The organism is Streptomyces sp. NPDC001663 (assembly GCF_042893105.1).
GTDB lineage: Bacteria > Actinomycetota > Actinomycetes > Streptomycetales > Streptomycetaceae > Streptomyces.
The window spans coordinates 221,623-278,111 of the sequence record NZ_JBIAUR010000006.1 but is presented as its reverse complement, the minus strand read 5'-3'; the positions used below and the strand labels follow the sequence as shown (position 1 = coordinate 278,111).

General features: G+C 71.3%; 51 protein-coding genes (2 of these 51 only partly in view). 28 read left to right on the top strand and 23 right to left on the bottom strand.

What is annotated here, in order from left to right; translation table 11 throughout:
• The 8 genes in view from dgoD to ACFY1L_RS21020 are tightly spaced (at most 51 nt apart) and all read right to left on the bottom strand, a layout consistent with a single transcriptional unit that may run on beyond the window.
• Nucleotides 1-538, bottom strand: partial view of a galactonate dehydratase gene (gene dgoD, locus ACFY1L_RS21055; RefSeq protein WP_388826112.1) — the 5' portion only. The gene continues 608 nt to the left of window position 1, outside the view; 538 of the gene's 1,146 nt are visible here — the first part of the coding sequence; it begins with the start codon at nt 536-538; the stop codon falls past the left edge of the window.
• Entirely contained in the window at nt 535-1,272 is a 738-nt protein-coding gene (locus ACFY1L_RS21050; protein WP_388826110.1) for a FadR/GntR family transcriptional regulator, read from the bottom strand. The genes dgoD and ACFY1L_RS21050 overlap by 4 nt, the downstream gene beginning before the upstream one ends.
• Nucleotides 1,273-1,309: 37 nt before the next feature.
• Nucleotides 1,310-2,080, bottom strand: a complete 771-nt coding sequence (locus ACFY1L_RS21045; protein WP_388826107.1) for an SDR family NAD(P)-dependent oxidoreductase — start codon at nt 2,078-2,080, stop codon at nt 1,310-1,312.
• 51 nt (nt 2,081-2,131) lie between these two features.
• The gene (locus ACFY1L_RS21040; protein WP_388826104.1) at nt 2,132-4,195 is read right to left on the bottom strand and encodes an alpha-galactosidase; all 2,064 of its coding nucleotides are present in this window, start codon (nt 4,193-4,195) and stop codon (nt 2,132-2,134) included.
• Complete coding sequence (locus tag ACFY1L_RS21035; protein WP_388826100.1) at nt 4,195-5,043, bottom strand: carbohydrate ABC transporter permease; 849 nt, start codon at nt 5,041-5,043, stop codon at nt 4,195-4,197. The genes ACFY1L_RS21040 and ACFY1L_RS21035 overlap by 1 nt, the downstream gene beginning before the upstream one ends.
• Nucleotides 5,043-5,978: a carbohydrate ABC transporter permease gene (locus tag ACFY1L_RS21030; protein WP_388826097.1), complete on the bottom strand. Its 936-nt coding sequence runs from the start codon at nt 5,976-5,978 to the stop codon at nt 5,043-5,045. The genes ACFY1L_RS21035 and ACFY1L_RS21030 overlap by 1 nt, the downstream gene beginning before the upstream one ends.
• 1 nt (nt 5,979) lies before the next feature.
• Nucleotides 5,980-7,272, bottom strand: a complete 1,293-nt coding sequence (locus tag ACFY1L_RS21025; RefSeq protein ID WP_388826094.1) for an ABC transporter substrate-binding protein — start codon at nt 7,270-7,272, stop codon at nt 5,980-5,982.
• 14 nt (nt 7,273-7,286) lie between these two features.
• A complete protein-coding gene (locus ACFY1L_RS21020; protein WP_388826091.1) occupies nt 7,287-9,329 on the bottom strand; it encodes a glycoside hydrolase family 27 protein in 2,043 nt (680 codons plus the stop codon).
• A 242-nt stretch (nt 9,330-9,571) separates the two neighbouring features.
• Here ACFY1L_RS21020 and ACFY1L_RS21015 point away from each other — a divergent pair, with 242 nt between their 5' ends.
• Both ACFY1L_RS21015 and ACFY1L_RS21010 read left to right on the top strand, forming a co-directional pair.
• Nucleotides 9,572-13,642, top strand: coding sequence for a discoidin domain-containing protein (locus tag ACFY1L_RS21015; RefSeq protein WP_388826088.1), 4,071 nt, complete (start codon nt 9,572-9,574; stop codon nt 13,640-13,642).
• Nucleotides 13,643-13,654: 12 nt separating this feature from the next.
• A complete protein-coding gene (locus tag ACFY1L_RS21010; protein ID WP_388826084.1) occupies nt 13,655-14,209 on the top strand; it encodes a GNAT family N-acetyltransferase in 555 nt (184 codons plus the stop codon).
• Here the strand turns inward: ACFY1L_RS21010 and ACFY1L_RS21005 are convergent.
• Complete coding sequence (locus tag ACFY1L_RS21005) at nt 14,178-14,864, bottom strand: response regulator (RefSeq protein WP_388826081.1); 687 nt, start codon at nt 14,862-14,864, stop codon at nt 14,178-14,180. The genes ACFY1L_RS21010 and ACFY1L_RS21005 overlap by 32 nt on opposite strands.
• Nucleotides 14,861-16,069: a sensor histidine kinase gene (locus ACFY1L_RS21000; RefSeq protein ID WP_388826907.1), complete on the bottom strand. Its 1,209-nt coding sequence runs from the start codon at nt 16,067-16,069 to the stop codon at nt 14,861-14,863. The genes ACFY1L_RS21005 and ACFY1L_RS21000 overlap by 4 nt, the downstream gene beginning before the upstream one ends.
• Before the next feature lie 246 nt (nt 16,070-16,315).
• On the opposite strand from ACFY1L_RS21000, the gene ACFY1L_RS20995 reads away from it, so the two are divergent.
• The 4 genes from ACFY1L_RS20995 to ACFY1L_RS20980 all read left to right on the top strand — a co-directional run bounded on the left by ACFY1L_RS20995 (nt 16,316) and on the right by ACFY1L_RS20980 (nt 21,113).
• A complete protein-coding gene (locus ACFY1L_RS20995; RefSeq protein WP_388826078.1) occupies nt 16,316-17,008 on the top strand; it encodes an ABC transporter ATP-binding protein in 693 nt (230 codons plus the stop codon).
• Nucleotides 17,005-19,356: an ABC transporter permease gene (locus ACFY1L_RS20990; protein ID WP_388826075.1), complete on the top strand. Its 2,352-nt coding sequence runs from the start codon at nt 17,005-17,007 to the stop codon at nt 19,354-19,356. The genes ACFY1L_RS20995 and ACFY1L_RS20990 overlap by 4 nt, the downstream gene beginning before the upstream one ends.
• A gap of 53 nt (nt 19,357-19,409) precedes the next feature.
• Nucleotides 19,410-19,769 (top strand): DUF779 domain-containing protein, encoded by a 360-nt coding sequence (locus ACFY1L_RS20985; RefSeq protein WP_388826072.1) that lies wholly within the window; start codon nt 19,410-19,412, stop codon nt 19,767-19,769.
• A gap of 192 nt (nt 19,770-19,961) precedes the next feature.
• Nucleotides 19,962-21,113 carry a phosphodiester glycosidase family protein gene (locus ACFY1L_RS20980; protein WP_388826069.1) on the top strand — a complete coding sequence of 384 codons (1,152 nt, stop codon included), beginning with the start codon at nt 19,962-19,964 and terminating at the stop codon, nt 21,111-21,113.
• Between the two features lie 12 nt (nt 21,114-21,125).
• Here the strand turns inward: ACFY1L_RS20980 and ACFY1L_RS20975 are convergent, their stop codons facing one another.
• The 6 genes from ACFY1L_RS20975 to ACFY1L_RS20950 form a co-directional block, all read right to left on the bottom strand.
• On the bottom strand, nt 21,126-21,320 hold the full coding sequence (locus ACFY1L_RS20975) for a hypothetical protein (protein WP_361271911.1): 195 nt from the start codon (nt 21,318-21,320) through the stop codon (nt 21,126-21,128).
• Nucleotides 21,321-21,428: 108 nt separating this feature from the next.
• Nucleotides 21,429-22,292, bottom strand: a complete 864-nt coding sequence (locus ACFY1L_RS20970; protein ID WP_388826066.1) for a phosphatidylinositol-specific phospholipase C/glycerophosphodiester phosphodiesterase family protein — start codon at nt 22,290-22,292, stop codon at nt 21,429-21,431.
• 184 nt (nt 22,293-22,476) lie between these two features.
• A complete protein-coding gene (locus tag ACFY1L_RS20965; RefSeq protein ID WP_388826063.1) occupies nt 22,477-23,550 on the bottom strand; it encodes an acyl-CoA dehydrogenase family protein in 1,074 nt (357 codons plus the stop codon).
• A complete protein-coding gene (locus ACFY1L_RS20960; protein ID WP_388826060.1) occupies nt 23,547-24,728 on the bottom strand; it encodes an acyl-CoA dehydrogenase family protein in 1,182 nt (393 codons plus the stop codon). The genes ACFY1L_RS20965 and ACFY1L_RS20960 overlap by 4 nt, the downstream gene beginning before the upstream one ends.
• Nucleotides 24,728-25,708 (bottom strand): NADPH:quinone oxidoreductase family protein, encoded by a 981-nt coding sequence (locus tag ACFY1L_RS20955; protein WP_388826057.1) that lies wholly within the window; start codon nt 25,706-25,708, stop codon nt 24,728-24,730. The genes ACFY1L_RS20960 and ACFY1L_RS20955 overlap by 1 nt, the downstream gene beginning before the upstream one ends.
• Before the next feature lie 98 nt (nt 25,709-25,806).
• Nucleotides 25,807-26,388, bottom strand: coding sequence for a helix-turn-helix domain-containing protein (locus ACFY1L_RS20950; RefSeq protein WP_388826055.1), 582 nt, complete (start codon nt 26,386-26,388; stop codon nt 25,807-25,809).
• Nucleotides 26,389-26,465: 77 nt separating this feature from the next.
• Between ACFY1L_RS20950 and ACFY1L_RS20945 the strand changes: the two genes are divergently transcribed.
• The 5 genes from ACFY1L_RS20945 to ACFY1L_RS20925 all read left to right on the top strand — a co-directional run bounded on the left by ACFY1L_RS20945 (nt 26,466) and on the right by ACFY1L_RS20925 (nt 31,209).
• A complete protein-coding gene (locus tag ACFY1L_RS20945; RefSeq protein ID WP_388826052.1) occupies nt 26,466-27,413 on the top strand; it encodes an NAD(P)/FAD-dependent oxidoreductase in 948 nt (315 codons plus the stop codon).
• Between the two features lie 51 nt (nt 27,414-27,464).
• Nucleotides 27,465-29,003 carry an ATP-dependent DNA ligase gene (locus ACFY1L_RS20940; protein ID WP_388826049.1) on the top strand — a complete coding sequence of 513 codons (1,539 nt, stop codon included), beginning with the start codon at nt 27,465-27,467 and terminating at the stop codon, nt 29,001-29,003.
• Entirely contained in the window at nt 29,000-29,470 is a 471-nt protein-coding gene (locus ACFY1L_RS20935) for an NUDIX domain-containing protein (protein WP_388826046.1), read from the top strand. The genes ACFY1L_RS20940 and ACFY1L_RS20935 overlap by 4 nt, the downstream gene beginning before the upstream one ends.
• A gap of 82 nt (nt 29,471-29,552) precedes the next feature.
• Nucleotides 29,553-30,947 carry an NADP-dependent succinic semialdehyde dehydrogenase gene (locus tag ACFY1L_RS20930; RefSeq protein ID WP_388826043.1) on the top strand — a complete coding sequence of 465 codons (1,395 nt, stop codon included), beginning with the start codon at nt 29,553-29,555 and terminating at the stop codon, nt 30,945-30,947.
• 25 nt (nt 30,948-30,972) lie between these two features.
• Nucleotides 30,973-31,209 (top strand): DUF6213 family protein, encoded by a 237-nt coding sequence (locus tag ACFY1L_RS20925; RefSeq protein ID WP_361271938.1) that lies wholly within the window; start codon nt 30,973-30,975, stop codon nt 31,207-31,209.
• A gap of 6 nt (nt 31,210-31,215) precedes the next feature.
• Here ACFY1L_RS20925 and ACFY1L_RS20920 read toward each other — a convergent pair whose 3' ends face one another.
• The gene (locus ACFY1L_RS20920) at nt 31,216-31,881 is read right to left on the bottom strand and encodes a transcriptional regulator (protein ID WP_388826040.1); all 666 of its coding nucleotides are present in this window, start codon (nt 31,879-31,881) and stop codon (nt 31,216-31,218) included.
• A 137-nt stretch (nt 31,882-32,018) separates the two neighbouring features.
• On the opposite strand from ACFY1L_RS20920, the gene ACFY1L_RS20915 reads away from it, so the two are divergent.
• Genes ACFY1L_RS20915 through ACFY1L_RS20905 form a run of 3 tightly spaced genes read left to right on the top strand, consistent with a single transcriptional unit; the run spans nt 32,019 to nt 34,882 of the window.
• Complete coding sequence (locus ACFY1L_RS20915) at nt 32,019-33,146, top strand: type III polyketide synthase (RefSeq protein ID WP_388826904.1); 1,128 nt, start codon at nt 32,019-32,021, stop codon at nt 33,144-33,146.
• Complete coding sequence (locus ACFY1L_RS20910) at nt 33,139-34,353, top strand: cytochrome P450 (protein WP_388826037.1); 1,215 nt, start codon at nt 33,139-33,141, stop codon at nt 34,351-34,353. Before ACFY1L_RS20915 ends, ACFY1L_RS20910 begins: the two co-directional genes overlap by 8 nt.
• Before the next feature lie 7 nt (nt 34,354-34,360).
• Nucleotides 34,361-34,882, top strand: coding sequence for a cupin domain-containing protein (locus ACFY1L_RS20905; protein WP_388826034.1), 522 nt, complete (start codon nt 34,361-34,363; stop codon nt 34,880-34,882).
• 178 nt (nt 34,883-35,060) lie between these two features.
• Here the strand turns inward: ACFY1L_RS20905 and ACFY1L_RS20900 are convergent, their stop codons facing one another.
• On the bottom strand, nt 35,061-36,287 hold the full coding sequence (locus tag ACFY1L_RS20900; protein ID WP_388826032.1) for an acyl-CoA dehydrogenase family protein: 1,227 nt from the start codon (nt 36,285-36,287) through the stop codon (nt 35,061-35,063).
• Between the two features lie 172 nt (nt 36,288-36,459).
• On the opposite strand from ACFY1L_RS20900, the gene ACFY1L_RS20895 reads away from it, so the two are divergent.
• Nucleotides 36,460-37,104 carry a TetR family transcriptional regulator gene (locus ACFY1L_RS20895; RefSeq protein WP_388826029.1) on the top strand — a complete coding sequence of 215 codons (645 nt, stop codon included), beginning with the start codon at nt 36,460-36,462 and terminating at the stop codon, nt 37,102-37,104.
• On the opposite strand, the gene def is transcribed toward ACFY1L_RS20895, so the two are convergent.
• Complete coding sequence (gene def / locus ACFY1L_RS20890; RefSeq protein ID WP_388826026.1) at nt 37,101-37,646, bottom strand: peptide deformylase; 546 nt, start codon at nt 37,644-37,646, stop codon at nt 37,101-37,103. The two genes, ACFY1L_RS20895 and def, sit on opposite strands and share 4 nt — an antisense overlap.
• A gap of 148 nt (nt 37,647-37,794) precedes the next feature.
• On the opposite strand from def, the gene ACFY1L_RS20885 reads away from it, so the two are divergent.
• The 7 genes from ACFY1L_RS20885 to ACFY1L_RS20855 all read left to right on the top strand — a co-directional run bounded on the left by ACFY1L_RS20885 (nt 37,795) and on the right by ACFY1L_RS20855 (nt 45,595).
• Complete coding sequence (locus tag ACFY1L_RS20885) at nt 37,795-39,033, top strand: MurT ligase domain-containing protein (protein WP_388826023.1); 1,239 nt, start codon at nt 37,795-37,797, stop codon at nt 39,031-39,033.
• 17 nt (nt 39,034-39,050) lie between these two features.
• Nucleotides 39,051-39,779: a glutamine amidotransferase gene (locus ACFY1L_RS20880; protein WP_361271959.1), complete on the top strand. Its 729-nt coding sequence runs from the start codon at nt 39,051-39,053 to the stop codon at nt 39,777-39,779.
• 188 nt (nt 39,780-39,967) lie between these two features.
• Complete coding sequence (locus ACFY1L_RS20875) at nt 39,968-40,993, top strand: 6-phosphofructokinase (RefSeq protein ID WP_351329211.1); 1,026 nt, start codon at nt 39,968-39,970, stop codon at nt 40,991-40,993.
• Nucleotides 40,994-41,113: 120 nt separating this feature from the next.
• Nucleotides 41,114-42,064 (top strand): cytochrome c oxidase assembly protein, encoded by a 951-nt coding sequence (locus ACFY1L_RS20870; RefSeq protein ID WP_388826019.1) that lies wholly within the window; start codon nt 41,114-41,116, stop codon nt 42,062-42,064.
• A gap of 184 nt (nt 42,065-42,248) precedes the next feature.
• Nucleotides 42,249-43,526 (top strand): DUF6777 domain-containing protein, encoded by a 1,278-nt coding sequence (locus ACFY1L_RS20865; RefSeq protein ID WP_388826016.1) that lies wholly within the window; start codon nt 42,249-42,251, stop codon nt 43,524-43,526.
• A gap of 28 nt (nt 43,527-43,554) precedes the next feature.
• On the top strand, nt 43,555-45,411 hold the full coding sequence (locus ACFY1L_RS20860; RefSeq protein ID WP_388826013.1) for a septum formation family protein: 1,857 nt from the start codon (nt 43,555-43,557) through the stop codon (nt 45,409-45,411).
• A 13-nt stretch (nt 45,412-45,424) separates the two neighbouring features.
• A complete protein-coding gene (locus tag ACFY1L_RS20855; RefSeq protein WP_388826010.1) occupies nt 45,425-45,595 on the top strand; it encodes a hypothetical protein in 171 nt (56 codons plus the stop codon).
• A gap of 39 nt (nt 45,596-45,634) precedes the next feature.
• On the opposite strand, the gene ACFY1L_RS20850 is transcribed toward ACFY1L_RS20855, so the two are convergent.
• From ACFY1L_RS20850 to ACFY1L_RS20835, 4 genes are read right to left on the bottom strand one after another with little or no spacing between them, the layout of a single operon-like run.
• Complete coding sequence (locus ACFY1L_RS20850; protein ID WP_388826007.1) at nt 45,635-46,849, bottom strand: sensor histidine kinase; 1,215 nt, start codon at nt 46,847-46,849, stop codon at nt 45,635-45,637.
• A complete protein-coding gene (locus tag ACFY1L_RS20845; protein ID WP_388826004.1) occupies nt 46,846-48,558 on the bottom strand; it encodes a cation acetate symporter in 1,713 nt (570 codons plus the stop codon). Before ACFY1L_RS20845 ends, ACFY1L_RS20850 begins: the two co-directional genes overlap by 4 nt.
• The gene (locus ACFY1L_RS20840; RefSeq protein ID WP_388826901.1) at nt 48,555-48,923 is read right to left on the bottom strand and encodes a hypothetical protein; all 369 of its coding nucleotides are present in this window, start codon (nt 48,921-48,923) and stop codon (nt 48,555-48,557) included. The genes ACFY1L_RS20845 and ACFY1L_RS20840 overlap by 4 nt, the downstream gene beginning before the upstream one ends.
• The gene (locus tag ACFY1L_RS20835) at nt 48,920-49,669 is read right to left on the bottom strand and encodes a LytR/AlgR family response regulator transcription factor (RefSeq protein WP_388826001.1); all 750 of its coding nucleotides are present in this window, start codon (nt 49,667-49,669) and stop codon (nt 48,920-48,922) included. The genes ACFY1L_RS20840 and ACFY1L_RS20835 overlap by 4 nt, the downstream gene beginning before the upstream one ends.
• A 78-nt stretch (nt 49,670-49,747) precedes the next feature.
• On the opposite strand from ACFY1L_RS20835, the gene ACFY1L_RS20830 reads away from it, so the two are divergent.
• The 6 genes from ACFY1L_RS20830 to pstS all read left to right on the top strand — a co-directional run.
• Nucleotides 49,748-50,233 (top strand): Lrp/AsnC family transcriptional regulator, encoded by a 486-nt coding sequence (locus ACFY1L_RS20830; RefSeq protein ID WP_361271979.1) that lies wholly within the window; start codon nt 49,748-49,750, stop codon nt 50,231-50,233.
• A 154-nt stretch (nt 50,234-50,387) separates the two neighbouring features.
• Nucleotides 50,388-51,200, top strand: coding sequence for a dimethylargininase (gene ddaH, locus ACFY1L_RS20825; protein ID WP_388825999.1), 813 nt, complete (start codon nt 50,388-50,390; stop codon nt 51,198-51,200).
• Nucleotides 51,197-52,423, top strand: coding sequence for an ornithine--oxo-acid transaminase (gene rocD / locus ACFY1L_RS20820; protein ID WP_388825996.1), 1,227 nt, complete (start codon nt 51,197-51,199; stop codon nt 52,421-52,423). The genes ddaH and rocD overlap by 4 nt, the downstream gene beginning before the upstream one ends.
• A 153-nt stretch (nt 52,424-52,576) precedes the next feature.
• Nucleotides 52,577-55,036: a SpoIIE family protein phosphatase gene (locus tag ACFY1L_RS20815; protein ID WP_388825993.1), complete on the top strand. Its 2,460-nt coding sequence runs from the start codon at nt 52,577-52,579 to the stop codon at nt 55,034-55,036.
• A gap of 70 nt (nt 55,037-55,106) precedes the next feature.
• Nucleotides 55,107-56,336 carry a PP2C family protein-serine/threonine phosphatase gene (locus ACFY1L_RS20810; protein WP_388825990.1) on the top strand — a complete coding sequence of 410 codons (1,230 nt, stop codon included), beginning with the start codon at nt 55,107-55,109 and terminating at the stop codon, nt 56,334-56,336.
• A 141-nt stretch (nt 56,337-56,477) separates the two neighbouring features.
• Nucleotides 56,478-56,489 carry the 5' end (the start) of a phosphate ABC transporter substrate-binding protein PstS gene (pstS, locus tag ACFY1L_RS20805; RefSeq protein ID WP_388825987.1) on the top strand. It continues 1,140 nt past the right edge of the window, so 12 of the gene's 1,152 nt are visible here — the first part of the coding sequence; its start codon is at nt 56,478-56,480; its stop codon lies beyond the right edge, outside the window.

Here is a 56,489-nt window from a genome sequence, read left to right as displayed (position 1 = left end):
CGTCACGGTCCGGGCCCAGGGCCTCGCGGGCGGCGGCCACGCGGGCGACGACGGCCGCGGTCTCGGCGGCGGTGGCGACCGGCGAGGTGGCTCCGGCGCCGTTCATCTTCACCGCCGTGAAGCCGGCCTCCACCTGCGCGGCGATCTGCTCGCCGAGCTCGGCGGGTTCGTCACCGCCGACCCAGGCATAGACCCGGACCCGGTCGCGCACGGGACCGCCCAGCAGGGCGTGCACGGGAGCGCCGTACGTCTTGCCGGCGATGTCCCACAGGGCCTGGTCGAGCCCGGCGACGGCGCTGGAGAGGATCGGGCCGCCGCGGTAGAAGCCGCCCTTGGTGAGGACCTGCCAGTGGTCCTGGATGCGCAGCGGGTCCTGGCCGACGAGGTACTCGGCGAGGACGTCGACGGCGGCCCGGACGACCTCGGCGCGGCCCTCGACGACCGGCTCGCCCCAGCCGACCACTCCCTCGTCGGTCTCCACGCGGCAGAACAGCCAGCGCGGCGGGACCAGGAAGGTTTCGATACGGGTGATCTTCACTGGGCGGGAGTGCCTTCCGTGTCGTCGGCGGTGCCGATCCGGTCCAGGTCGCGGCCGGCCTGGTCGAGCAGGGCCCGCATGGCGGCCTCCGCGGCCAGCGGGTCCTGGCCGCGCACGGCGTCCAGGACGGCGCGGTGGGCCGGTATCGGGTCCTCGCTGTGCGGGGAGCTGTGCACGATGCGGTCCCGATGGGCGAGGCCGGACTCGATCACCATCTCCATGCGTTCGAGGAGTTCGTTGTGGGTGGCGGCGAGCAGGGCACGGTGGAAGGCGAGGTCGGCCTCGACTGCGTGGGCGGCTCCGGCGTCCTGCTCCCCCATCGCCGCGATGGCGCCGTCGAGGGCGGCGAGGTCGGCGTCGGTGCGCCGCTCGGCGGCGAGGCGGACGGCGGCCGGCTCGATGATGGCGCGCACCTCGGCCAGGTTCTGCAGCAGCGCCCGGTCGGCCTCGCCGGTACGGCCGCCCTCGAACTGCCAGCGCAGCACGTCGGCGTCGAGCAGGTTCCAGTCGGCCCGGGAGCGGACGAAGGTGCCGCGCTTCTGCCGGGCGTCGACCATCCCCTTGGCGGCGAGCACCTTGAGGGACTCGCGCAGGGCGGTCAGGCTCACGTCCAGCTCGCTCTGCAGCGCCACCAGGTCGAGCGTGGCCCCCTCGGGGATGTCACCGCCCAGGATGCGGCGCGCGAGGGCTTCCACGGTCTGGCCGTGCACGCCGCGGCTGGCGTAGGGGGTCATGTCGTACAGCCTTTCTTCTGTTTGACGGTGGGCGCGCTCATGCGGAGGCCTTCACGACGCTCCAGCCGCCGTCCACGACGAGGCTCGTCCCGGTGATGTAGGAAGCCTCGTCGGCGGCGAGGAATGCGATGGCCGCGGCGACCTCCTCGGGCGTGCCGAAGCGCCGTGCGGCGGTCTCGGCGACGCTCCTCTCCCGCTCCTCGGACGGCACCCTGTCCCAGGCCGCGGTCAGGATCGGCCCCGGTACGACCGCGTTGACGCGCACCTCGGGCCCGTACTCGACGGCGAGCTGACCGCACAGGGAGAGCAGGGCGCCCTTGGCGGCGGCGTACGCGGGATGCCCGGGGATGCCCATGTGGGCGTGCACGGAGGAGGTCAGCACCACCGCGCCCCGCCGTTCCCGCAGATCGGGCAGCGCCGCACGGAAGCCGAGGAAGCTGCCGGTCAGGTTCACGTCGAGCTGCCGCTGCCACGACGGCAGGGTCATCTCGTGCGCGGGCCTGACGTCGACGGTGAAGGCGTTGCTGACCAGGACGTCCACCGGCCCGAAGGCGTGCGCGGCGGCGACGACCAGCGCCCAGTCCGCCTCGACCGCGACATCGGCGGCCACGAACCGGGCCCGGCCGCCGTCCTTGCCGATCCGCTCCGCCACGGCCTCGCCCCGCTCCTCGGCGACGTCGGCGAGCACGACGGCGGCTCCCTCCTCGGCGAGACGTGCGGCGGTCGCGGCTCCGATGCCGGAGGCCGCTCCGGTGACCACGGCCGTGCGGCCGGTGAAACGGGCGCCGTGTCGTGCGGGCTGGTCCATCGTGGGGTTCGACTCCTTCGCGGGAAAGGGCTTGCTCGAAACATAAGGGGCTCACTCACGTCTCAGCACGACGAGGTCGGCGTCGTGCTCGGCACTCCAGGCGAACGGGAGCCCGTAGTGGAGCAGATGGGCCCCGCTGTACGACGTCCCGCTCGCCGTGTCGCGGTAGCGCGCCGCCGGGTCGAGTCCCCGCAGCCGCAGTCGGTCCGGCCGACCCGGCACCAGGGGGGCGCCGTCGAGCCGGCCGGTGCTCAGTGCGGCGACGACGGTGCGCTCGCCGGCGTCGTACTGCACGCCGCAGGTCGGGTCCTGCGGGGTGCCGAGGAGCCGGGCCTCTCCATGGTGGATGACCTCCCGCACCTCCTTGTACCGCGCGATCCAGCGGGCGGCCTCGGCCCGTTGCTCCGGCGACCACGCACGCAGGTCGGCACCGACACCCAGCACCCCGCACATGGCGTTGACGAAGCGGAAGGCGAGGCTGCGCGGGCGCGGGTCGAAGACGCCGGGGGCGTCGGTGACCCAGGAGCTCATCACGTGCGGGGCGTGCGCGTGCAGGAAGCCGTACTGGACGGACAGCCGGTCCAGCGGGGCGGTGTTGTCGCTGGGCCACACGACGTCGGTGCGGGCGAGGGTCGCATGCTCGATCCGCCCGCCGCCGCCCGCGCAGCCCTCGACCGTGACGTCGGGGTGGGCGGTGCGCAGGTGGTCGAGGACGCGCAGGTAGCCGGTGACGTGCTGCGCGTCCAAGTCCAGGCGGTCGGCGGGCCCGGCGCCGGGGCGGCCGCGTTCGGTGGGCGGCCGGTTCATGTCCCACTTCAGGTAGCTGATGTTGTACGCGCCGAGCAGCCGGTCGAGCGTGCCGATGACGAAGTCCTGGACGTCGGTCCGCCCCAGGTCGAGCAGCAGCTGGTTGCGGACCAGGCGGGCAGGGCGGTCGTCGATCCGGTAGACCCACTCGGGGTGTTCGGCGTACAGCCGGCTGCCGGGGCTCACCGCCTCGGGTTCGATCCAGAGGCCGAAGTCCAGTCCCAACGCCCTTACGTCCTCGACGAATTGACCGAAGCCCTGCGGGAAGGCCGCCGGATCCGGGTACCAGTCGCCCAGTCCCCCGGTGTCGTCGGCCCGCCCGGTGAACCAGCCGTCGTCCACCACGAACAGCTCGGCCCCGATGTCGGCGGCCGTCTTGGCCAGCTCCAGCTGCCCGGCGGCTTCGACGTCGAAGCCGGTGGCCTCCCAGGAGTTGTAGAGCACCTTACGGGGGCGGTGCAGCCGGTCGCCGGCGAGGTGACGCTGGTAGCGGTGCCAGACGCGGGAGAGCCCGTCGAGGCCGTCCGGGCTGAAGGCGCAGGCCAGGCGGGGGGTGATGAGGGTTTCGCCGGGTGCGAGGAGCACGGCACCCTCGTGCGGGACGCGCCCGGCACGCACGCGCACGGATACGCCCGGCTCCGCCTCCGCCGTGATGTGCCAGTTGCCCGGCCACTCGAGGGCGATACCGAAGGCGGCCTCTTCGTCCTGCACGGCGAGCCAGGGCGCGTACGCGTGTCCGGGCGCGCCCTGGAGACTGCCGATGCTGAACGTGCCCCGGGACAGGTCGAGTTGGGTGCGCTGGAACTCCTGTGACCACTGTCCGGCGAGGTACGTGAGCCGGGCCGCCGCACCGCTCACCGGGATGTTCACGGCGCCGGAGTCGAACCGCTCCAGCCGCAGCTCCTCCCTCGCGGTGTGCTCGATCCAGCGGAGGATCACGTCCGTGCCCGGCACGGTCTCGTAGCAGAGGACCGTACGGAGACCGAGCACGTCATCGGCGAAGGCGAGCCGCAGCACCCCTTCACCCTCCTCCGCGCCGTCGAACTCCCACCACACGCCCCGCTCCTCGCCCGGACGTGCCGCCACCAGCTCGGCTCCGGTGAACGGCCGCAACCCGTACGGCAGATACTCGGCGGGGGCGGCGTCGGCGGGCGTGATGAAGTGGGTGCGCCGGGACCAGTCGAGGGCGGAGGGGCCGTGTTCGACGCCGATCGGGCCCCAGGCATCCAGTTCCGCCCACGGGCCGTCCGGGGAGAGGCGCACCGTGTAGCTCGTGTGCTCGGTGCGCAAGGTCCAGCGTTCGTACATCACTTGACGGCTCCCAGGTTGAGGCCGGCCACGAAGTGCCGCTGGAAGCGCAGGAAGACGGCGACCGTGGGCGCGGCGGCGATGACCGATCCGGCGGCGATCACGTTCCACATGGACACGTACTGGCCCTGAAGTCCGATGAGCGCGGCGGTGATCGGCATCTTGGTGTCGCTGCGCAGGACGGTGATCGCCCACAGCAGGTCGTTGAAGATCCAGGTGAAGGACAGGGCGCTGAGGGCGGCCAGGGCCGGGCGGGTCAGCGGGAGGATGATCCGCCAGAAGATCTGCCAGGGACCGGCGCCGTCGACGACCGCCGCCTGCTGGATCTCCACCGGGATCCCCCGCATGAAGCCGTGCAGCACGAACACGTAGAAGCCGACGCCGAAGCCGATCTGCACGCCGATCAGTGCGGGCAGGGTGTCGTAGACGCCCATCAGCTCGCTGAGCTTCGACACCGGGATGAGCAGGATCTGCGGTGGGAGCAGGTTCCCGCCGAGCATGAGGAGCAACAGGGCGCGACGGAAGGGGAGTTCGTAGCGGCTCAGGGCGAAGGCGGCCATCGCGGCGAGCACGAGGGTGACCAGGACGCAGGGCACCGTGACGATCAGGCTGTTGATCAGGGCGCGCTGCTGGCCGCCGTCGACCCAGGCCTGACTGAAGTTGGACAGCGTGAAGGAGTGCGGCCAACTGCCCAGTCCGTGGGCGGCGATGTCGTCGAAGGAACGCAGGCTGGTCACCAGGACCAGGGCGATGGGCAGCAGCCACAGGACGGCCAGCGCGCCGGCACTCAGATGGAATCCGGCGGTCGCGGCCCGCTTGCGGCGCAGTGCCGTGGAGTCGGCGGACATCAGTCTGCCTCCCTGAACGCGCGGACGAGGTAGGAGGCGATGACTCCGAAGGCGAGCACGAAGATGACGACGGCCAGGGCGGAGCCGTAGCCAAGTCGCAGGGACTGGAAGGCGGTTGAGTACATGTACGTGCTCAGCAGCTCGGACGAGTGATAGGGGCCGCCACGGGTCAGCGACCAGACGACGTCGAAGGAGCGCAGCGAGTCGATGATGATGACCGACACAACGACCGCGTTGACGCTGCGGAGTTGGGGCAAGGTGACGTGCCGAAAACGCTGCCAGGCGCTCGCGCCGTCGACCTTGGCCGCCTCGTACAGGGCCGGGTCGATGCCCTTGAGGCCGGCCAGGTAGAGGACCATGACGTAGCCGATCTGCCGCCACAGGGCGGGCACGATCACCGCGTACAGGGCGGTGTCCTGGTCGGCGAGCCAGGCGTGCCGGAGGCTGTCCAGGCCTACGGATCCCAGGAGTTGGTTGAGGACACCGTCCGGCTGGTAGATCGCCTGCCAGACGAGGGCCGTGGCGACCAGCGAGAACACGACGGGCAGGAACAGGGCCGCCCGGTAGAAGCCGACACCGCGCCGCTCCTGCTGGAGCAGCAGCGCGACGGCGAGACCCAGCACCGCGGACAGGCCGCCGAAAAGAACCAGCCAGAGGACCGTGTGGCCGGCCGCACTGCGGAAGACGTCGTCGTGCGCCATCTCCCGGAAGTTGCCCAGGCCGATGAACTGGGGTGCCGAGACACCGTCCCACTTGGTGAGGGCCAGGTAGAAGCCCTGCAGGGCGGGCCAGAAGACCCACACGGACTCGGCGAGCAGCGGGACCAGGACGAAGGCCAGGACCAGGGGTGGGGTGCGCCGGGGGCCCCGGCCCCGACCGCCACGGGACGGCGTCGGGACCGGGAGCTTTTGGTGAGGGGCGGTCAGGACGGCCATCTCAGGCGTTCCAGATCTTCTCGGCGTCGCGCTGCCAGTCGGTCAGGATGGAGCCGATCGACTTGGGCCTGGCCAGGAACTTGGTCAACGCGGTGTCCGCGGTGGGCTGGAGCGCGTCGCTGGAGTCGCGGTTGAAGAACTGGGTGATCTCGACGGCCGAGTCGACGTGCTCGCGCCCCTTCTTCACCAGGGCGGTGCCAGCGTCCTTGGCGTCGGGGTTGCAGGGCAGGACGGTCCCGGAGGAGCCCTTGATGTAGGTCTCCTGGGCCTCGGCGGTGGCGAGGTAGCGCATCAGGTCGTAGACCTGCTCGCGGCGGCCGGTGCGGGCGCTGGCGAAGTAGCCGTCCACAGGGGCCTCTTCGGCGAGCGGGACCTTGGAGTCGATGATCGGGAAGCGGAAGAAGTCGATGTCGTCCAGGGCGCTCTTGGGTGCCGAGTCGGCGAAGAAGGTGCCGATGAGCATCATGCCGGTCTTGCCGTTGAGCAGGGCGGTCGTGGCGTCCTGGAAGGCGAGGGCGGTGCCGTTCGGGTCGAAGTACGGCAGCACCTCCTGCCAGCGGTCGAAGACCTTGCGCACCTCGGGGTCGTCGAACCGGTGCTTCCCGGCGAGGAGTTCACGGTGGTACTGGGCACCGTTGATGCGGATGTCGAGGTAGTCGAACCAGGCGGACGCCACCCAGGGGGTGTTGCCGCCGGCGCCGAGCCCGATCGGGGCGACACCTTTGCTCTTGAGCTTGTCGCACAGGTCGAGGAAGTCGTCCCAGCTCTTGGGGAGTTCGCGCACGCCCCACTTGGCGAAGTTGGACTTCCGGTAGAACATGCCCCACCAGTAGTAGGTGGCGGGCACGAAGACCTTCTTGCCGGCGCTGGAGGTGCACAGGCGGTTCTGCGCCTTGGAGTAGCGCTTGAGGTCGGTCGAGGAGTTCCACACCTCGTCGAGGTCGAGCAGCAGGTTCTTCTTGGCGTAGGCGTTCGCCACCGAGCCGGGGTACCAGGTGTACACGTCCGGCGGGTTGGCCGAGGTGAGGTACGTCGGCAGCTGGGTGCGGAAAGTCTCGGCGGCGACCGTGTTGAGGCTGGCCTTGCCGGACCCCTCCTTGCCGTAGGCGGCGACGATGTCCTCCATCGCCGCCTTCGCCTGCGGAGCGGACAGGTTGGACTGGAGGGTCACCGCGCCCTTGGAGGAGCTCTTGCCGGACGAGGTGGAGGTGACGCAGCCGCTGAGCAGTGCCGCCGTCCCGGCGGCACCGAGTCCGCCGAGGAACCGGCGACGACTGGGCTGAAGGTTGGCCATGATGTCTTCCTAATTTATTTGAATTCGGTCCGGTGCAGGTAGCCGTCGACTCCGCGGAACACCGCATCCACGGCCCCGTCCGGTCCGGCGACCGCGCCGAGCGCTCCATCGAACGCGGCGCTCGGGAACTCCTGCCGCTTGCTCCACCCCTGCCAGGCACCGTCGGCGTACCGCTGCTGCCAGAGCGTGTAGTCGGCGGCCCGCGCGTACAGCACCACCGCGTCCCCTGCGGCGACCAGCGTCGGACTGCCACTGACGGTCCCGCCGAGCGAGCTCCACGCCGACCACTGCCCCGACGTGTCCCGCGACCGGGTCCACACGTCGTCCGCCGCGGTGCGTACGGCGACATGGACGCGGCCCTGCGTATCGACGACGGCGGACGGACGGCCGTAGGTCTGCCGGTCGCCCGGCAGTCCGAGCGAGGACCAGCCGGTCGCCGGCCCGCGCTGCACGACCGAGCCGTCGGCACCGCGCGCGAAGAGCGTCCAGTGCGCGGGGTCGGTGAACGCGACGGACGGCGCGTCGGTCAACTGCCCGCCCAGGCTCTGCCATTGACCCCAGCGGCCGTCGACATGGACCCGCCGGTAGGCCCGGTTGTCGGCGCCGCGCACGAAGACGTCGATCCGGCCGCCGGCGGAGGCGTACGCGGCGGGCTGGCCGAGGATCTTGCCCTGCGCGGGACCGCCGAGGTCCTTCGTCTTTCCGTCGGCCAGCTGGACGAGGGAGCCTCGGGGGCCGCGGAAGAAGGTGGTCAGCCTGGAGCCGTCACGCACGACCGCCGGGCTCGCGGTGGCCTTCTCGCCCAAGTTCGTCCCGGGCAGGGCATCGGCTCCGGTCAACTTGAGGAACGCGGTGCCGTGCGCGGGGACCTCGACGGTGTACGACCCGGTGTGCGTGCCCCGGTCGGCGCGCGCCCGCAGGTCGCGGACCTGCACCGGCCCGCCGAGCCCGGCGTCGGCGAACTGCACGGTGCGCTCGGCGGGTTGGTCGGAGCGGTTGAGCAGGACGACCGCACGACGGCCTCGCCCCTCAAGGACCTTGCTGTACACGTCGCCCACCGAGTCGGTCGCCACCCGTACGCCCTGGATGGCCAGGGGGTCCTGGTCGACGGCGATGATCTCCGGGTTGCGGAGCGTCTTGAGCATCGAGTCGGACAGGGTGCGCGGGTCGGAGCCCAGCACCAGCGGCGAGCCCATCTCGGCCCACATCACGAACTGGCTGGTGGACTCCTCCTGGGTGAGCTCGTACGACCCGTCGGTCATCTTCCGCATCGGGATGAGGTAGTCCGGGTCGTTGTAGTGCCCGGGGCCCTGCGCCTCGGGGTGCCAGGCGTTGGCGTCCATGTTGCGCAGCACGTTGGGCCACTGGCCGGGGCTCGGGGTGCCCCAGGCGATGTCCGTGCCGGTGCGCCAGGAGTCGGCGGTCGTCGGGGCGTAGACGTAGGTGTTGTGGGCGTCCTGCTCGGGGGTGTGCGGCAGGCCCCAGTCGTCGGTCAGCGGGTTGCACAGGTTCAGCAGCATCCTGCGGCCGGACTTGGCGACCGCGTCGCTGAACTCCTTGAACGCCGGGCCGGGATCGAGCTTCGCGCCGATCCCGCACAGGAAGTCGACCTTGATCGCATCGACCTTCCAGCCCGCGAACTGCCGCGCGTCCTGGTCGTAGTAACCGCGGCTGCCTAGCCCGCAGCTCTTGCCGCCGTCGTAGGTACCGGCATCGGTGTAGATGCCGGCCCGCAGTCCGCGCTTGTGCAGGTAGGAGACGAGCGCCGGAATACCTGAGGGGAAGCGTTCCGGGTTGGCCACCAAGTGCCCCTGTGCGTCACGGGGGTTGTCGGCCTGCCAGCCGCCGTCGAGCCACACGATGTCGTAGCCGGCATCGCGCAGACCGCTGCTGACGATCCTGTCGGCGACGGAGCGCACCTCCTTCTCGGTGGGTGCGCCGAGCCCGTAGTAGGTGTTCCAGCCCATGTACGGCGTCGGTGCCAGACCGCTGTCGTAGTACGCGGGGGCGCCCTGGTCCTCGGCGCTCTGCGCGGTTGCCCCGGGTGCGGCGGTCATGGCGAGAACGGTTGCGATCGCAGCTGTGAGGGCGGGGCGCCCGAGTCTGTGGGCCTTCCGGCCGTGCGGGTGTGAGGTCACGGCGACGACTGTGACCCGTGGCCGGAACCCTGTCAATATTAATTACTAATTTATTCAAACACGCCCTCGAGAGCTGCCGAAGGCCTTGACACCACTCAGGCTCAGGTGCACTGTTTGGCAACGTTGTCAGAGGCCAACGTCCCTGATCGGAGCCGCAGTTCATGTCGGACCAGCCCTTCAGACCATCGCGTCGCACCATGCTCTCCACCGGGGCCACGCTCCTTGCGGGTTTCGGCCTCGACGCGGCCTTCCCCGCCGATGCCCTCGCATCCGCTTCCGGACAGCCGAAGCAGCCCGGCGAACTCGCCGCCTATCGGCCCGTCACGGTGTCCTCCACGGACTACGCCCCCACCCCGGCCGAGTTCGCGGTCGACGGGGTCCCGGCGCCCGGAGTGCGTGGCACGGGATGGCGCGCCGCCTCCGGCAACCCCCAGTGGATCTCCGTCGACCTCCAGGCGCTGTGCGAGGTCGCCTCGCTCCGTCTCACCTTCGAGGCGACGGCGGACGACCCGCCGTACGTCGACGCTCCCGGCGGCAATCCGCGCAACGACACGACTGGGCAGGAGATCCTCTCCAGCTGCGCGGTCGACTTCGTGATCGAGACGTCACGCGACCACAAGACGTGGACGGCCGTGTACCGCACCGACTCCGGCAAGGGCGGGGTCGTGGAGATCGCCCTGCCCGAACCCGTCACCGCGCGCTGGGTCCGGATGACCGTGCACAAGCGGTCCAACACGAACCCGCTGGGCCTCAACGGCCTTCAGGTGTACGGCACTTGCCGCACTGCCCGCCCGGACGTGACCGGCTGGACCGACTGGGGCTCGCACCACCGCACGCCCCCGGCCCTGAAGGTCGCCGACGACGGCACCGTACCGCTGGAGTCCGGCTGGGACCTGACCCTGGACGACTGGGCCGACGGGGACGGTGCCGCGCTGTCGAAGCAGTCCGTGGACACCAGCCGCTGGTTGCCCGCCACGGTGCCCGGCACGGTCCTGACCTCGCTGGTGGATCAGGGCAGGCTGCCCGACCCGGTCGCCGGCTTCGGCAACCTCCATGTCCCGGAGGCCCTTTCACGGCACGCCTGGTGGTATCGGCGCGCCTTCAGCCTGCCCCGGGGTCTGCGCACCGGCACCGGACGCCATGTCTGGCTGGAGTTCGACGGGATCAACCACAAGGCCGAGGTGTGGCTGAACGGCAGCCGGGTCGGCGACCTGTCCTTCCCCTTCGCCCGCGCCGCATTCGACGTGACGAGCCTGATCGGTGACTCCGACGAACAGGCCCTGGCGGTCCGGATCACACCCATGCCGTTCCCGGGCAGCCCGGGCGACAAGGGTCCGGCAGGTCTGTCCTGGGTGGACGCCGGCGCGAACATGATGAACCGCAACTCGCCGACGTATCTTGCCTCTTCGGGCTGGGACTGGATGCCCGCGGTACGGGACCGGGCGGCAGGCATCTGGAACCACGTCCGGCTGCGCTCCACGGGCGCCGCGGTCCTGGGCGACCCTCGCGTGGACACTCGCCTCCCCGATCTGCCCGACACCCGCACGGCCGAGCTGACGATCGTCGTCCCGGTGCGCAACGCAGACCCCGCCGAGCGGCGCGTCACCGTCTCCGCGGCCTTCGACGGCATACATCTGACCCGGACGGTCACGATCGCCGGCGGCGAAACGGCCGACGTCACCTTCACACCCGCGGACCGCCCCCAACTACGCTTGAACAAACCGAAGTTGTGGTGGCCCAACGGCTACGGCGACCCGGCTCTGCACGAGCTCACTCTCACCGCCACGGTCGACGGCGCGGAGAGCGACCGCCGCACCACCCGCTTCGGGATACGCCAGTTCGGCTACGAGTACGACGTGCCGCTGACCTTCCAGTCCGGCAGCGACGCATACGCCCAGACGGTGAACTTCGCCCGCCGCAAGGCACGGTACGTGCGCATCATGTGCCGTACCCGGGCGACGAGTTGGGGTTCGTCCATGTGGGCCCTGTCCGTCGCCGACAGCTCCGCACCCGACACGGACCTCGCCCTGCACAAGCAGGCCACGGCCTCCTCCGTCGACGACTCGTCCAACCAGCCGCGGAATGCCACCGACGGCGACGCCGGCACCCGCTGGTCCTCGGCGTTCGAGGACGACCAGTGGATCCGGGTGGACCTGGGCTCGTCGGTGTCCTTCGACCGGGTCGTCGTCACCTGGGAGCAGGCGTACGCGCGGACGTACACGATCCAGGTGTCCGACGACGACGAGACCTGGACGGACGCGGCGGACGTCGACAACACGGTGGTGCCGCTGCCGTTCCGGACGAGTGGTTCCGCGGCCCTGCAGACCGTGGACTTCGAGGCGCGCACGGCCCGCCATCTGCGGGTCTTCTGTCGTGCGCGGGCGACGAGTTGGGGCTCCTCGATGTGGAGTCTGTCGGTCCTGGACAGCTCCTCGCCGGGCAAGGATCTGGCCCTGCACAAGCAGGCCTCGGCCTTGTCGGCCGACGAGGCGGACCACGCGGCGGGCAACGCCACCGACGGCGACCCGAACACCCGCTGGTCCTCCGCCTTCGAGGACGACCAGTGGATCCAGGTCGACCTCGGCTCCTCGGTGACCTTCGACCGCGTGGCCGTCCTGTGGGAGACGGCCTACCCGAAGACGTACACGATCCAGGTCTCGGACGACGGCGAGGAGTGGACGGACGTGAAGTCCGTCGACAACAACACCGTCCCGCTGAAGATCAGCGTCAACGGCGTCCGTGTCTTCTGCCGCGGCGGCAACTGGGGCTGGGACGAACTGCTGCGCCGTATGCCCGCCGAGCGCATGGACGCGGCGGTGCGCATGCACCGCGACATGAACTTCACGATGATCCGCAACTGGGTGGGCAGCAGCAACCGCGAGGAGTTCTACGCCAGTTGCGACGAGCACGGGCTGCTGGTGTGGAACGACTTCCCCAACGCGTGGGCCATGGACCCGCCGGACCACAAGGCCTTCCTGGACCTCGCCCAGGACACGGTGCGCCGCTACCGCATCCACCCCAGCGTCGTCGTGTGGTGCGGTGCCAATGAGGGCAACCCGCCGGGCCCGGTGGACGACGGCATGCGCGCGGCCGTGCGCGCCGAGGCGCCGGACGTGCTGTACCAGAACAACTCGGCGGGCGGGATCGTCTCCGGCGGCGGCCCGTACGGCTGGGTGGAGCCGGAGCGCTACTCCTCCCCCACCACCTACGGCAGCGGCAGCTTCGGCTTCCACACCGAGATCGGCATGCCGGTCGTGTCGACGGCGGAGACGATGCGCCGGCTCGTCGGCGACGAGCCCGAGTGGCCGGTCGGCGGCGCCTGGTACTACCACGACTGGAGCACCAAGGGGAATCAGGCGCCGCAGAACTACCGCGCCGCCATCGAGTCGCGCCTCGACACCGCCACCGGCCTCGAGGACTTCTGCCGCAAGGCGCAGTTCGTCAACTACGAGAACCACCGGGCCATGTTCGAGGCCTGGAACGCCAACCTGTGGGACGACGCGAGCGGGCTCATGCTGTGGATGTCGCATCCCGCCTGGTACAGCACGGTGTGGCAGACGTACGACTACGACTTCGACGTCAACGGCGCCTACTACGGCGCCCGCAAGGCCGGTGAGCCCGTCCACGTCCAGGCCGATCCGACGGACGGCCGGGTGATCGCCGTGAACCACACGCCACACCCGATCACCGGCGCCACGGTCACCGCCCGCCGCTACGATCTCTCCGGCCGCCAACTCGCCCCCGAGCAGCGCAAGTCGGTGGACATCGCGGCCTCGGCGACGGCGTCCGCCTTCACCGTGACCCAGGCCGACAGTCTGCCCGCCTGCCACCTGCTGCGGCTCCGCCTGACGGACGCACACGGCGGGCTGCTCTCCGAGAACACGTACTGGCGCTACCGCGAGGCGGCCGACATGCGGGCGCTGAACGCCGTCGCACAGACCCGGGTGTCCGTCGACATCAAGGCGGCGGACCGTTCGGGGCCCCGCCGCACCCTCACGGCGCGGCTGCGCAACCGCGGCTCCTCGGTCGCGGCGATGATCCGCGTCTCGCTCCTCGACGCACAGACCGGACACCGGGTGCTGCCTACCCTCTACAGCGACAACTACCTGTGGCTGCTCCCGGGCGAATCCCGGCTCGTGACCGCCTCCTGGCCGACCTCCGCGCCGGGTGCGGCGAGGCCGAGGCTCCATGTCGAGGGGTACAACGTGCCCGCGGTCGGCGCCCAGCCGTGATACTTGCGGATCATGAAGGAGTACGAGCCGCGCATCCGGCGGCGCACCGACATCGACGTCGACCGCTGCGTCGAGATCCTCGCCGAGGTGCACCGGCACAGCGGCTACCCCGTCAACTGGCCCGAGAGAGCGGCGGATTGGCTGACCCCCCACTCCCAGCTGGAGGCTTGGGTGGCCGAGATCGACGGCCGTGTGGTGGGTCACCTCGGCCTGTCCCGGGCCGCCGAGGGGGACGCGGCGCCCGGGTTGTGGGGCGCCCGCGCGGGCGTCGGCGTCGAAGTCACCGCCGTGGTCGGCCGGTTGTTCGTGTCGCCGGCCGCCCACGGGCAGGGACTGGGCGCCGCGCTGCTGGACCGGGCCGTCGAGGAGGCCCGGGCACGGGGCCTGCAGCCCGTGCTCGACGTCGTCGACTCCCGCTCGGCGGCCACGGTCCTGTACGAGCGCCTGGGCTGGGAGTTGCTGGACGTCGTCGAGCAGCGCTGGGCACCGGACCAGCTGGTCCCCGTGCGCTGCTACGCGGCGCCGCCCGGCCCGGTCAGCCCTCCGCCGCCCCGGACCGGGGGCTGACCAGCCCCGTCTCGTACGCCACCACCACCGCCTGGGCGCGGTCGCGCAGGGAGAGTTTGGTGAGGATGCGCGAGACATGGGTCTTCACCGTCGCCTCGGAGAGGTGGAGGCGGGCGGCGAGTTCGGCGTTGCTCAGGCCCTGGGCCAGCAGCCGCAGCACGTCGAGTTCCCGCGGTGTCAGGGCGGTCAGATCGCGGTGCAGGGTGGTCGCTGCGGGGTCGCTGCAGGCGAAGCGTTCGACCAGGCGGCGGGTGATGGCCGGGGCGAGCAGCGCGTCGCCCGCGCGGACCGTGCGGACGGCGGCGACGAGTTGTTCGGGCGTGACGTCCTTGAGGAGGAAGCCGCTGGCTCCGGCGGACAGCGCCGCGTACACGTAGTGGTCGAGGTCGAAGGTGGTGAGCATGACCACGCGGGGGGCGTCCGGCGCGCCGGCCCCCGAGAGGATGCGCCGGGTGGCCTCCAGGCCGTCCATGTCCGGCATCCGGATGTCCATCAGCACCAGGTCGGGCCGGGTGCGCCGGACGGCGGCGACCGCCTCGGCGCCATCGGTCGCCTCGGCGACCACCTCGATGTCGTTCGCGGTGAGGATGAGGCGGAAACCGGTGCGCACCAGCGCCTGGTCGTCGGCGACCACGACACGCAGCGGCGGGTTCACGAGTGCTCCAGCGGGATCAGGGCGTGGACGCGGTAGCCGCCGAGCGGGCGCGGACCGGTGCGCAGGGTGCCGCCGTACACGGCCAACCGCTCGCGCAGGCCGATCAGTCCGCGCCCGTTGCCGGTGGCCGCGGCCGGGCCGGGCGGGCCGCCGGTGTCGGTCACCTCGACGTCCAGGCCCTTGTCTCCGTACGACACCCGCACCCTCGCCTCTGCTCCGGCTGCATGCTTGACGATGTTGGTCAGAGCCTCCTGCACCACCCGGTAGGCGGCCAGCTCCACTGCCGGTGACGGGAGTCGGGGCGGCGTTCCCGTCACCGTCAGCTCGACCGGCAGCCCAGCATTGCGCATCCGGGCGACGAGGGCCCCGAGTTGGCCGAGACCCGGCTGCGGGGCCAGGCTCTCCGCGTCGTCCGCGTCGTCCGCGTCTGGCGTGAGCAGTCCCATGACGTGCCGCAGCTCCCCCATCGCCGCCCTGCCGCCCGCCTCCACCGCGAGCAGCGCCTCGCGCGCCTCGTCGGGCGACGTCTCCATGATCGTGCGGGCGGCCCCGGCCTGGATGACCATCACGCTGACGTTGTGTGTGACGACGTCGTGCAACTCCCGTGCGATCCGGGCGCGTTCGTGCTCCACCGCCCGGCGCAGCGCCTCGGTCTGCTCGCGCTGAACCGTGGTGAGCCGGGTGCGGGTCTCGGCGGCCCGCCGTCGCCAGGTGCGCAGCCCCACGGCGGCCACGACGAGCGGCACGGAGACCAGCAGCGGCACGTACTGGGTGGGGACGGTGGGCTCGAAGTACGCGTAGGGGGAGCGTGGTGTGTCGGGCCGGCCGATCAAGGCCACCGTGCCGACCAGGCCGGCCAGGGTCGGCGCCCGGTAGGGGCTGTAGGCGGCGGCGGAGTAGGCGGCGATCACGCAGTGGTAGAAGGTGATGCGGGCCACGCTGTCCGGGGTCAGGGCGGCCGCGGCCATCACGGTCCACAGCACGGTCAGCGGATAGCGGCGGCGCCACGCCAGCGCGGCCGAGGCCACGAACACCAGGTCCAGCAGGCCCACCATGCTGTGCCGGTGCGACTGTTCGTATCCGTCGCCCATCGTGTACCAGGTCGAGACGACAGCGAGCGCCACGGCCAGTCCGGCGTCGAAGAGCCGCTTGCGCAGCGTCGGTCGCGGCAGCGGACCGGTGGGGCGCAGCAGCCCTCGCGCCATCTCGCGCAGCCGCGCCGGCGCTCCTTCTCTCGCGTACCGCCACACCGTCACCGGCCCATTCTCCCGGGCGGCCGCGGCGCCGGGAATCCCTCCGGAGACCGGCCCCGCGTACATCCCGCCCGTACATCTCAGGGATGACACCGCGCGCCATCCGCCTGATGCGGTACGGCGATTACCCCCGCCGGCCGTCGTGCGGATCCCGGCCTCGTCCCTAGCGTCGCACCGACCCCGACCGAGGAGGCCGCCATGACGACGCCACTGATCGAACTGCGGGACGTGAGCCGCCGCTACGACGCCGGGCCACCGGCGCTGGACGACGCGTCCCTGACCGTACGGGCCGGAGAGGCCGTCGCCGTCCTGGGACCGTCGGGCAGCGGCAAGTCGACGCTGCTGAACCTGGTCGCCGGCCTGGACCGGCCGGACACCGGGACGATCACCGTGGACGGCGTACGGGTGGACCGGCTCGGCGAGGCCGCCGCCGCGCGCTACCGGCGGGCGGAGATCGGCATGGTGTTCCAGTTCTTCAACCTGCTGGACGATCTGAGCGTCGCCGACAACGTGATGCTGCCCGCACTGCTGGCGGGACTCGGGCGCCGCGAGGCGCAGCGCCGCGCCGACGGTCTGTTGGAATCCCTCAGCATCGCCCGGCACACCCGGACCTTCCCGGGCCGGCTGTCCGGCGGCGAGCGGCAACGCGTCGCGGTGGCCCGGGCCCTGATGAACCGTCCGCCGCTGCTGCTGGCGGACGAGCCGACCGGCGCACTGGACTCCACGTCCGGCGAGGACGTGAGCCGACTGCTCAAGGAGCTCAACGACGACGGCCAGACGATCGTGGTCGTCACCCACGACCTGGCCCTCGCCCGGTCGTGCACGCGCCGCACGGTCCGCCTCACGGACGGCAGGATCACCGCGGACGCGGAGACGGAGCCCGTCCGATGAGCGCGCTGCTGAGGGTGGTCCGTTCGGGCATGGCCCGCCGCCGCGTGCAGACCCTGGTGATCGGGCTGGCCACGTTGCTCGCCGTGACGGCGTCGGTGCTGGGCGGCTCGCTGCTGGTGGCCTCCGAGGCACCGTTCGACAAGGCCTTCGCACGGCAGCACGGGGCGCATTTGACCGCGCAGTTGGACGCGGGCAGGGCCACGCGGGCGCAGGCCGAGGCCTCCGCGCACGCCGCCGGGGTCAGCGCCGCGGCCGGCCCGTTCCCGACCGCCTCCCCCGTCATGGGCATCGGCGGCCAGGCCGTCGCCTCGCTGTCCGTCGTCGGACGCTCGACCCCCGGCGGAGCCGTCGACCGGATCGATCTGACCAAGGGCCGCTGGGTCCGCAGGACCGGCGAGATCGTCGTGTCGGCGGACACCGGACCGGGGGTGGGCCTCGGGCGCCGGCTCACCTTCCCGGACCTGCCCGGCAGCCCCTCGCTGACGGTGGTCGGCGTGGCCCGCTCGGTCAGCCGTACGGCGGACGGCTGGGTGCTGCCGTCCCAGATCCCGGCGCTCACCGCGTCCGGCAGGGCGGCCGGCTACCAGATGCTCTACAGGTTCACGCACGCGGCCACCTCCGCCCAAGTCGCCCGGGACCGGGCCGCGGTGGCGTCGACGGTCCCCGCCGGGTCGCTGTCGGGCGCGCAGTCCTGGCTGACCGTCAGGAAGGTCGCCACGCGCGACACCTCGCTGTTCGTGCCCTTCCTGGTCGCGTTCGGCGTCCTGGGCCTGGTCATGTCCGTGCTGATCGTCGGCAATGTGGTCGCGGGCGCGGTGGCCACGGGCCTGCGACGGATCGGCGTCCTCAAGGCGGTCGGCTGCACACCGGGCCAGGTCGTACGGGCCTGCGCGGGCCAGGCGCTGCTCCCGGCGGCGGTGGGGGCGGTGCTCGGCACGGTTGCCGGGCATCTGCTCGCCGTACCGCTGCTGTCGGAGACGGAGGACGCGTACGGCACGGCGGGGTTGGGCGTCGAGGTGTGGGTGGACGCCGCCGTGATCGGCGGGGTGCTGGGCGTGGTCGCCGTGACGGCGTGCGCGAGCGCCTGGCGGGCCGGGCGGCTGCGTACGGTCGACGCGCTGGCCGTCGGCCGCACGCCCGCTCCCGGCCGGGGTCGGCGGGCGGCGCGCCTGGCCGCCCGGCTTCCGCTGCCGCGGCCGGTCGGGCTGGGCCTGGCCCGCCCGTTCGCCCACCCGGCGCGCTCGGCCTCGATGGTGGCGGCGGTCGTCTTCGGCGCGGCGGCGATCACCTTCACCACCGGTCTGTCCGCCTCGCTGGGCGAGGTGATCGCGGCCAAGAACCACAATGCCGCCGACGTCACCGTCGGCGAGGCCGGCCCGACGGGCGGCGTGCACGTCGCTCCCGGCGGCGGGCGACCGACCCCCGCCGATCCGGTCGCGGTCGCCAGGGCCATCGAGGACCAGCCGGGCACCCGCAGGTACTACGGCACCGCCACGACACCGGCGGCCCTGCCGGGCGTGTCCGGAGAGATCAACCTGGTCGCGTACGACGGGGACGCCTCCTGGGGTGGCTTCAGCATGGTCTCGGGGAGGTGGATCCACCGGGCGGGCGAAGCCGTGGCCGCGACACCGGTCCTGACCGCCGCCGGAGCAGAGGTCGGGGACACGATCACACTGACCGTGCAGGGCAAACCCGTGCCCGTACGGATCGTCGGTGAGGTCCTCGACACCAGCGAAGGCGGCACTCACGTCTTCACCGACGCGGCGACGCTGATGTCCGCCGCACCGGACCTGAAGTCCACGACGTACTCCATCGACCTGAAGGCGGGCACCGACACGGACACGTACGTCAAGGCGCTCAACGCTGCTCTCAAACCGCTGGGCGTCTCCGCGACCGGCGAAAAGTACGTCAACGGGAGCGACACCGTCACCGTCCTCAATGCCCTCACCGCGTTCCTCACCGCGCTGCTGGTCTCGGTGGCCGCGCTCGGCGTGCTGGGCGGCGTCGTCCTCGACACCCACGAACGCATCCGGGACCTCGGCGTGCACAAGGCCCTCGGCATGACACCCCGTCAGACCGTCGCCATGGTCGTCACCTCGGTCCTGCTGCCCGGCCTCGTCGGGGGCGGGCTGGGTGTGCCGCTCGGGGTGGCGGTGCACGAGGCGGTGGTGCCGGCCATGGGCCGCAGCACGGGCCTGCGGCTGCCCGAATCGGTCATGGACGTCTACGGCACGCCCGAACTGCTCCTGCTCGCCCTGGCCGGCACAGCGGTCGCCGTCCTGGGCTCGCTCCTGCCGGCCGGCTGGGCGGCGCGCATCCGCACGGCGACGGCACTGCGCACCGAATGACCCGTCAGGTGCTTGCAACCCTCTCGCAACCTCGGCCGTGCTGCCCTGGACGCATGCATGACGAGACCCCGCGCGTCGAGCTCACCCCCGCGGCCGCCGACCTGCTCCGCCGTCTGTCGGCGGAGCACGGCCCGCTGATGTTCCACCAGTCCGGCGGCTGCTGCGACGGCAGCGCGCCCATGTGCTACCCGGAGGGCGAGTTCCGCACCGGCGGCTCGGACGTGCTGCTCGCGGAGCTGGACGTCGAGGGGGTGGCGCGGCCGGTGACGTTCTGGATGTCCCGCAGCCAGTACGAGGTGTGGAGCCACACCCGGCTGATCGTGGACGTCGTAGCAGGCCGTGGCAGCGGTTTCTCGCTGGAAGCACCCGAGGGGGTGCGTTTTCTCACCCGTTCTCGCGTAGTCGGCGCATAGCCATCCCGCGGGCCACTGTCATCTGGTGCACTTCCCCTGAGACCTGAGACAGTTGACGATCCCTCAGGGGGAACTGTGACGCATCGTCAGAAGCGTTTCGCAGCAAGCAGATTCGGTAGATCCGAACTGACGTCGGGTAGATCGGTACTCGCGTTTCTCACGGCATTCGGCGCGCTGGCCGGTGCGGCCCTGGTGGGGGCGGCACCGGCCGGCGCCGCGCAGGGAGCCGGCACGATCGCGCCGGGAGTCACCTACAAGCAGTTCGACGTCCAAGGGGCCAAGGGCCTCACTCACGCCCATCTGCTCACCGTCGACCTGAGCAACACGCACGTACGGCTCGACCTGCTGTACCCGGGAGCGGTGGCGGCCCGGGCCGCGGTGTCGAAGCTGGCCGACGCGCAAGGCGCCGTCGCGGGCATCAACGGCGACTTCTTCAACATCTCCGAGACCCAGCATCCGGGCGTCGAGGTGACGGGCTCGACCGACGGGCCGGCGATCGCGAGCGGGCATGTGCTCAAGGCGTCGGTGCCGGACGGCCAGCGCTTCGGCCCGGCGCTGCCTCCCGGCACCACCACCCGGGACGTGCTCGGCGTGGGCACCGACCGCAGGGCACGGATGGACAGCATGACCCTCACCGGGTCGGTCCGCACGCCGGTCGGGCGGCTGCCGCTCGGCGGGCTCAACCAGTACGCGCTGCCGGTGGATTCGATCGGCGCCTTCACCTCCGACTGGGGCAGCGTCTCCCGGGTCCGCGCCACCTGCGGCACGGACGAGGACCGGGCCGCGCCCTGCAGCGGGGACACCTACGAGGTGACGATCCGCGGCAACCGGGTCGTCTCCCTGTCCGACACCCCGGGCAAGGGCGCGATCGCCGCGGGGACCACGGTGCTCGTCGGTCGCGAGGCGGGCGCGCAGCGGCTGCGGAAGTTCTTCAAGGGCGAGCCGGTGACGGTCTCGCACCGGCTGGTGGCGTCGACGTCCCGGGTCCCGTACCGCTTCGCGCTCGGCGGATATCCGGTGCTGAAGGGCGGCACTCCGCTGGCCGGCCTCGACAACGCGGCTTCGGCGGTGCGCACCGCCGTCGGCATCGCGAAAGGCGGGAAGCGGCTGCTGCTGTTCGCCCTGGACGGTGCGTCCGAGTACCGCAAGGGCCTGACGATCGCCGAAGTCGCCGCGGAAATGCAGGCGTTGGGCTCGGTCGACGCCTTCAGCCTGGACGGCGGCGGGTCGACGACACTGGTCGCCCGGGAGCCGGGGTCGACCGGGGTCTCCGTGCGGAACCATCCGTCCGGCGATGCGGAACGCCCGGTCCCGAACGGCATCGGGGTGTTCCAGACGTCGTAGTTGCCCCAGAGGTCACGGCCTCAGACTGCCGACGATGTCGGCCGTGGCGGTGACACCGCTGTGAATGGTGGGCGCGATGCTCGTGCTGGCCAGATAGAAGCCGAGCAGCGCGCACACCAGCGCGTGGGAGACCTTCAGTCCGCCGTTGCGCATGAAGATCACCGCCAGGATCAGCAGCAGCACCACCACAGAGATGGAAATCGCCATCGTCAGCCTCCTCCGCCACGCCGCAGGTCGGTTCGCGGCATTCGGCCGTAAGTGTGGCGTAGCGGAGGGTTCGTCCGGGCGGCTGACCTGTCCGCCGAATGGATGGTTCTACGCGGCCCGATGGGCGTCGAGGAAGGCCTCCAGGCCGGCCAGGTCGTCGGTGTTGAAGTAGTCGACGTCGGCGGCGAGCAGTTCGGTCCACAGCGCGTCGCGGGCGGGGCCGGCCACGTCCGGGGTGTTCCAGAAGCGCACCTTCTGCCCGCGGGCGTGCGCCTGGCCGATGATGCTCCGCAGCTTCTGCCGCTCGGCGTCCGGGAATGCGCCCTCGCCCAGCCAGGTGAAGTTGAGCTGCCAGTTGTCGGAGATCAGCGGGACGAAGGAGGCGGGCGCCGAGGTGCCGAGGTCGGTGAGCCGGCCGTCGTAGAAGGCGCGGCGCACGGTCTGGGCCTCCATGGGCGTACGGGCCGCGCGGTCGCCGGAGATGACGTTGGTGACCGCGCCGGGGAGGACACGGCCGTGGGCGTACGTGGTGAACAGGTGCTTGTAGCGCTGGAGATGGCGGTCGAGTTCGAGGTACGTCGACGAGCCCTCGGTCTTGATGTCGATGAGCAGCTGCAGCGGCCTGCGGTAACCCCGGTACACCGAGCCGTGGTTGGCCTTGACGATGGCCGCCAGCGGGTCGAGGTAGAGGGACTCCAGTGTGCGTGTCGGGTCCAGGTCGTCCACCGTGTGGCCGATCAGCAGCTGGTCGCCGACGAGGAAGATGTCGGCCTCGACGCTGCCGAAGCGGTGGTCGAGGGCGTCGAACAGGGGTCGCGTGTGCTCGTAGTCGTTGTGGGCGTGCGCGCGCCACAACGGGCACGGGCCGCGCCCGCGTTCACCGGCCACCGCCCGGCCGGCGGGCAGCGCGAGGGTGCCCGCGAGCGCGGCGCCGAGGGTGGTGAGGGCTCTGCGACGAGTGGTGAGGGCCATGCTCTGCCTCCCTTTGAGGGCCATGTGGGACGACAGCGAGTATGGGGTCCCAAGGTCCGCAAAGGGCATGTCCCGGACGGGAGTTGGCCGGACTGCCGCCGTGCGTTCACCCCCTCCGCAGCGGGCGCACGAAAAAGCCCGCCCCTGGTGGGGCGGGCTTTCCCGGCGTGTTCGAAGGTGTACGTCAGGGGGCTTGCAGGTCCACCAGTTCGGCCAGGGCGGCGCGGTGGGCGCCGGCGGTGCCGTAGGCGATCGAGTCGGCCTTGGCCCGCTTGAGGTACAGGTGGATCGGGTGCTCCCAGGTCATGCCGATACCGGCGTGCAACTGCAGTGCCTCCTCGGCGGCGTGTACGGCGACCTGGGCCGCGTAGGCCTGTACGACGGCGACCGCCACGTCGGCGTCCCGGTCGGCGGCGAGCGCGTCGGCGGCGTTGCGGGCGGCGGCGCGGAGGTTGACGACCTCCAGCCACAGCTGGGCGAGCCGGTGCTTGAGCGCCTGGAAGCCGCCGACGGGCCGGTTGAACTGCTTGCGCTCCTTGAGGTAGCGCACCGTCTCGGTCAACGTCCAGTCGGCGAGCCCGAGTTGCTCGGAGGCGAGCAGTCCGGCTCCGGCGCGCAGGGCCCGTCGTACGGCGGGCTCGGCGTCACCGATCCGGCGCCCGCTCGCCCCGTCGAGGGTGACGGTCGCGAGGGGCCGGGTGAGGTCGAGGGAGGTCTGCGGGGTGAGGGTCGCGGCGTCCGCGTCGACGGCGTACAGCCCGCCGTCCTCCGCAGGCACCAGCAGCACATCGGCGACGGCGGCGTCCGCGATGCCGGTCAACTCCCCGTGCAGGACACCGTTTTCGAGTCGTACGGCTTTGTAGGCGCTGCCCGGAGCGACGCTCAGCGCGACCGCGAGGGCGCCGATCTTCCGTCCCGACGCGAGGTCGGCCAGCAACCCCTCGTCCCCGCATTCCAGCAGGGCCTCGGTGGCGACGACGGCGCTCGTCAGGTACGGCACCGGGGCGACTGCCCGGCCCAACTCCTCCAGGACCACGGCGACTTCGCGGTGCGTGGCGCCCTGGCCGCCCTGCGCCTCGGGCACCAGCAGGCCCGCGAGGCCCATGCCGTCCGCGAGGGCCTTCCAGGCCGCGAGGTCGTGCGGGGCGCCGGACTCGGTGCGCGCGATGACGCCGGGAGCGTCGCAGTGGTCGGCGAGCAGGTCCCGTACGGCGGACCGCAGCGCCTCTTCCTCCTCGGAGTAGAGCAGATCCGTCATCGGGCCAGGTCCTTCCAGGCGACGTCCTTGTCGGTGCGCGGCTCGGACGGCAGGCCCAGAACGCGCTCGGCGACGATGTTCAGCAGGACCTCGCTGGTCCCGCCCTCGATGCTGTTGCCCTTGGAGCGGAGGTAGCGGTAGCCGGCCTCACGTCCGGTGAAGTCCACCAGCTCCGGGCGGCGCATGGTCCAGTCGTCGTACAACAGGCCCTCCTCGCCGAGGAGTTCGACCTCCAGGCCGCTGATCTCCTGGTTGAGGCGGGCGAAGGCGAGCTTCATGCCGGCGCCCTCGGGGCCGGGCTGGCCCGCGACGAGCTGCTGACGCAGGCGTTCGCCGGTGAGCCGGGCGACCTCGGCCTCGACCCACAGCTTGAGCAGCCGCTGGTGCAGGTCGTGGGTGCGCAGTTCGGGCCGCTCGCGCCAGGTCTTCGAGACCGGGCCGATCATGCCTCCCTCGCGGGGCAGCCGCATGCCGCCGATGGCGACGCGCTCGTTGTTCAGTGTGGTCTGCGCGACGCGCCAGCCGTCGCCGATCTCGCCGAGGCGGCGGGAGTCGGGGATGCGGACGTCGGTGAGGAAGACCTCGTTGAACTCGGCCTCGCCGGTGATCTGGCGCAGCGGACGGACCTCGACGCCGGGGTCGGTCATGTCGCACAGGAAGTAGGTGATGCCCGCGTGCTTGGGCACGTCCGGGTCGGTGCGCGCGATGAGGATGGCCCAGCGGGCGAGGTGGGCGCTGGAGGTCCACACCTTCTGCCCGTTGACCACCCAGTCCTCGCCCTCACGGACGGCGCGCGTGCCGAGCGCCGCGAGGTCGGAGCCGGCGCCGGGCTCGCTGAAGAGCTGGCACCAGACCTCCTCGCCGGTCCACAGCGGCCGCAGGAAGCGCTGCTTCTGCTCGTCGGTGCCGTACTTCAGGATCGTCGGTGCGGCCATGCCGAGGCCGATGCCGATGCGGCGCGGGTCGTTGTCGGGGGCGCCCGCGGCCTCCAACTCGGTGTCCACGACGGCCTGGAGGGAGCGGGGGGCGCCGAGTCCGCCGAGGCCTTCCGGGTAGTGCACCCAGGCGAGTCCCGCGTCGAAGCGGGCCTTGAGGAAGTCCAGGCGGTCGGTGGTGGCCGGTGGGTGTGCGGCCAGCAACTCCCTTGTGCGGCTTTGCAGTTCGGCTGCGTCAGTCATCAGGCGGCTCCGTTCTCCAGCGACAGCGAGGGCAGGACGGCCACGCGGCCGGTGGTCACACCGTCACCGACGCGCTGGACGGCGTCCGCGGCCCCGCCGAGCGGTACGCGCTCACTCACCAAGGGCTTGATGGCGCCCCGGGCGGCCAGCTCGGTGAGCTGCTCGTGGCAGTGCGCGATCAGCTTCGGGTTCTTGGTGCCGTACAGGCCCCAGTGCAGTCCGAGGATCGAGTAGTTCTTCACCAGGGCGTGGTTGAGGCCCGGGCTCGGGATGACCCCGCTCGCGAAGCCGACGATCACGATCCGTCCCTCGAAGGCGACGACCTTGGTGGACTGGGTGTAGGCCTCGCCACCGACGGGGTCGTAGATCACGTCGGCGCCCCGGCCGCCGGTGGCCTCCTTCACGGCGGCGATGACGTCCTCGGCCTTGCGGTCGATCACGACGTCGCAGCCCAACTCCCTTGCCGCGGCGGCCTTGTCGGCGCCGCCGACGACGCCGATGACCGTCGCGCCGGCCGCCTTGCCGAGCTGCACGGCCGCGCTGCCGACCCCTCCAGCGGCAGCGTGGACGAGCAGCGTCTCGCCGGCTTCCAGGTGGGCCCGGCGGTGCAGACCGAACCAGCCCGTCTGGTAGCCGATGTGCAGGGCGGCGGCCTCGGCGTCGTCGAGCGACTCGGGCACCGGCAGCAGGGCGGCGGCGTCCGCGACGGCGTACTCGGCGAAACCGCCGTACGGCAGCGCGGGGTTGGCGATCACCCGGCGTCCGTCCTCGGTCTCGCCGCAGATCTCCACGCCCGGTGTGAACGGCAGCGGCGGCCGGACCTGGTACTGGCCCCGGCACATCAGCACGTCCGGGAAGTTGATGTTGGCGGCACGCACCTTCAGCAGGACCTGGCCGTCACCGGGCGTGGGCCGCTCCACCTCCTCGAGCCGCATCACCTCGCTCGGCTCGCCGATCTCGTGCACTTGCCATGCCTGCATGCGGTGCCTCCACGGGACTGCGTTGTCTTGCCGGAGTCTGACCGGGGTCGATACGCATACTAAGCGGTCGCTTGCCCGTGAGGGAACAGTAGCGCGCGTCACTTCCGCAGGGGCTTCGCCCGTACGTGCATCCGCTCCCCCTGCGGCCCGAACAGGCTCAGGAACTCCGCCGGCCCCTCCCCCGTCGACCCGAACCAGTGCGGCACCCGTGTGTCGAACTCGGCCGCCTCCCCGGCCGTGAGCACCACGTCGTGCTCGCCCAGCACGACCCGCAGCCGTCCGGACAGCACGTACAACCACTCGTAGCCCTCATGGGTACGGGGTTCGGGCTCCTCACTGCCCTCCGGCACCAGCACCTTGAAGGCCTGCAGGCCGCCGGGCTGCCGGGTGAGCGGCCAGTAGGTGCGTCCGTGTCGCACCAGGGGCTTGGTCCTCACCCGCGGGTCCTCCACCGGGGGCGCCCCGACCAGTTCGTCCAGCGGGACCTGGTGCGCCCGCGCGATCGGCAGCAGCAGCTCCAGGCTGGGTTTGCGCAGCCCGGACTCCAGCCGCGAGAGCGTGCTCACCGAGATGCCGGTGGCCGCCGACAGCCCGGCGAGCGTCGCGCCCCGCTCCTTGCGGACGCGCCGCAGCCGGGGGCCCACCTCCGCGAGGACCTCGTCCGTGTCGTCGTCGCTCATGACCCACCTTGCGGTTTCGGCAAACATGTTTGTCAATCCAGCGTATCCGAGCGACCTTCTAGGTGGAGGTGGTCACCGTGACCGAGAAGTACGAAGTGATCGTCGTCGGAGGCGGCGCGGCAGGGCTCTCCGCCGCGCTGGTCCTGGGCCGGGCCCGGCGCCGCACCCTGGTCGTCGACGCGGGCGAGCCGCGCAACGCGCCCGCCGCCCATATGCAGGGCTATCTGTCCCGGGACGGCATGCCGCCGGCCGAGTTCCTGGCGATCGGCCGCGAGGAGATCGCACGGTACGGCGTGGAGCTGGTCCGGGACCGGGCGGTGGACGTCACGCGCGGTGAGGACTTCACGGTGGTGCTGGAAAGCGGCCGTACCGTCCGGGCCCGGCGTCTGGTCATCGCCACCGGTCTCAAGGACGAACTGCCCGAGGTCCCTGGCGTCGCCGAGCGCTTCGGCCGGGACGTCCTGCACTGCCCGTACTGCCACGGCTGGGAGGTCCGCGATCAGGCCTTCGGTGTGCTCGCCACGACCGCGCTGAGTGTGCACCAGGCCCTGATGGTGTCCCAGTGGTCGAAGGACGTGACGTTCTTCCTGCACACGGTCGCCGAGAAGGAGCTGTCGGACGACGATCTGCGCAGGCTCGCGGCGGCCGGGGTGAAGGTGGTGCCGGGCGAGGTGGCGGAGCTGGTGGTGGAGGAGGACCGGCTCACCGGCGTACGCCTCGTTGGGGGTACCCCCTCTGGGGGAGGTACGACGCATGCGCGCGAGGTTGTCTTCACGGCGCCGCGTGCCATCCCGCAGACCGGCCTGCTGGAGCGGCTGGGAGCCGAACTCCAGGACTCCCCCTTCGGCGCGTACCCGGTGGTCGACCCGACCGGGCTCACCTCCGTGCCGGGCGTGTGGGCGGTCGGCAACGCGATGGGCTTCGCCGAGCAGGTCGTGAACGCGGCGGCCGGCGGCTACCGGGCGGGGGCCTTCATCAACGGGGAGCTGCTGATGAGCGACCTCGACGCGGCCGTACCGGCATAGAACCGCCGCCGTCCGGGTGTAGAGCGCCCGCCTCCGTTGCACGATGGCTGCATGCTGCTGACCCGGCTGGCCCAGGTGTCCCAGGAAGTCGCCGCCACCTCGGCGCGGTCCCGGAAGATCGCTCTGCTCGCCGAGCTGTTCCGGGACGCCGAGGCGGACGACGTGCCGATCGTGATCCCGTACCTGGCGGGACGGCTCCCGCAGGGGCGGCTCGGTGTCGGCTGGAAGGTCCTCAGCCGCCCGGTCGCCCCGGCCGCGGAGCCGACCCTGACCGTGCGCGAGGTGGACGCCCTCCTCAGCGAGCTGGGCAAGGTCGCGGGCGCCGGCTCGCAGGCCGAACGGGCCCGGCTGGTCGGGGAGTTGATGGGCGCGGCGACCGAGGACGAGCAGCGGTTCCTGTTCGGCCTGATCACCGGCGAGGTACGGCAGGGCGCCCTGGACGCCGTGGCCGTGGAGGGCCTGGCGCAGGCGACCGAGGCGCCGCCCGCTGACGTGCGCCGGGCGGTGATGCTCGCCGGATCCCTGCAGCCGGTGGCACAGGCCCTGCTCGCGGACGGCCCGGCGTCCCTGGACCGCTTCCGGCTCACCGTCGGCCGCCCGGTCCTGCCGATGCTGGCGCACAGCGCCTCCTCGGTGGCCGAGGCGGTCGACAAGCTCGGTGCCTGTGTGGCCGAGGAGAAGCTGGACGGCATCCGCGTCCAGGTCCACCGGGACGGCGACACCGTACGGATCTACACCCGCACCCTCGACGACATCACCGACCGCCTGCCCGAACTCACCACCGCCGCCCTGGAGTTGAGCGGCCGCCGGTTCATCCTCGACGGCGAGGTGATCTCCTTCGGCGAGGACGGGCGACCCCGCTCCTTCCAGGAGACCGCCGGGCGCGTCGGCTCGCGCGTGGACGTGGCGACGGCCGCCGAGACGGTCCCCGTCTCCCCCGTCTTCTTCGACGCCCTGTCCGTCGACGACCGCGACCTCCTCGACCTGCCCTTCGCCGAACGGCACGCGGAACTGGCCCGGCTGGTCCCCGAGCCGATGCGGGTACGGCGCACCCTGGTTTCCGGCCCGGAGGACGTGGCCGAGGCGGAGGCCTTCCTCGCCGCCACCCTGGAACGCGGCCACGAGGGCGTCGTGGTGAAGGCCCTCGACGCCGCCTACAGCGCGGGCCGCCGCGGCGCGTCCTGGCTGAAGGTCAAGCCGGTGCACACGCTCGACCTGGTGGTGCTCGCCGCCGAGTGGGGCCACGGCCGCCGCACGGGCAAGCTCTCCAACCTCCACCTGGGCGCCCGTACGGCGGACGGCGGCTTCGCCATGCTCGGCAAGACCTTCAAGGGCATGACGGACGCGATGCTCACCTGGCAGACCGATCGCCTCCAGGAGCTGGCCGTCGACACCAACGGCTACGCGGTGACCGTACGCCCCGAACTCGTCGTCGAGATCGCCTACGACGGTCTGCAGAAGTCCACCCGCTACCCGGCCGGCGTCACCCTCCGCTTCGCCCGCGTGGTCCGCTACCGCGAGGACAAACGCCCCGAGGAGGCGGACACGGTCGAGACGCTGCTCGCCGCGCACCCGGAGGTGAAGCGATGAGCGCCACCAACGGCAAGCGCAGTGCCGGCCTGCTGCTGTTCCGGCACACCGACGACGGCCTGGAGGTATTGCTCGGCCACATGGGCGGACCGTTCTTCGCCAAGCGCGACGCCGGTGCCTGGACCGTGCCGAAGGGCGAGTACGAGCCCGAGGAGGAGACCGCCTGGGACGCCGCCCGGCGTGAGTTCCAGGAGGAGCTCGGGCTGGAGCCGCCCGACGGCGAGGCGGCGGAGCTGGGCGAGGTGCGGCAGACCAACGGCAAGACCGTCACGGCCTGGGCGATCGAGGCCGACCTCGACCCGACGACGATCGATCCCGGCACGTTCCGCATGGAGTGGCCGCCGAGGTCCGGACAGATCCAGGAGTTCCCGGAACTGGACCGCGTGGCATGGTTCGGGCTCGACCACGCCCGGGAGGTGATCGTGAAGGCGCAGGCCACGTTTCTCGACCGGCTGGCGGAGCACTAGGGCCTGAGCAGACGCATACGCGTTGCGGTCGCCCGCGGTGCGCGGGAAGGTCGTATCACAGAGCCGCCCCAGGAGGTCAGCCATGCCCATCGCGACGGTGAACCCGGCGAACGGCGAGACGCTCAAGACGTACGAGGCCATGGGCGAGGAGGAGCTCGAGCGCCGGCTCCAGCTCGCGGAGGCGACGTTCCGCACGTACCGGACGACGCCCTTCGCCGAACGCGCCCGCCTCATGCACAAGGCGGCCGGGCTGCTCGAACAGATCCAGCAGGACATCGCCCGCGTGATGACCACCGAGATGGGCAAGCCGGTCAAGCAGGCCCGCGCGGAGGCCGCCAAGTGCGCCAAGGCGATGCGCTGGTACGCCGACCACGCCGAGGAACTCCTCGCCGACGAGGAGCCCTCCGACTCCGACGTGAAGGACTCCGGCGCGTCCCGCGTCCGCGTGCGCTACCGGCCGCTCGGGCCCGTGCTCGCGGTGATGCCGTGGAACTTCCCCCTCTGGCAGGTCGTCCGGTTCGCCGCGCCCGCACTGATGGCGGGCAACGTGGGCCTGCTCAAGCACGCCTCCAACGTCCCGCAGACCGCTCTGTTCCTGGAGGACCTCTTCCACCAGGCGGGCTACCCCGAGGGCTGCTTCCAGACCCTGCTCATCGGCTCCGGCGCGGTCGACGACATCCTGCGCGACGAACGGGTCAAGGCGGCCACGCTCACGGGGAGCGAGCCCGCGGGGCGCGCGGTCGCCTCCACCTCCGGGGAGATGATCAAGAAGACGGTGCTGGAGCTCGGCGGCAGCGACCCGTACGTCGTCATGCCTTCCGCCGACATCGACCGGGCCGCACAGATCGCGATCACCGCGCGTGTGCAGAACAACGGGCAGTCGTGCATCGCCGCCAAGCGGTTCATCGTGCACACGGACGTCTACGACGCCTTCGCCGAACGTTTCGTCGAGGGCATGAAGGCGCTGAAGGTCGGCGACCCGATGAACGAGGACACGGACGTCGGGCCGCTCGCCAGCGAGCAGGGGCGGACCGACCTGGAGGAGCTCGTCGACGACGCGACGCGCAGCGGGGCGACGGCGCTGTGCGGCGGCCATCGGCTGCGCCGGCCAGAGCTGCCCGGCTGGTACTACCCGCCCACCGTGCTGACCGGCATCACCCGGGAGATGCGGATCCACCGGGAGGAGGCCTTCGGGCCGGTCGCCACGCTGTACCGCGCGGCCGATCTCGACGAGGCCGTACTCATCGCCAACGACTCGCCGTTCGGACTGAGCTCCAACGTGTGGACGCGGGACGAGGCCGAGGTCGACCGGTTCGTACGGGATCTGGAGGCCGGTGGCGTGTTCGTCAACGGGATGACCGCCTCCCACCCGGCCTTCCCGTTCGGCGGGGTCAAGCGGTCCGGGTACGGGCGTGAGCTGTCCGGGCACGGAATCCGGGAGTTCTGCAACATCACTACCGTTTGGCACGGTGCGTGAGCGCTGCGCGGCTAACATCCCGGTTGTGAACCGCGAAGTGACTCTGCCTCTGATCGTCGATGACCGCGGGACCTTGCAGGTGGCTGCCGCCGATGTGAGCAAGTTGTTGCGGACCGTGGGTGGGCGATGGCTGCACCTTGTCGAGGCCGGGGAGCACGGGCTGGACGAGGACACGGTGGCTGCGCTGACCATTGAGCTGGCGAAGCTTGCCGATCGTATCGACGTGGCCTGCATTGCTCACAGCAGCGGTACTGCGCCGTAAGGGCGGTCAGCTTGCCCGCGCCTGAAGGGTCTCCCAGAACATCGCCTCGTAGCTTTGCAGCAAGCGGCCGTAGGCGTGTGCCCGTTCCTCGTTCAGGTAACCCGCGTCCAGGCCTGCCTGAACCGCTGCCGTCGCCCTCTGGTCCAGGTCGGGGGCCGGTTCCGCGAAGAAGTCGAAGAAGGCGCAGGCCTCGTCGCTGAAGCCGTAGTGGACTCGTAGGGCCTGGGCGATCTTCGCGCAATAGCCGCCCCACGCCGAGAAGTTGGCGGTGATCGCCAGGACCGTGTCGGTCGGGGAGGCGTTGAGGGCGAGCCAGGACACGTAGGACGGGTAGGCCTGGCAGCCCGGCAGGGGGTCGTAGGCGCGGGCGCGGGGCTCGTCCACGCCGCAGGCTGCCGCGAACGGCTCCAGGCGCTCCCAGGCCAGGGCCTCGCCCTCGGCGAGCAGCTCGAAGAACTCGGCGGCCTCCGGTTCTTCCGTCCCACGCTCGGCCAAGTGGCGGAAGGCGCGGCGGTCCGCGGGGATCACCCAGCGCTGTTCCAGGGCCAGCGTGGCGAGGGTGTCGCGGGAGGCCTCGCCCCGGGCGATCAGCGGAACCAGGGGGTTGGCCTGCGGGTCCGGGGCGAGCTTCGCGGTGGTCGTCGCCAGAAGTTCCGTGGCCGTACGCGTCATCGCGTCCTCCGTCGGTTCGGGTACGGGGCCTGCTTCTTCGACCCTGACACGTCGTCCCCGATACGGAGTAGTTCGGCGCGAGATCGCCGTGGGGTCGGGTGATCGTGGGGGAACCACCCGCTGCGGTGATCCACTTTCTGACCGGGGGGCGCAGGCCTTCCGGACGGCGAAAGCAGGCACGGTTCATGGCGACTTTGTGCAGACCCTCGGTGTCCGTACCAGAGCACGTGATCACGATGGAGGAGACGCTGGAGCTGGCACGCTCCCGCCACGCAGACCACCCCCAACTGCCGCTGGCCCTCCGGCTGATCGAGAACACCGGCGTCCGCACGCGACACATCGTGCAGCCGATCGAGGAGACCCTCAAGCACCCCGGTTTCGAGGAGCGCAACAAGATCTACGTGGCCGAGGCGAAGGCCCGGGTCCCCGAGGTCATCCAGCGGGCGCTCGACGACGCCGAGGTTCTGGCCTCCGACATCGACGTGATCATCTACGTCTCCTGCACGGGCTTCATGATGCCCTCGCTCACCGCCTGGCTGATCAACGAGATGGACTTCGACTCCACCACCCGCCAGATACCCATCGCCCAGCTGGGCTGTGCGGCCGGCGGCGCGGCGATCAACCGCGCGCACGACTTCTGCACGGCCTATCCCGACGCCAACGCGCTGATCGTGGCCTGCGAGTTCTGCTCGCTGTGCTACCAGCCCACCGACCTGGCCATCGGATCCCTGCTCTCCAACGGTCTGTTCGGCGACGGGATAGCCGCCGCGGTGGTGCGCGGCCGGGGCGGCGAGGGCATCGAGCTCGAGCGCAACGGCTCGTACCTGATCCCCAAGACCGAGGAGTGGATCATGTACGACGTCCGGGCCACCGGATTCCACTTCCTGCTGGACAAGCGGGTGCCGGGCACCATGGAGCCGCTGGCGCCGGCGCTGCAGGATCTGGCCGGGCTGCACGGCTGGGACGCCGCCGACCTGGACTTCTACATCGTGCACGCGGGCGGCCCCCGCATCCTCGACGACCTCAGCAAGTTCCTGCAGGTCGACCCGCACGCCTTCCGGTTCAGCCGGGCCACCCTCACCGAGTACGGCAACATCGCCAGCGCCGTCGTCCTGGACGCGCTGCGCCGGCTGTTCGACGAGGGCGGTGCCCAGCACCGGGCGCGCGGACTGCTCGCCGGGTTCGGTCCCGGCATCACCGCGGAGATGACCCTGGGCCGCTGGTGCACCCGGGACGAAGAGAGAGCGTGGTCACGCCATGGCTGAGGAAACCCTCACCGAGACGCTTCCCCCGGTCAGGCACTGGCCGGCCCTCGACCTGACCGGCGTCGACTTCGACCCGGTGCTGGCCGAGCTGATGCGCGAGGGCCCCGTCACCCGTATCCAGCTGCCCAACGGCGAGGGCTGGGCCTGGCTCGTCACGCGACACGACGACGTGCGCATGGTGACCAACGACCCCCGCTTCAGCCGTGAGGCGGTCATGGACCAGCCGGTCACCCGGCTCGCCCCGCACTTCATCCCGCAGCGGGGCGCGGTCGGCTTCCTCGACCCGCCGGACCACACCCGGCTGCGCCGCTCGGTGGCCGCCGCGTTCACCGCGAAGGGCGTGGAGCGGGTGCGGGAGCGGTCCCGGCGGATGCTGGACGAGCTGGTCGACGAGCTGCTGCAGGACGGGCCGCCGGCGGACCTCACCGCGAGCGTCCTGACCCCCTTCCCCATCGCCGTGATCTGCGAGCTGATGGGCGTCCCGGCCGCCGACCGGCAGGGCATGCACACCTGGACCCAGCTCATCCTGTCCTCCTCGCACGGTGCCAAGGTCAGCGAGAAGGCCAAGAACGAGATGGGTGCCTACTTCGCCGACCTCATCGGCCTCAGGGAGGGCAGCTCCGGCGAGGACGTGGCGTCGCTGCTGGGTGCCGCCGTCGGCCGCGGCGAGATCTCCCTGGAGGAGGCCGTGGGCCTCGCGGTGCTGCTGCAGATCGGCGGCGAGGCGGTCACCAACAACAGCGGCCAGATGTTCTACCTCCTGCTGACCCGCCCGGACCTGGCCGAACGGCTGCGGGCCGAGCCGGAGATCCGCCCGCAGGCCATCGACGAGCTGCTGCGCTACATCCCGCACCGCAACGCGGTCGGCCTGTCGCGCATCGCCATGGAGGACGTGGAGATCAAGGGCGTACGAATCCGCGCCGGCGACCCGATCTACGTCTCCTACCTTGCCGCCAACCGCGACCCGGACGTCTTCCCCGACCCCGAGACCATCGACCTCACCCGCGCCCCGAACCCCCATGTGTCCTTCGGCTTCGGCCCGCACTACTGCCCGGGCGGCATGCTGGCCCGTCTGGAGTCCGAGCTGCTGGTCGACGCCCTGCTGGACCGGCTGCCGGGTCTGAAGCTCGCCGTGGAGCCGGGCCAAGTTCCGTTCAAGAAGGGCGCGTTGATCCGGGGACCCGAAGCACTGCCGGTCACGTGGTGAGCGGCCGATGACTGCGACGGAGGGGCTGCTGGTACCGCCGGGACACGGCCGGGTCGTCCAGACCCCGGCGCAGCGCGTGACGTTCAAGGTGACCGGCACGCACTCGCGCACGGCGTCCACCTTCGAGGTCGAGGTGCCACCCGGCTTCGACGTCGGCGCCCATGTGCACACCCGCAGCGAGGAGTTGTTCTACGTGCTCGAGGGCGAACTGGACGTGCTCGCCTTCGAGCCCCGCATCCGTACCCCCGACAACTGGCAGAGGTGGGAGTCGAGTTCGGGCAACCGCGTGGTGCGTGCGACCCCGGGCACGGTCATCGTCGTACCGCCGGGCTGCCCGCACGCCTTCGCCAACCCGACCGACCGGCCCGCGAAGATGTTCTTCCAGGCGTCCCCGCCACCCGACCACGAGCGCTACTTCGAGGAGCTCCTCGAGATCCTCGGCAGCGGGGCACCACCGGACCACCGGGCCATCGAGGACCTGCGACGCCGCTACGACATCGAGCAGCTGACACCTCTACGACACCGCTGACCTCGTCCGTCGTGCACGGGTGGGGGTTGCTGTGCTGTGTCCGCAATGTGGTGGCATGAACATCGAGAAGGTGTCGCACCGTCTGCCTGACCTGCCTGCACCGATGGGTGCCGCAGCGGTGGACGCAGTGGTCCCCCGGCCGGTACCGGCCGGGGGACCATCCGGAGTCCCGAAGGTGCTACCGGATCGGCATCCCCGAGAGGGTGCGGGCGATCACCAACCGCTGGATCTCGCTCGTGCCCTCGAAGATCGTGTAGATCGCGGCGTCACGGTGCATCCGCTCCACCGGGTACTCCCGGGTGTAGCCGTTGCCGCCGAGGATCTGGATCGCCTGCGCGGTGACCTTCTTCGCGGTCTCGCTCGCGAACAGCTTGGACATGGAGCCCTCGGCGGCCGTGAACTGCTTGCCGTTGACCGCCATCCAGGACGCGCGCCAGACCAGCAGCCGAGCCGCGTCGATGGACGTACGCATGTCCGCGAGCTGGAAGGCGACACCCTGGTTGTCGATGATCGGGCGGCCGAACTGCTCACGGGTCTTTGCGTAGTCGAGGGCCACCTCGTACGCGGCCCGGGCGGTACCGACGGCCATCGCGCCGACCGCCGGGCGGGACGCCTCGAACGTGGCCATCGCCGCGTTCTTCACGCGCTCGCCGCCCGCCTTGGCCCGCTCCCGGGCCCGGGCGAGGCGCTCGTCGAGCTTCGCCTTGCCGCCGAGGAGGCAGGAACCGGGCACGCGCGCGTTCTCCAGGACGACCTCGGCGGTGTGCGAGGCGCGGATGCCGTGCTTCTTGAACTTCTGGCCCTGGGACAGCCCCGGCGTGTTCGGCGGGACGATGAAGGACGCGTGGCCCTTGGAGCCGAGCTCCGGGTCGACGACGGCCACGACCACGTGGACGTTGGCGATGCCGCCGTTGGTCGCCCAGGTCTTGGTGCCGTTGAGCACCCACTCGTCCTTGGCCTCGTCGTACACCGCACGCGTTCGCATGGAGGCCACGTCGGAACCGGCGTCGGGCTCGGAGGAGCAGAACGCGGCGACCTTTACGTCGTTGGCGTCGCCGTACATCTGGGGGATCCAGGTGCCGATCTGTTCCTCGGTTCCGTTGGCGAGAACGCCCACGGCGGCCAGACCCGTGCCTACGATCGACAGGGCGATGCCCGCATCGCCCCAGAACAGCTCCTCCATGGCCATCGGGATGCCGAGGCCGGTGGGGTCGAAATACTGCTGGGCGTAGAAGTCGAGGGAGTAGATGCCAACCTTCGCGGCCTCCTGGATGACCGGCCAGGGAGTCTCCTCACGCTCGTCCCATTCGGCGGCCGCGGGGCGGATCACGTCGGCCGCGAAGCCGTGCAACCAGTCCCGGACCTCCTTCTGTTCGTCGTTGAGCTCCATGGTGAACTCGGCCATGACCCCTCCAGCGGCGGCACACATGCATGTTACTAGCGGTAACTCGAGTGTGTTACCCACGGGTAGGAAAAGTCAACTCCTGATGACGCCTCGGCAGCCCGTTCGATGCAGGATGCAGGTTGAGTGTTAGTTTGCGCAGGCGTTACCGAATCAGCACGGGTGGGGAGAGCTCATGGACACCACGCAGCGGACCGAGCAGCAACGGTCCGCCGACCGTCGCCGGCGCGAACTGCTGGAGGCCGCGGACCGAGTGGTGCTGCGCGACGGCCCACAGGCCTCGATGAACGCGATCGCGGCGGAGGCCGGCATCACGAAGCCGATCCTGTACCGGCACTTCGGTGACAAGAGCGGACTGTACGCCGCCTTGGCCAAGCGGCACACGGACGCCCTGCTCAACTCGCTCAGAGCGGCGCTCGACGCCCCGGCGGACCGGCGGGAGCGGGTCGAGGCCACGCTCGACACCTACCTCGCGGCGATCGAGCTGCGCCCGCAGGTGTACCGGTTCCTGATGCATCCGGCGGAGGGCAGCCAGACGGGCGACCAGGGCTTCGACGTCGGCAAGCATTCGATTCCGCTGCTCCGGCGCATGGGCGAGGAGCTGGCCCAGGTCATCGAGGACCGCCTGGACCTCGGACCGGGCGGTCAGCAGCTGGCCCGGGTGTGGGGGCACGGAATCGTCGGCATGATGCACGCCGCCGGCGACTGGTGGCTGGGCGAACGGCCCTGCTCGCGCGCGGAGTTGGTACGCAGCCTCGCCGACCTGCTGTGGGGACGGCTTGCGGCGGCCGGGGACAAGATGGGCGGACCCGGCTTCTAACGCGGACGGTGCCAGGAGGCGCGTGCCACCTGTCGCATCAGGCGGCGGTGGCGCCGACCCCTCAAGTGGTCGGCGTAGACCCTGCCCTCCAGGTGGTCGCACTCGTGCTGCAGGCAGCGGGCGAAGAAACCCGTCCCGTGCACGGTGACCGGCTCCCCGGTCACCGTGAAGCCCTCGACCACCGCATGGTCGTGGCGCTCGGTCCCCGCCTCCAGGCCCGGCAGCGACAGACAGCCCTCCGGACCGCGGATCACCACACCGTCCGCCTCCACCAGACGTGGGTTCACCACGTGCCCCAAGTGACGAACATCCTCATCGTCGGGGCAGTCGTACACGAACACGCGCAAAGATTCACCGATCTGGTTCGCGGCCAGACCGACCCCCTGCGCCGCGTACATCGTTGCGAACAAGTCCTCCACGAGAGCGGCCAGTTCGGGCCCGAATTCGGTGACCTCCTTGCCGGGGGCGTGCAGTATGGGGTCGCCGAACAGGGTGAGAGGTCTCACTCGCCCTCGGGCGCCGGGGATGGAGCCGTGTCGCATGGGCGCAAGATTACGGTCCCGTAGGCTCGCGCCCGCCGCGCAGGCGCCCGCGGTTCGGGAGCGTGAACAGATCTCGATAGGCTGAGGTCCACACCACGTTGCCGTAAGGCTTCAGGCGCGGCGCGTACGCAAGGAGGATCGAGAACTGATGGCAGGCAACTCGGACCCGCTCACGCCGCGGGCCAAGCTGGCCGTGACCGCGGGCAAGGCGGTCGCTGCGGCATCGCGCGCCGCGGGGCGCGGGAGCGGTTCGGTGATCGGTGGCCGGGTGGCACTCAAGCTCGACCCCGACCTCCTCGCACGGCTCGCCCAGAACCTGGACGTGACCCTGGTCTCGGCGACCAACGGCAAGACCACCACCACCCGGCTGATCGCCGAGGCGCTGCGGGCCGCCGGTCCGGTCGTCTCCAACGCGCTCGGCGCGAACATGCCGGCCGGCATCACCTCGGCCCTCGCGGGCAGCTCGGACGCCCGGTTCGGCGTCATCGAGGTCGACGAGAAGTACCTCGCCGGGGTCGCCCGGGACACCGACCCCAAGTGCATCGCACTGCTGAACCTCTCCCGCGACCAGCTCGACCGCGCCGCCGAGACCCGCATGCTCGCGGAGAACTGGCGCGAGGGGCTCGCCGGGTCCAAGGCCGTCATCGTCGCCAACGCCGACGACCCGCTGGTCGTGTGGGCCGCCTCCTCCTCCCCCAACGTGATCTGGGTCGCCGCCGGGCAGATGTGGAAGGACGACGCCTGGTCCTGCCCGTCCTGCGGCGGTGTGATGCAGCGTCCGGGTGACGACTGGTTCTGCGGCGAGTGCGGTTTCCGCCGGCCGACGCCGAGCTGGGCGCTCTCCGGCGACCACGTCCTCGACCCGCACGGCTCCGCCTGGCCGATCCACCTCCAGCTGCCCGGCCGCGCCAACAAGGCGAACGCCGCGAGCTCCGCCGCCGTCGCCGCCGTCTTCGGTGTGCCGCCGCAGGTCGCCCTGGAACGCATGTACCAGGTGCAGGCCGTGGCCGGCCGCTACGACGTGGTGCAGTTCCAGCAGCGCGACCTGCGGCTGCTGCTCGCGAAGAACCCGGCGGGCTGGCTCGAAACGTTCAGCCTGATCGATCCTCCGCCGACCCCGGTGATCCTCTCCGTGAACGCGCGCGGCGCCGACGGCACCGACACCTCCTGGCTGTGGGACGTCGACTACACGCGCCTGACCGGCCACCCGATCTGCGTGATCGGCGACCGGAAGCTGGACCTCGCGGTGCGTCTGGAGGTCGCGAACCAGCACTTCCAGGTCTGCGAGGACCTCGACCAGGCGGTGCAGAAGTGCCCGCCGGGCCGGATCGAGGTCATCGCCAACTACACCGCGTTCCAGGACCTGCGCCGCCGCGTCGGCAACTGACAACTCAGGGGACATTTGTGAGCGACAACAGCCTGCGGGTCGTCTGGATCTACCCCGACCTGCTCAGCACCTACGGCGACCAGGGCAACGTCCTCGTCGTGGAGCGCCGGGCCCGCCAGCGCGGCCTCGACGTGGCGCGCCTCGACGTGCGCAGCGACCAGCCGATCCCGACCTCCGGTGACATCTACCTCATCGGCGGCGGCGAGGACCGTCCGCAGCGGCTCGCCGCCGAGCGGCTGCGTCGCGACGGCGGACTGCACCGGGCCGTGGAGAACGGCGCGATCGTCTTCTCGGTCTGCGCCGGCTACCAGATCCTCGGCCACGAGTTCATCAACGACCTCGGCCAGCGCGAGCCCGGTCTGGGTCTGCTGGACGTGGTCTCGGTACGTGGTGAGGGTGCGCGGTGCGTCGGTGACGTGCTCGCCGACATCGACCCGCGGCTCGGCCTGCCGCCGCTGACCGGCTTCGAGAACCACCAGGGCGTCACGCATCTCGGCCCCACCGCCCGCCCCTTGGCCAATGTCCGGCTGGGCAACGGCAACGGCACGGGCGACGGTACGGAGGGCGCGTACAACGACACGGTCTTCGGTACGTACATGCACGGACCCGTGCTCGCGCGCAATCCGCAGATCGCCGACCTGCTGCTGAAGCTGGCGCTGGACGTGAACGCGCTGCCGCCGACCGACGACCGCTGGTACGAGGCCTTGCGCAACGAGCGCATCGCGGCTGCGCAGCAGCCCGCCTGAGCTGGGTGTTCATCTGCACTCCAGGTTGGTTTCACCAGCCCGTCTGACGCGGTCTCCGCACACCTGAGCGGGCGCGTCCAGCAGGCGGACGCACGCTTCGGCCCCGCCCCCTCCTGCCGCTAGGGTGGCGGGGTTCGAGCCGGACAGCGTGGTCCGGACCCGACCACGTTGAGAAGGTTTTTCGGGCTATGCGCATTGGTGTCCTCACGTCCGGCGGCGACTGCCCCGGCCTGAACGCCGTCATCCGGTCCGTCGTGCACCGTGCCGTCGTCGACCACGGCGACGAGGTCATCGGCTTCCGGGACGGCTGGAAGGGCCTCCTGGAGTGCGACTACCTCAAGCTCGACCTCGATGCGGTGGGCGGCATTCTGGCCCGCGGCGGCACGATCCTCGGCTCCTCCCGCGTCCAGCCCTCCCATCTGCGGGACGGTGTGGAGCGGGCCAAGGGCCATGTCGAGGAGCTCGGCCTCGACGCGATCATCCCCATCGGCGGTGAGGGCACGCTCAAGGCGGCCCGGCTGATGTACGACAGCGGGCTGCCGATCGTCGGCGTCCCGAAGACCATCGACAACGACATCGCCGTCACGGACGTCACCTTCGGCTTCGACACGGCCGTGGGTGTGGCGACGGAGGCGCTGGACCGGCTGAAGACCACCGCCGAGTCGCACCAGCGGGTGCTCGTCGTCGAGGTCATGGGCCGGCACACCGGCTGGATCGCGCTGCACTCCGGCATGGCGGCCGGCGCGCACGCCATCGTCGTACCGGAACGGCCCTTCGACATCGAGGAGTTGGCCAAGCGGGTCGGCGAGCGGTTCGAGGCCGGCAAGCGCTTCGCGATCGTCGTGGCGGCCGAGGGGGCCAAGCCCAAGGCCGGGTCCATGGAGTTCGACGAGGGCGGCAAGGACATCTACGGCCACGAGCGCTTCGCCGGGATCGCGCGTCAGCTTTCGATCGAGCTGGAGGAGCGGCTCGGCAAGGAAGCACGGCCGGTCATCCTGGGGCACGTGCAGCGTGGCGGCACGCCGACCGCGTACGACCGCGTGCTCGCCACCCGCTTCGGCTGGCACGCCGTGGAGGCCGTGCACCGGGGCGAGTTCGGCAAGATGACCGCTCTGCGCGGCACGGACATCGTGATGGTGCCGCTGGCGGAGGCGGTCGAGACGCTGAAGACGGTTCCTTCCGAGCGGTACGACGAGGCGGAGTGCGTGCTCTAGCACACAACCGTTCCCGTACGGCATCGAAGAATCGCCCCCGGTCGCAACTGCGGCCGGGGGCGGTTCTAGTCTGTGGGGCGGACACATCGCACAACCCCCCACGAATCAGGAGCCGGCGAAATGGATCACAGCGGGCACGGCATGACCATGGATCTGCCGCCGTTCACGCTGGGGCGGGGGCTTCAGTGGTCGGCGGACCCGTTCTTTCTCGTGGCCTGCCTGGTGGGGCTCGGGCTGTATGCGTACGGCGTCGTGCGGCTGCGGCGGCGCGGTGACAAGTGGTCGCCGGCGCGGACGGTCTCGTTCGTCCTCGGTGTGCTGACCATCGGGCTCGTCATGTGCACCAGGCTCAACGACTACGGCATGGTCATGTTCAGCGTGCACATGGTGCAGCACATGATCATCAGCATGCTCTCGCCGATCCTGATCCTGCTCGGCGCCCCGGTCACCCTGGCCCTGCGCGCGCTGCCGACTGCCGGCAAGGGCCGGAAGGGGCCGCGTGAGCTGCTGCTGATGCTGCTGCACAGCCGGTACATGCGGATCATCACGCACCCGGCGTTCACCATCCCGCTGTTCATCGCGAGCCTGTACGCGCTGTACTTCACCCCGATCTTCGACTTCCTGATGGGCTCCAAGACGGGGCACATCGCGATGATGGTGCACTTCCTCGCCGTGGGCGTGGTCTTCTTCTGGCCGATCATCGGCGTGGACCCCGGCCCGCAGCGGCCGGGCTATCTGATGCGGATGCTGGAGCTGTTCGCGGGCATGCCGTTCCACGCGTTCTTCGGCATCGCGCTGATGATGGCGTCGACGCCGATGGTCGAGACGTTCAAGAACCCGCCGGCCTCCCTCGGCATCGACGCGCTCTCCGACCAGACCGCGGCCGGCGGCATCGCCTGGGCGTTCAGCGAGATTCCGTCGGTGCTGGTGCTGATCGCCCTGCTGTTCCAGTGGTACGGCTCCGAGCAGCGGCAGGCCAAGCGCATGGACCGGGCCGCCGACCGCGACGGCGACAAGGAACTCGAGGCATACAACGCCTATTTGGCCTCATTGAACGCACGCGGGCGTTGAAGGCTTCGCCGTCCGGAAGCTTTCAGTAGCATGAAGTGCATTGGGGGAACCGCCGGGGGGAGCGGTGATGACACTTCGTGCATTTATGCAAGGGGCCGGAAAATCGGCGATTCGCAGGATCGCCGTCCTGCTCGTTTTCTTACTCGCACTCAGCGGGTGTGATCGAAATACGCCGCTGCTCGTCGTGAAGGCGGTGGCCGCGGGAGTTCCCGCTCTCGCGCCATTCTTCGACGAGGGCAGCGGGCTGGGCCATGACGCCGCGGGGGTCAGGTCGCAGGCGGTGCACGGCAGCCTGCAGCAGGGCGACACACCTGGTCTGTACGGGGGCACGAGGAAGCCGACCATCTGCGACGTCAAGCAGCTCAAGGCATTCCTCACGGATCCCGGGAACAAGCAGAAGGCACAGGCGTGGGCGGCTGCCCTGAACATCACCACGGCCGAGATTCCGCAATATCTGGACCGGCTCACTCCAGTTCTCCTGCGCCACGACACTCTCGTGAAGAATCACGACTACAAAAAGGGCAAGGCCGTCCCCTACAACTCCCTGCTCCAGGCGGGAATCGCCGTTCTCGTCGATGAACAGGGACTTCCGGCTGTGAAGTGCTCGTGCGGAAATCCGCTGCGTCCCTTCACCGCCGACACGAACAGGATTTCGGTCAAGTTCGAGGACGGCAACAAGAAGTGGCGGGGATACGAGCGTTCCTCCGTGGTGGCCGTACAGCCGGCGCCCCGGAAAATGCAGCAGCTCGCTCTGGTCGACGTCGACGATCCCGCCCGGGGCATCGAGCGGCCGGTCGGCACGACGGGCGCGCACGACAAGACGTTCAACACGCGCAAGGAGCGCGCGGTGCCCGATCTCGCCGGGACGACGTTCGGGGACGCGAGCCGTCGGCTGGCGGACAAGGGGCTCGCGGTCGGGTACGACGGCAAGTCGCGGCCACCCGACAATGCGCGGGTGACGGCGTCCGACCCGCCGGCCGGGACCGAGCTGCAGTTCGGCCAGTACGTGATGCTGAGCGTGGCCGGGGGGAAGTCCGAGGGGTCGACCACTCCGCCGCCGCCCTCGAGCTCGGAACCGTCCAAGACGCCGCCGTCCTCGTCGTCGTCATCACCACCGTCGTCGTCTTCGTCGTCGGCGCCGCCGTCCTCGCCGTCGAGCAGCGGCGGCGGGTCCTCGTCCTCCGCGCCGCCGTCGAGCGCACCGCCCAGCTCCAAGGCACCGCCGTCGAGCGCGCCGCCGACGACCACCAGTGCGCCTCCGAGCAGCGCCCCGGTGACCAGCAGCGCCCCGCCGCCGAGCGACCCGGTGACGAGCAGCGCGCCCCCGCCCAGCGACCCGGTCACCAGCAGCGCACCGCCGCCCCAGACCACGAACGCCCCGGCCACCAGCGAGCCGGCGAGCAGCGCACCCGCCACGAGTGAGCCCGCGTCCTCCGGGCCCGCCTCGAGCGCGATCATGTAGCGCCCCCGCAGAACCCGGGAGTCACCGGATGCATTCAGGATCACCGACGTCGGGAGTGGGCCGGGTCATCGCCGGCCGTTATCTGCTGCTGAACCGGCTCGGCAGCGGCGGCATGGGCCATGTCTGGCTCGCCCACGACCAGAGACTCGCCTGCGAGGTCGCGCTCAAGGAGATCGTGTTCCGGGGCCCGGGGCCGGTCGGGGACGAGCTGGAGGCCCGGGTCGCCCGGGCCCGCGCGGAGGCCCGGCACGCGGCGGGGCTGCGCGGCCATCCGCATGTGGTCACGGTGCACGACGTGCTGGAGCACGAGGGGCTGCCGTGGATCGTCATGGAGTACGTGTCGGGCGCCGTCGACCTGCGCGACCTGGTGCAGCAGCGCGGCCCGCTCGCGCCCGCGGAGTGCGCCCGCATCGGGCTCGCCGTCCTCGACGCGCTGACCGCCGGGCACGACCGGGGTGTCATGCACCGGGACGTGAAGCCGGCGAACATCCTGCTGGCGCCGGACCGCACCGGGGCGCCGTACGGTCGCATCCTGCTCACCGACTACGGCATCTCGGTGCAGCCGGACGGCGGTGAGACCCGGTACACGCTGGCGTCGGTGCTGGTGGGGACGTCGGGCTATCTGGCGCCGGAGCGTGCCACGGGCGGGCCGCCGACCCCGGCCGCCGATCTGTTCTCGCTGGGCTGCACGCTGTACTTCGGCGTCGAGGGCCGCGGCCCCTTCGAGCGGGAGTCGAACCTTGCCGAGGTCACCGCGGTGGTCATGGAGGAGCCGCGCCCGGCCGTCCGTGCCGGTGCGCTGGGCCCCGTGGTGCAGGCGCTGCTCGCGAAGGATCCGGCGCGGCGGCCGTCCGCGCCGGAGGCCGAGGCGGCGCTGACACGGATCGTCACACCGCAGGCCGACTCGTACGCCCGCACCCAGACCGACCTCGGCTCGCAGCCGCCGTGGGCCGGGATGGCGCCCGCTCCCGCGCCTCCCCCGCCCGGGCCGGGCCCGGGGCCCGCGTCGAACGGCTTCGGGCCCGTCGTCGTCGCTCCCGGGCCCGCCCACCGGCGCCGCGAGCTGCCACGGGTCCTGCGGGCCGTTCTCGCGGCCTCCCTCGGCCTGGTGCTGGCGCTGGGCGGTGTCTGGTACGCGATGGCCAACCGTGGCGAGACGGCCGACGGCGGCAGGACGTCGCCGTACGGTTCGGCCGTCGGGCTCGCCGAGCCGCTCAAGGACGGGGAGTGCGTGACCGCCGACTGGCCGGGCTCGGCGCGTTTCCAGGGCACACCGCGACTGACGCCGGACCCGACCTGCCAGGCCAAGGCGCCCGACGGACAGGTGATGGCGTTCGTGTCCGCCGCCTCCGCGGGCGAGGCGCGCAAGCTGGGCCCGGAGCGGTGCGAGCAGCGGACGCAGGAGATCCGGGAGCGCCTGGCGGACGTCCGCAGCCTCGCCGTCGTGCCGAGCGACGCCGGTTTCGACACCGCGGGCCGGCGCACCGCCTGTCTGGTGCTGGGCGCCCACGGGCCGGTCTTCGGGCCGCTCGGCGATCACCGGAAGGTCGGCTCGGCCTTCACCGACACGGCGAACATGCAGCGCCGGGACTGTCTGCAGGCCCGTTCCAACCGCGACGCCCGGCTGGTCTCCTGCGCCGGCCCGCACGACGAGCAGGTGCTCGGTTTCACCCGGCTGGGCAAGGACGTGACGCTCACCGAGGCCCGTACGGAGTCGGATGCGGCCTGTGCGAAGGACGTGCCGCCGAGCGACTACGGCTTCGACCCCTCGGTCTACACCTCCGGCTCCTGGACCAGCCAGGGCGCGTGGAAGTCGGGCACTCATTTCGTCGTGTGCACCGCCCGGAAGCAGAACGGGGGCACCATGGAGGGGGACGAATCCTGAGGAGGGTGTTGCGATGCCCGGTTCTACGGACGGTTCTACCAAGGCGATGGGGGTGCTCACCGTCGGCGGTCTGGTCGTGGTGACCGCCTACACGGTGGCGCTCGGCTCCAACGGCTGGCTGTGGTTCGGCTGGGTCGTGCTGGGCCTGCTCACCCTCGGGATGGTCGCCTCCCGCAGCTCCTGAGGCTCCCGCAGCTCGTCGGACACCCGCGGCGCGTGACCCTCATTCCTGGGTCATCCGCCCGGCCGAGTGCACCCCCGGCTGGTATTTCGGCAGCCGGGCGGTGATCTTCATGCCCGCTCCCACGGCGGTCTCGATGACGAGCCCGTAGTCGTCGCCGTAGACCTGGCGGAGCCGGTCGTCGACGTTGGACAGGCCGATGCCGCCGGACGGGCTGATCTCGCCGGCGAGGATGCGGCGCAGCAGGACGGGGTCCATTCCGGCGCCGTCGTCCTCGATGACGACCAGGGCCTCGGCGCCGGCGTCCTGCGCGGTGATGCTGATGTGGCTCTTGCCCACCGGTGCCGCCTTGCCCTCCAGACCGTGCTTGACGGCGTTCTCGACGAGCGGCTGCAGGCACAGGAAGGGCAGGGCGACCGGCAGCACCTCGGGGGCGATCTGCAGGGTGACGGAGAGGCGGTCGCCGAAGCGTGCCCGCACCAGGGCCAAGTAGTGGTCGATGGCGTGCAGTTCGTCGGCGAGGGTGGTGAAGTCGCCGTGCCTGCGGAACGAGTAGCGGGTGAAGTCGGCGAATTCCAGAAGGAGTTCGCGGGCGCGCTCGGGGTCGGTACGGACGAACGAGGCGATCACCGCGAGCGAGTTGAAGATGAAGTGCGGGGAGATCTGCGCCCGAAGTGCCTTGATCTCGGCCTCGATCAGGCGGGTGCGGGACTGGTCGAGGTCGGCCAACTCCAGCTGGACGCTCACCCAGCGGGCGACCTCGCCGGCGGCCCGGACGAGGACGGCGGACTCGCGGGGTGCGCAGGCGACCAGTGCGCCGTGCACACGGTCGTCGACGGTGAGCGGGGCGACGACCGCCCAGCGCACCGGGCAGTCCGGGGTGTCGCACTTGAGCCGGAAGGCCTCGCCGCGACCGGTCTCCAGTGGTCCGGCCAGGCGTTCCATGATCTCGGTGCGGTGGTGGCCGCCCACACCGTCCCAGACCAGGACCTCCTTCTGGTCGCTCAGACACAGCGCGTCCGTGCCCAGGAGGGTGCGCAGTCTGCGGGCCGACTTGCGGGCGGTCTCCTCCGTCAGCCCGGCCCGCAGCGGGGGTGCGGCGAGCGAGGCGGTGTGCAGGGTCTGGAAGGTGGCGTGCTCGACGGGGGTGCCGAGACCGCCGAGGCTCTCGGGACGTGCGGTGCGCCTGCCGAGCCAGAAACCGGCGGCCAGCAGTGGGAGTACGGCCACGCACAGGCCGGCGAGGAATCCGCTCATGCCTTCACCTCCGCACGCAGGTCCTCCGGCAGATGGAACCGGGCCAGGATCGCCTCCGTCCCGGTCGGCACCCGACCCGGGGTGGCCAGGGACACCAGCACCATGGTGAGGAAGCCCAGCGGCACGGACCAGAGCGCGGGCCAGGCGAGCAGCGCGTGCAGCGGGCCCGTACCGGGGAAGTCGGCCATGGTGACGGCCACCGCGACGAACGCGGAGCCGCCGCCGACCAGCATCCCGGCGGCCGCGCCCGGCGGGGTCAGCCGCCGCCACCAGATGCCGAGGACGAGCAGCGGGCAGAAGGACGAGGCGGACACGGCGAAGGCCAGGCCCACCGCGTCGGCGACCGGCAGCCCGCCCACGAGCACGCTGGCGGCGAGCGGCACGGCCATGGAGAGCACCGTGCCGAGCCTGAAGTGCCGTACGCCGCGCGTCGGCAGGACGTCCTGGGTGAGCACGCCCGCGACGGCCATGGTCAGCCCGGACGCCGTGGACAGGAACGCGGCGAAGGCCCCGCCCGCGACCAGCGCGCCGAGCAGGTCGCCGCCGACGCCTCCGATCATCCGGTCGGGAAGCAGCAGTACGGAGGCGTCCGCATTGCCGGTGAGGGTGAGTTCGGGGGTGTAGAGCCGGCCGAGGGCGCCGTAGACCGGCGGCAGGAGGTAGAAGACGCCGATCAGGGCGAGCACGGCGACCGTGGTGCGGCGGGCCGCCACGCCGTGCGGGCTGGTGTAGAAGCGGACGACCACGTGCGGCAGGCCCATGGTTCCGAGGAAGGTGGCGAGGATCAGTCCGTACGTGGCGTACAGCGGGCGTTCCTCGCGGCCCGCGGCGAGCGAGGTGGACATGCCGCCGTTGCTGCCGCGGTCGGCGGCCGGGACCCGGTCGCCCTTGGCGAAGGTCAGCCGGGTGCCGGCCTCGATGTGGTGGGTGCCGGCGGGGAGTTGGAGCCGCTGGTCGTCGTGCGGGCGGCCGTCGACGGTGCCGCTGACGGTGACCGTGAGCGGCCGGTCGAGGGTGAGGTCGACGCTGTCGTCGACGCGTACGACGCGCTGCTCGCGGAAGGTCGCCGGTTCCTCGAAGGCGTGGCTGGGGGCGCCGTCGCCCTGCCAGGCGAGGACCAGGAAGAGGACGGGCACGAGCAGGGCGGTGAGCTTGAGCCAGTACTGGAACGCCTGCACGAAGGTGATGCTGCGCATGCCGCCGGCGGCGACGGTGGCGACCACGACGACGGCCACGATCAGCCCGCCGAGCGAGTCGGGGGCGCCGGTGAGCACCGTCAACGTCAGCCCGGCGCCCTGGAGTTGGGGCAGCAGATACAGCCAGCCGACGCCGACGACGAAGGCCCCGGCAAGCCGCCGCACGCCGTGGGAGGCGAGCCGGGCCTCGGCGAAGTCGGGCAGGGTGTAGGCGCCGGAGCGGCGCAGCGGGGCGGCGACGAAGATCAGCAGGACGAGGTAGCCGGCCGTGTAGCCCACGGGGTACCAGAGCATGTCGGGGCCCTGCACCAGGACCAGGCCCGCGATGCCGAGGAAGGAGGCGGCGGAGAGGTACTCGCCGCTGATGGCGGCCGCGTTGAGGCGGGGGCCGACGGTGCGGGAGGCGACGTAGAAGTCGGAGGTGGTGCGGGAGATGCGCAGACCGAACGCGCCGACCAGTACGGTCGCCACGACCACCAGAGCGACCGCCGGGACGGCGTAACTGGAGTTCATCGGTCTTCTACGAGCCGCACGAAGTCCCGTTCGTTGCGCTCGGCACGCCTCACGTACCAGCGGGCGAGCAGGACCAGGGGGGCGTACAGGCAGAAGCCGAGGACGAGCCACTCGAGGCGGTGGGCGTCCGGCATGGCCGCGAAGAGCAGCGGCAGCGGGCCGATGAGCAGGCCGAGGACCGCGAACACCGTGAGGGCGGCGCGGAGTTGGGTGCGCATGAGGGAGCGGACGTAGGTGTGGCCGAGGGTGGTCTGCTCGTCGATCTCGGTGCGCGGCCGGTAGTAGCCGGAGGCGCGGCGGGTGCGGCGGGGCGGGCCGGTGACGACGACGCGGCGCTCGGCGGGGTCCTGGTGGGGCACGGTCAGGGCCTCCTCATCAGTAGGTCCCGCAGCTCGCGTGCGTGGCGGCGGCTGACCTGGAGGTCCTCGCCGCCGACCACGACGCTCACCGTGCCCGCGTCCAGGCGGAGTTCGCCGACGTGCCGCAGGGCGACGAGGTGGCGGCGGTGGATGCGGACGAAGCCGCGGGAGCGCCAGCGCTCCTCCAGGGTGGACAGCGGGATGCGTACGAGGTGGCTGCCCTTGTCGGTGTGCAGGCGAGCGTAGTCGCCCTGGGCCTCGACGTGGGTGATGTCGTCGACGGACACGAAGCGGGTCACGCCGCCGAGTTCGACGGGTATGTGGTCGGGGTCGGGCTCGTGCACGGGGATGCGCGGGGCGCTGCCGGTGAGCTCGGCAGCGCGGCGGACGGCCTCGGCGAGGCGTTCCTTGCGAACCGGTTTGAGGACGTAGTCGACGGCCTTGAGGTCGAAGGCCTGGACGGCGAAGTCCTCGTGGGCGGTGACGAACACGACCAGCGGCGGCTGGGCGAAGCCGGTCAGCAGCCGGGCCAGGTCGAGCCCGTCGAGACCGGGCATGTGGATGTCGAGGAAGACGACGTCGATCGCCTCGGGACCGCCCGGACCGGACTCCAGCGCGCGGTTGATGCGGCGCAGCGCCTCGGTCGCGTCGCCGGCGCCCTCCGCGCTGCCGATGCGGGGATCGGCGTTGAGCAGATAGAGCAGTTCCTCCAGCGAGGGGCGTTCGTCGTCGACGGCGAGGGCGCGCAGCATGAACCCGGAGTGTAGGTGGAATCCGTACGCCTGGACATGTGCCGGGGCGTTGACGTTCCCGCTGGATACAGTGCCCACATGAACAGCAGGCCGGCCCCCTTCGACGAGCTCGACCGGAAGATCATCACGGCCCTGATGGCGAACGCCAGGACGAGCTTCGCCGAGATCGGCGCGGCCGTCGGGTTGTCGTCGACGGCGGTGAAGCGGCGCGTGGACCGGCTGCGCGACACGGGCGTGATCACCGGGTTCACGGCCACCGTGCAGCCGGAGGCGCTGGGCTGGCGCACGGAGGCGTACGTCGAGGTGTACTGCGAGGGGGCCGCTCCCCCGCGACGGCTCGCGGAGGTCGTGCGCAACCACCCGGAGATCACCGCAGCGATGACGGTGACCGGCGGCGCGGACGCGCTGCTGCATGTGCGGGCGCGGGACGTGGAGCACTTCGAGGAGGTGCTGGAACGCATCCGCGTCGAGCCCTTCATCCGCAAGACCATCAGCGTGATGGTGCTGTCCCACCTGCTCCCGGAAAGCCCCGAAGCGGGCGCCACCCAGCCCGCGCCCGAATAAACATCCGAGCGCGCAGCGAACCTGCGCCCTCTCGGCCAAAGACGCAGCATTCCTGCGCGGACACGCAATTCTCGTTGCTTGTCGCCCGTCTCCGTCACTTCCTACCTTGGTGTCAACCCCAGTCGACACCGCAGGAAAGCGGAGGAACCCCTCTGTGTCCGACTCCCGTGTGCCGCGCCGGCGGCGCTTCCTCGTCTGCGAACCCAGACATTTCGCCGTGCAGTACGCGATCAACCCCTGGATGCAACCCGATGTCCGCGTCGACGTGGACCTGGCCCACGAGCAGTGGCAGGCGCTGATCGGCGCCTACCGGGCCCACGGCCACACCGTCGACACCCTGGAGCCGGCCCCCGGTCTCCCGGACATGGTCTTCGCCGCGAACTCGGCGGTCGTCGTGGACGGCCGCGTCTTCGGCTCCCTCTTCCACGCGCCCGAGCGGCGCCCCGAGTCCACGCACTACGACACGTGGTTCAAGTCGGCCGGCTTCGCCGTCCACCGCCCCGAGTCCGTGTGCGAGGGCGAGGGCGACCTGGTCTGGACGGGACGCTACGTCCTGGCCGGCACCGGATTCCGTACGACCCGGGAGGCGCACCGCGAGGTGCAGGAGTTCTTCGGCCACCCGGTGATCAGCCTGACGCTGGTGGACCCGCGCTTCTACCACCTGGACACGGCGCTGTTCGTCCTGGACGACGACAACGTCTCCTACTACCCGGAGGCGTTCTCGCCGGGCAGCCGGGAGGTGCTGGCGCGGCTGTACCCGGACGCCGTGCTCGCCACCCTGGACGACGCACTGGCCTTCGGCCTCAACTCCGTGTCCGACGGCAAGAACGTGTTCATCGCGCCCCAGGCCGAGTCCCTCGCCACCGCCCTCGCCGACCGCGGCTATGTCCCCGTGCCCGTCGACCTGTCCGAGTTCCGCAAGGCAGGCGGCGGCATCAAGTGCTGCACCCAGGAGATCCGTTCATGACCGCTCCCGTGACCACGCGCACGTCCGCCGACCTCATCCGCGCCGAGGAACCGGTCCTGGCGCACAACTACCACCCGCTGCCCGTGGTCGTCGCGCGCGCCGAGGGCACCTGGGTGGAGGACGTCGAGGGCCGCCGCTACCTCGACATGCTGGCCGGTTACTCGGCCCTGAACTTCGGTCACCGCCACCCGGCGCTGATCGACGCGGCCCACCGCCAGCTGGACCGCCTCACCCTCACCTCGCGCGCCTTCCACAACGACAAGCTGGCCGAATTCGCGGAGCGGCTGGCCGAGTTGACCGGCCTCGACATGGTGCTGCCGATGAACACGGGCGCCGAGGCGGTCGAGTCCGGCATCAAGGTCGCCCGCAAGTGGGCCTACGAGGTCAAGGGCGTCCCGGCCGACCAGGCCACGATCGTGGTCGCCGCGGAGAACTTCCACGGCCGTACGACGACGATCGTCAGCTTCTCCACGGACGAGACCGCACGGGCGGGCTTCGGCCCGTTCACCCCGGGCTTCCGGATCGTGCCGTACAACGACCTGGCGGCGCTGGAGGCGGCCGTCGACGAGACGACGGCGGCCGTGCTCATCGAGCCCATCCAGGGCGAGGCGGGCGTCGTCATCCCCGACGACGGCTACCTCACCGGTGTACGCGAGCTGACCCGGCGCAAGGGCTGCCTGTTCATCGCCGACGAGATCCAGTCGGGGCTCGGCCGCACGGGCCGCACCCTCGCCGTCGAGCACGAGGGCGTCGTCCCGGACGTGCTGCTGCTCGGCAAGGCGCTGGGCGGCGGCATCGTCCCGGTGTCCGCGGTGGTCGCCCGCCGGGACGTGCTCGGTGTGCTGCGCCCGGGCGAGCACGGCTCGACCTTCGGCGGGAACCCCCTGGCAGCCGCGGTCGGCACGGCCGTCGTCGAACTGCTCGAGACGGGTGAGTACCAGCGCCGGGCGGCCGAGCTGGGCGTGGTTCTGCGGGGCGGCCTGGCCGCGCTGGTCGGCAGCGGCGTGACCGGCTTCCGCGCCCGCGGCCTGTGGGCCGGCGTCGACATCGACCCCGCCATCGGCACCGGCCGCGAGATCAGCGAACGGCTCCAGCGCGAGGGCATCCTGGTGAAGGACACCCACGGCTCCACCATCCGGCTGGCGCCGCCGCTGACGATCACCGGGGAGGAGCTGGAGTCGGCGCTGGGTTCGCTGGAGCGGGTACTGGCGCAGAAGGCCTGACCCACAGGGGTCCCACGGCTCCGCCGCGCCGCCCCTCGTCCCGCCCCGCACCCCCGCTCCCGCCGGGCCGGGTGCATACCTCCACTCCATCCTGGAAGGGTGAAGATGGGGACAAGAGGTGGTAGACCACTCTCAGCGACAGAGAGGTCGGCCGTGGGCACTCACGAGGAGCAGGACGTCGCCCGGCAGCGGTTCGACGTGGCCGATGCCGTGCCCTTGTTGCTCGACGCACAGGGCGTGGTGACCAGCTGGACGCGGGACGCACAGCGGCTGCTGAACTATGCCGCTGCCGAGGTGGTGGGCACCCGGGTGACCGGGCTGCTCACCACCGAGGACGCCGCGCGCCTGCCCGAGCTCGCCGAGCGGTGCCGCAGGGACGGCGGCTGGGCGGGACTGCTCACCGCCCGCCGCAAGGACGGCCGGCCGGTCCGCGTCATGGTGCGGGTCACTCCGGCGGTCGAACCCGGCGGAGTCGCGCACTGGCTGGTGCTGGTCTCCGACATGGCCGACGCCGGCGGCTGGGACATGAGCCGCCCGGTGCTGGAGCAGATGGTCAACGGCTCGCCCGTCGGCATAGCGATCGTGGACGCCAACCTGCGCTTCGTGTGGTCCAACGACGCCCTGGCGAAATTCGGCGGCGGTTCGCCGCAGGATCGGCTCGGGCTGCGGATGGCGGACATCCAGCCGGGCATCGACACCGAGGCGATCGAGGAGCAGATGCGGCAGGTGCTGGCGACCGGCCGGGCGGTCGTCGGGTACGAGCACGTGGGCCGCATACGGTCCGCACCGCACCGCGAGACGGCGCACATGATGTCGTTCACCCGGCTCGACGACGACCGGGGCCACCCCATGGGCGTCTACTACACCGTCGTCGACGTCACCGAACGGCACCGCGCCCGGCAGCGGCTGGCCCTCCTCGACCGGGCCGGCGAGCACATCGGCCGCACGCTGGACATCGTGCGGACCGCGCAGGAGCTGGCCGACGTGGCCGTGCCCGGGTTCGCCGACTACATCTGCGTGGACCTGCTGGAGTCGGTGCTGCGGGGCGCCGAGCAGGCCCCCGGACCGCTGAGCGACGCCCATCCGGTGCCGCTGCGCCGGGCCGGCCACCAGTCGGTGCACCCGGGGACGCCGGAGGCCGTCGTGGAGATCGGCGAGGTGGCCGCCTATGTCGCCGGGTCGCCCCCGATCCGCAGTCTCACCACGGGCCGGTCCTGGCGCGAGGAACGCCTCGACCCGCTCGCCAAGGAGTGGGCCACCGGCATTCCGGGCGGCCGGGAAGCCACCTTCCTGGAACTCGGGCTGCACAGCGTGATCATCGTGCCGATCCGTGCGCGGGGCGTCACGCTGGGCGTCACCACGTTCTTCCGGCGTGCACGTCAGGAGCCGTTCGACGAGGACGACCTGAGCCTGGCCGAGGACCTGGTGTCGCGGGCGGCGGTCTGCGTGGACAACGCCCGCCGCTACACCCGCGAGCGCAATGCCGCGCTGGTGCTGCAGCGCAGCCTGCTCCCCCACCGGCTGCCCGAGCAGAACGCGGTGGAGGTGGCCGCCTGCTACCGGCCGGCCGACGAACTGACCGGCCTGGGCGGCGACTGGTACGACCTCATCCCCCTGTCCGGCGCGCGCGTCGCCCTGGTGGTGGGCGAGGTCCCCGGACACGGCATCGACGCCGCCGCGGCCATGGGGCGTCTGCGCACCGCCGTACGGACCCTCGCGGCGCTGGATCTGCCGCCCGAGGAGGTGCTCGCGCACCTCGACGACCTGGTCGCGCAGACCGCCCGCGAGGAGGGCGTCGATCCGGACGGATCGGATTCCGGCGGCGTCCAGGTCGCGGGGGCGGGGTGTGTGTACGTCGTCTACGACCCCGTCGACGGGCAGTGCTCGATGGCCGCCGCCGGACATCCCGCGCCGGCCGTCGTCCTGCCCGACGGCACCGTCAGCTTCGTCGACCTCCCGCAGGGGCCGCCGCTCGGCGCGGGCGGACTGCCCTTCGAGGCCGTCGAGCTGGCCCTCGCGGAGGGCAGCACACTCGCGCTGCACACCGACGGTCTGCTGGCCCGCGGCGAGGACTGGGCCGTCGACGCGGGCCGCGACCGCCTGCGCCGGGCCCTGGAGCGGGTCGCGCCCTCGCTCGACCTGCGCTGCCGGGCCGTGGTCGACGCACTGGTCCCGGACCGCCCGTACGACGACGTGGCCCTGCTGATGGCCCGCACCAGGCTGCTCGGCGAGGACCAGGTCGCCGACTGGGACCTTCCCGCCGACCCGGCCATCGTCGCCGACGCCCGCAAGGAGGCCGCCCGGCAGCTGGCCGAGTGGGGCCTGGAGGAGTTCGCCTTCACCACGGAACTGGTCGTGAGCGAGCTGGTCACCAACGCCATCCGGCACGCGGACGGCCCGATCCGGCTGCGCCTGATCAGGGAAAGCGCCCTGATCTGCGAGGTCTCCGACGGCGGCGCCACCGCACCCCATCTGCGCCATCCGCGCACCACCGACGAGGGCGGCCGCGGGCTGCTGCTGGTCTCCCAGTTCACCCAGCGGTGGGGAACCCGTTTCGTCCCCGAAGGGAAGGTCATCTGGGCCGAGCAGTCGCTGACGGAATCTCCGGCCTGACACAACGGGGTCAGTACATACGTCGTACGACGTAGGAAAATAGAGCGAACCCGGCAGTTAGGCGGAAGCCATGAACGATGCGGCGATCGACTACGCGGCGGTGTTCCAGTGCCTGCCGGGGATGGTGGCGCTCCTGACCCCCGACCTGGTCTACGCGGACGCCAACGAGGAGTTCCTGCGCAATGCGCGGCGCACCCGTGAGCAGGTGGTCGGCCGCTATCTGTTCGACGTCTTCCCCGACAACCCGAACGACGACGGCGCGTCCGGCATGCGCAACCTCGCGGCCTCACTGCAGCGGGTGGTCGACACGGGCGAGCGCGACACCATGGCCCTGCAGCGGTACGACGTCGAGGACCCCGAGCAGCCCGGCGAGTGGGAGGAGCGCTACTGGAGCCCGGTCAACGCGCCGGTGATCGGGCCGGACGGCAAGGTGGTACTGCTGGTGCACCGGGTCGAGGAGGTCACCGAGCTGATCAAGGCCCGCGGCGGTCCGAGCGGCAGCCGGGGCCGCGTCCTCGAGGCCGAGCTGTACACCCGCGCCCGCGAACTGCAGGAGCTCAACGAGCGGTTGCGCCAGGCGCACGCACGTGAGCGCGAGGTGGCCCTCGCCCTGCAGGAGGCGATGCTGCCCGCCCGCCGGCAGGTCGGCCATCACGACGTGGCCGTGCGCTACCGGCCCGCGGTCGGCGCGCTGAACGTGTGCGGGGACTGGTACGACCTCGTCGACCTGGTGGGCGGCAACCGGATCGGCGTGGCGGTGGGCGACGTGGTCGGGCACGGCCTGGCGGCCGCAGGGGTCATGGGCCAGCTGCGCAGCGCGCTGAGCGCCGCCTCCCGCGTGGCCGTGGGGCCGGGCGAGGCGCTCAACGTGCTCGGCCGGTACGCGAACGTGGTCGACGGCGCCGAATCGGCCACGGTGGTCACGACGTTCATCGACTTCGACGAGTACACCATCACGTACAGCAGCGCGGGCCACCCGCCGCCGGTGCTCGTCCATGCCGACGGCCGCGTGGAGTTCCTCGACCGGGCCACCGACCCGCCGCTGGACGCCCGCCCCGAGCCGATCCCCCGGCCGGAGGCCTGCACGACGTACAGCGAGGGCGCCACCCTCGTCCTCTACACCGACGGCCTGATCGAGCGCAGACACGAGGACATCGACACCGGCCTGGCCCGCCTCGCCGACTCCCTCGCCCGCCACCGCGCGGAGGCCCCCGAGCGGCTCGCGGACTCGGTCCTGCTGGAGCTGTTGCCGCCGGGGGGCGCCACCGACGACACGGCCCTGGTCATCGTGCGGCTGTGAGACCGCGGAACGCCCGCCGCGCCGCCGACCTGCCCGAAGCCTCGATCTTCCGCCGTTTGCCGCGGGAGGGTGCGCCGTCCATCTCGAAGGGTGAACACTCTGAGCAATGGGGTCGTTACGCACAGGAAGGAACGCCCGACAGTGACGCCTCAC

Coding starts and splice junctions, on each gene's coding strand:
- ACFY1L_RS21050 (WP_388826110.1), bottom strand. CDS start 1,272: ATGACCCCCTACGCCAGCCGCGGCGTGCACGGCCAGACCGTGGAAGCC.
- ACFY1L_RS21045 (WP_388826107.1), bottom strand. CDS start 2,080: ATGGACCAGCCCGCACGACACGGCGCCCGTTTCACCGGCCGCACGGCC.
- ACFY1L_RS21040 (WP_388826104.1), bottom strand. CDS start 4,195: ATGTACGAACGCTGGACCTTGCGCACCGAGCACACGAGCTACACGGTG.
- ACFY1L_RS21035 (WP_388826100.1), bottom strand. CDS start 5,043: ATGTCCGCCGACTCCACGGCACTGCGCCGCAAGCGGGCCGCGACCGCC.
- ACFY1L_RS21030 (WP_388826097.1), bottom strand. CDS start 5,978: ATGGCCGTCCTGACCGCCCCTCACCAAAAGCTCCCGGTCCCGACGCCG.
- ACFY1L_RS21025 (WP_388826094.1), bottom strand. CDS start 7,272: ATGGCCAACCTTCAGCCCAGTCGTCGCCGGTTCCTCGGCGGACTCGGT.
- ACFY1L_RS21020 (WP_388826091.1), bottom strand. CDS start 9,329: ATGACCGCCGCACCCGGGGCAACCGCGCAGAGCGCCGAGGACCAGGGC.
- ACFY1L_RS21015 (WP_388826088.1), top strand. CDS start 9,572: ATGTCGGACCAGCCCTTCAGACCATCGCGTCGCACCATGCTCTCCACC.
- ACFY1L_RS21010 (WP_388826084.1), top strand. CDS start 13,655: ATGAAGGAGTACGAGCCGCGCATCCGGCGGCGCACCGACATCGACGTC.
- ACFY1L_RS21000 (WP_388826907.1), bottom strand. CDS start 16,069: ATGGCGCGAGGGCTGCTGCGCCCCACCGGTCCGCTGCCGCGACCGACG.
- ACFY1L_RS20995 (WP_388826078.1), top strand. CDS start 16,316: ATGACGACGCCACTGATCGAACTGCGGGACGTGAGCCGCCGCTACGAC.
- ACFY1L_RS20990 (WP_388826075.1), top strand. CDS start 17,005: ATGAGCGCGCTGCTGAGGGTGGTCCGTTCGGGCATGGCCCGCCGCCGC.
- ACFY1L_RS20985 (WP_388826072.1), top strand. CDS start 19,410: ATGCATGACGAGACCCCGCGCGTCGAGCTCACCCCCGCGGCCGCCGAC.
- ACFY1L_RS20975 (WP_361271911.1), bottom strand. CDS start 21,320: ATGGCGATTTCCATCTCTGTGGTGGTGCTGCTGCTGATCCTGGCGGTG.
- ACFY1L_RS20970 (WP_388826066.1), bottom strand. CDS start 22,292: ATGGCCCTCACCACTCGTCGCAGAGCCCTCACCACCCTCGGCGCCGCG.
- ACFY1L_RS20965 (WP_388826063.1), bottom strand. CDS start 23,550: ATGACGGATCTGCTCTACTCCGAGGAGGAAGAGGCGCTGCGGTCCGCC.
- ACFY1L_RS20960 (WP_388826060.1), bottom strand. CDS start 24,728: ATGACTGACGCAGCCGAACTGCAAAGCCGCACAAGGGAGTTGCTGGCC.
- ACFY1L_RS20955 (WP_388826057.1), bottom strand. CDS start 25,708: ATGCAGGCATGGCAAGTGCACGAGATCGGCGAGCCGAGCGAGGTGATG.
- ACFY1L_RS20950 (WP_388826055.1), bottom strand. CDS start 26,388: ATGAGCGACGACGACACGGACGAGGTCCTCGCGGAGGTGGGCCCCCGG.
- ACFY1L_RS20940 (WP_388826049.1), top strand. CDS start 27,465: ATGCTGCTGACCCGGCTGGCCCAGGTGTCCCAGGAAGTCGCCGCCACC.
- ACFY1L_RS20935 (WP_388826046.1), top strand. CDS start 29,000: ATGAGCGCCACCAACGGCAAGCGCAGTGCCGGCCTGCTGCTGTTCCGG.
- ACFY1L_RS20930 (WP_388826043.1), top strand. CDS start 29,553: ATGCCCATCGCGACGGTGAACCCGGCGAACGGCGAGACGCTCAAGACG.
- ACFY1L_RS20920 (WP_388826040.1), bottom strand. CDS start 31,881: ATGACGCGTACGGCCACGGAACTTCTGGCGACGACCACCGCGAAGCTC.
- ACFY1L_RS20910 (WP_388826037.1), top strand. CDS start 33,139: ATGGCTGAGGAAACCCTCACCGAGACGCTTCCCCCGGTCAGGCACTGG.
- ACFY1L_RS20905 (WP_388826034.1), top strand. CDS start 34,361: ATGACTGCGACGGAGGGGCTGCTGGTACCGCCGGGACACGGCCGGGTC.
- ACFY1L_RS20900 (WP_388826032.1), bottom strand. CDS start 36,287: ATGGCCGAGTTCACCATGGAGCTCAACGACGAACAGAAGGAGGTCCGG.
- ACFY1L_RS20895 (WP_388826029.1), top strand. CDS start 36,460: ATGGACACCACGCAGCGGACCGAGCAGCAACGGTCCGCCGACCGTCGC.
- def (WP_388826026.1), bottom strand. CDS start 37,646: ATGCGACACGGCTCCATCCCCGGCGCCCGAGGGCGAGTGAGACCTCTC.
- ACFY1L_RS20885 (WP_388826023.1), top strand. CDS start 37,795: ATGGCAGGCAACTCGGACCCGCTCACGCCGCGGGCCAAGCTGGCCGTG.
- ACFY1L_RS20875 (WP_351329211.1), top strand. CDS start 39,968: ATGCGCATTGGTGTCCTCACGTCCGGCGGCGACTGCCCCGGCCTGAAC.
- ACFY1L_RS20870 (WP_388826019.1), top strand. CDS start 41,114: ATGGATCACAGCGGGCACGGCATGACCATGGATCTGCCGCCGTTCACG.
- ACFY1L_RS20860 (WP_388826013.1), top strand. CDS start 43,555: ATGCATTCAGGATCACCGACGTCGGGAGTGGGCCGGGTCATCGCCGGC.
- ACFY1L_RS20855 (WP_388826010.1), top strand. CDS start 45,425: ATGCCCGGTTCTACGGACGGTTCTACCAAGGCGATGGGGGTGCTCACC.
- ACFY1L_RS20850 (WP_388826007.1), bottom strand. CDS start 46,849: ATGAGCGGATTCCTCGCCGGCCTGTGCGTGGCCGTACTCCCACTGCTG.
- ACFY1L_RS20845 (WP_388826004.1), bottom strand. CDS start 48,558: ATGAACTCCAGTTACGCCGTCCCGGCGGTCGCTCTGGTGGTCGTGGCG.
- ACFY1L_RS20835 (WP_388826001.1), bottom strand. CDS start 49,669: ATGCTGCGCGCCCTCGCCGTCGACGACGAACGCCCCTCGCTGGAGGAA.
- ACFY1L_RS20830 (WP_361271979.1), top strand. CDS start 49,748: ATGAACAGCAGGCCGGCCCCCTTCGACGAGCTCGACCGGAAGATCATC.
- rocD (WP_388825996.1), top strand. CDS start 51,197: ATGACCGCTCCCGTGACCACGCGCACGTCCGCCGACCTCATCCGCGCC.
- ACFY1L_RS20810 (WP_388825990.1), top strand. CDS start 55,107: ATGAACGATGCGGCGATCGACTACGCGGCGGTGTTCCAGTGCCTGCCG.